The organism is Olleya sp. Ti.3.14, assembly GCF_038154885.1.
Classification (GTDB): Bacteria; Bacteroidota; Bacteroidia; order Flavobacteriales; family Flavobacteriaceae; genus Olleya.
Window position 1 is genome coordinate 230,686 of record NZ_JBAKAO010000003.1, and the last position, 50,841, is coordinate 281,526.

Here is a 50,841-nt window from a genome sequence, read left to right on the forward strand (position 1 = left end):
TTTCAAATGAATTTCAAAAAGATGCTAGCAAAAAAATGGCGTCTCAAGAAGTTAACGAAGCGAAGAATAAAGAAAAAGAAGAGCTGCGTATTAAACGCGAAAAGGAGTTAGAAGAAAAGCAAAAAGCAGAAGAAGCTGTTAAGGCAGCTAAAGCTGCTCAGCTCAAAAAAGAGGAAGAAGTTATCAAAGCTTCTAAGGCACTTTCTGGACCTAAAACTGTTGGGAAAATAGATTTAGATTCGGGTAAAAAAGTAGCTAAAAAGGAAGAAGTAGTTCCTGAGCCTAAAAAAGAGCCTGTTAAAGCTGAGAAAACTCCAGAAGCTAAAGAAACGCCTAAGGTTGAAACTAAAGTTGAAGCTAAGTCAGAATCTAAACCGGATTCTAAAGTAGTAGCTAAGCCTGCTATCACGCCTAGAAAGGAAGTCGCTAAGCCACAGGAAGAAGAGAAACCTCAAGAGCCTGTTGAAGAGACTTTAAAAACTAAGTATACTAAACTTTCTGGTCCTAAAATTGCAGGAGAGAAAATTGATTTATCTCAGTTTAACAAGCCTAAAAAGAAAAAAGAAGATCCTAAAAAAGATGATAACGCAAATAAAAAGAAGCGTCGTCGTATATCTAAACCAGGAGATAATAGAACGTCTTCATCACCTTCAAGAGGTGGTAACGACAGATACAAAGGTAAAAAACCAGGTGGTCGTAAATCAGGAGGTCCTGTTGTAAAGGCAGAACCAAGTGAGGAAGAAGTACAAAGACAAGTACGTGAAACTTTAGAAAAATTACAAGGTAAATCTTCTAAAGGTAAAGGTGCTAAGTACAGAAGAGAGAAAAGAGATCAACATAGAGAGCAATCAGAAATTGATCAACAAATAGAAGCTGCAGAAAGCAAAATACTTAAAGTTACAGAGTTTGTTACAGCAAACGAAATAGCTACGATGATGGATGTTCAAGTAACACAAATTATCTCAGCGTGTATGTCTTTAGGGATGATGGTAACAATGAATCAGCGTTTAGATGCTGAAACTATTGCGATCGTTGCAGAAGAGTTTGGATATAAAACAGAATTTGTTACTGCTGATATTGATGTTTCAATAGAAGACGTTGCAGATAAGCCAGAAGATTTAGAACCACGTGCACCAATCGTAACCGTTATGGGACACGTAGATCATGGTAAAACTTCTCTATTAGATTACATTCGTAAAGAAAATGTAATTGCAGGAGAGTCTGGAGGTATTACGCAGCATATTGGTGCTTACGGTGTACAATTAGATAATGGTCAAAAAATAGCATTCCTAGATACTCCAGGTCACGAAGCTTTTACAGCGATGCGTGCTCGTGGTGCTCAAGTTACAGATATTGCTATTATTGTGGCAGCAGCGGATGATGATATTATGCCTCAAACAAAAGAAGCAATATCTCATGCACAAGCAGCAGGTGTACCAATTGTGTTTGCAATAAACAAGATTGATAAGCCACACGCTAATCCAGAAAAAATTAAAGAAGGTTTAGCACAAATGAATTTACTTGTAGAAGATTGGGGTGGTAAAATCCAGTCTCATGATATCTCTGCAAAAGTAGGTACAGGTGTTAAAGAATTATTAGAAAAGGTATTACTTGAGGCAGAATTATTAGAGCTTAAAGCTAATCCAAATAAACCAGCAGTAGGAACCGTAGTTGAGGCCTTTTTAGATAAAGGTAGAGGTTACGTGTCTACAGTACTAGTTCAAGCTGGTACATTGCGTGTAGGTGATTATGTACTTGCAGGTAAAAATAGTGGTAAAGTTAAAGCGATGCAAGATGAGCGTGGTCATGATGTACAGGAAGCTGGACCATCAACACCAGTATCTGTATTAGGTTTAGACGGAGCACCTCAAGCAGGTGATAAGTTTAACGTATTTGCAGATGAGCGTGAAGCTAAGCAAATTGCAACTAAGCGTACGCAATTACAACGTGAACAAGATGTAAGAACAACTAAAACATTAACCTTAGCCGAAATTGGACGTCGTATTGCTTTAGGTACGTTTAAAGAGCTTAATATTATCCTTAAAGGAGATGTAGATGGTTCTGTTGAAGCATTAACTGACTCGTTCCAGAAGCTGTCTACAGAAGAAATTCAAGTAAACATTCTGCATAAAGGTGTAGGTGCTATTACTGAAAGTGATGTATTACTTGCAACAGCTTCAGATGCTATTATTATTGGATTTAATGTGCGTCCTGTTGGAAATGCACGTACGATTGCAGATAGAGAAGAAGTTGATATTAGAACATATTCTATTATTTATGACGCCATAAATGATCTTAAAGACGCAATGGAAGGTATGTTATCTCCAGAGGTTAAAGAAGAGATTACAGGTACTGCTGAAATTAGAGAAATATTTAAAGTTTCTAAAGTTGGTACTATTGCAGGTTGTATGGTAATGAATGGTAAAATATTTAGAAACTCTCAAATACGTTTAATACGTGATGGAGTTGTAACTTACACAGGTGTTTTAGACTCGCTTAAGCGATTTAAAGATGATGCCAAAGAAGTCTCTAAAGGATACGATTGTGGTATGCAAATTAAGAACTACAATGACATTAACATTGGAGATGTTATTGAAGCTTTCCATGAAGTAGAAGTTAAGAAAAAACTTAAATAGATTTAAGTTTAGTTATAAAAAAAAGCGATTCATTTGAATCGCTTTTTTTATGTTTTAAAACTAACTAATTTTAGTCCTTTTCTTTTTTTGGTTTAAATATAAAGGCATCACTAAATTTCTTCTGTACATCTACTAAAGCTCTTTCTGCTTCTAGACGTGTTCTAAAACTACCTATCCATACTTTGTAGTTAGGAGTCTCAAAAACAAGCTGAGAACTTATATTTCCATTGCTATTTCCAAACTTAGATCTCATGCTTTCTGCACTACCTAAATTTCCTGAATATATCTGTATTTTATAGCGATCACTATTTTTGTCATCTTTATTCATTTCCTTTTTTATATCCAATAATTTAGAGATAGCAGGATCTTCATTAAGGACGACTGTTCCGCTTTGTGCCATACTAAATGCTGAAAAACATATTGTAATTAAGGAAGTTAAGCAAATGGCTTTAAATTGTGTTTTTTTCATTTTTAATAGTATTTAATGCAAATGTAAATGTATTAAATTAAAAAGTAACTCAATTTATTATTTAGAATTTATCTAAATTAGCAATTAAGACTTCTTTAAGATTTTAAAAATCGACTTTAAGTATTACTTTTGCGTAACGTTTTTCTAACTGTATTCAATATGCAGCAATGAAAAAATCATACCAAAGTTTAGAAGTAAATTCAATATATAATATGAAACAGGTGATTCACCGTAAGTTAAGTAGTAACTATCTTCGTTTAAGCTTAATTTTTTTACTAGCATTCTCAACCTCAATGTTCGCTCAAGAAGGCGACGCAGTTGCAGGTAAATCTTTATTTAACGCCAATTGTATAGCTTGTCATAAGTTAGACAAAAAAATGACAGGTCCTGCTTTACGTAAAGTAGAATCTCGTTTAGCTGATACTGAAGGTTTAGATAGAGAGTGGTTGTACAAATGGATAAAAAATAGTGCAGGACTTATTAAATCTGGAGATGCGTATGCAAACAAGATTTATAATGAGTACAATGGTGCTGCAATGAGTGCGTTTCCTACTCTTACTAATGCTGATATTGATAATATCTTAGCGTATACTGCTACAGAGCCAACTGCTGCTCCTGTGGCTGCAGGTGATCCTACTGTTTCTGGTTCGTCTAATGCGACTTCTGAAGGAGGTATTTCTAATAAAATAATTTTAGGAGCATTAGGTGTTTTATTCGCATTGTTAGCTGGTGCTTTATTTTTAGTTAACAAGACACTTCGTAATTTTGCTGAAGCAAAAGGTGTTGAGTTGTCTGAGACTACAAAGCGTACACCAATATGGAAAGCATTCGTTCAAAATCAATTTTTAGTTTTAGTCTCAGTAGTAGTACTATTGTTAGCTAGTGCTTATTTTGTTTACGGTTTCTTTATGCAAGTTGGAGTTAATCAAGGATATGAACCAATTCAGCCTATACATTATTCACATAGAATTCATGCAGGTGAAAATGGTATTGATTGTAAATACTGTCACTCGTCTGCTAGAGTTAGTAAGCATTCAGGTATACCTTCATTAAATGTTTGTATGAATTGTCATAAATCTATTTATGAAGTTGCTGCCGAAACGCAAGCTGAGGGATTATCAGAATATGGAGTGGATTACAATGCTGAAATCAAAAAACTTTATAATGCAGTTGGTTGGGATGATGCAGAACAAAAGTACACAGGAAAAACAGCTCCAGTAAAATGGATTCAAATTCATAAATTACCAGACTTTGCTTATTTTAATCACTCGCAACACGTAGTGGTTGGAGGTGTTGAATGTCAAACATGTCATGGACCTGTTGAAGAAATGGAAATTATGTATCAACATGCACCTTTAACAATGGGATGGTGTATTAACTGTCACAGAGAAACAGATGTGAAAGTTAAAGACAATGCATATTACACTAAAATCCATGAGCAACTTTACAAAAAGTATGGTAAGGATAACTTTACTGCAGCTCAAATGGGAGGTTTAGAATGTGGTAAATGTCATTACTAAAAACAAGATTTTTATTTTCCTTTAAAACGGAAAACCTTAAAATAATTAATAAAGAAATAAATTCAATTATATAATATGTCATCAAACAAGAAATACTGGAAAAGTGTTGAGGAGCTAAAAGATAGCTCTATTGTTGAGACGCTAAAACAAAACGAATTTGTTCAAGAAATTCCTACTGATGAGTTCTTAGGTGATAAGGATACATTGGAGGCTTCTTCAACAACACGTCGTGATTTCTTAAAGTATGTTGGTTTTAGTACAGCAGCTGCTTCTTTAGCAGCCTGTGAAGGACCAGTAGTTAAGTCTATACCTTATGTAGTACAACCAGACAGAATCGTGCCTGGTGTTGCCAATTACTATGCAACAACTATAGCTAATGGTTTTGATTTTGCAAGTGTTTTAGTTAAGACTCGAGAAGGTCGTCCAATTAAGATTGAAAATAACACTTTAGCTGCTACTAATGGTAGTGCAAATGCTAGAGTTAATGCTTCGGTTTTAGATTTATATGATAGTACTAGAGTACAAGGACCTAAAAAAGGTGGTGCCTCTATTTCTTGGTCAGATTTCGATTCTGAAACTACATCAGCATTAAATAACGTTAAGAATTCTGGTAAGCAAATTGTTTTGTTAACTCAAACTTATGCTAGTCCTTCCACTTCTAAATTAGTTGCTGAGTTTACTGAAAAATATGGCAATGTAAATCATGTTGTTTATGATGCTATTTCAGAGTCAGCAGCTTTGGATGCTTATCAGGCTATGTATGGTGAGCGTGGTTTAGCTAATTATGACTTTTCTAAAGCAATGACAATTGTTTCAGTAGGAGCAGATTTTCTTGGTGATTGGCAAGGTGGAGGTTTTGACTCTGCTTATGCTAAAGGACGTATACCAGTAGATGGTAAAATGTCTCGTCATATTCAGTTTGAGGCTAATATGTCTTTGGCAGGAGCTAATGCTGACAAACGTGTGCCTGTAACACCTTCTCAGCAAAAACTTGCTTTAGCGCAATTACATAGTTTAATTGTTGGAGGTTCTGTTAATGCTAATGATTTACCTGCTAAAATTAAGGAGGCAGTTCAAAAAGCAGCTTCTGAGTTAATTAAAGCTGGTAGCAATGGTGTATTAGTTACTGGTATTCAAGATGTGAATGCTCAAACTGTTGCTTTAGAAATTAATAAAAAACTAGGTAGTAAGGCTTTTGATCCTAAAACACCTATTAAAACACGACAAGGAAATAATAAATCAGTGCAAACTTTAATATCTGACATGAAAGCAGGTAAGGTTGGTGCTATTATTATGAGTGGTGTTAACCCAATGTATACTTTAGCTAACGCTTCTGAATTTGCTGAGGGAATTAAAAATACAAGTTTATCTGTTGCTTTCACTTCTAAAGAAGATGAATCTGCTTCAGTTGCACAATATATAGCAGCAACGCCTCATTATTTAGAATCTTGGGGTGATGTTGAATTAAAGAAAGGTCATTTTGCACTTATGCAACCAACAATCAGACCTTTATTTGATACAAGACAGTTTCAAGATGTTTTATTAAAATGGAACGACAATAGTAGTTCATTAAATGATTATATTAAAGCAACTTGGAAAGAGACTATTCTTAATGGTAGTTCTTATAACCAAGCTTTACATGATGGGTCATTTGTTAGTTTAATGCCAGTTGTTGAAGAAGTAACGGAAGAGATTGCTCAGGATGAGTTACCTGCTAGCAATGCAGCAAGAGCATTAGCTTCAAGTGTAAAAACTAGTGGTACAGAATTAACATTATATTCTAAAGTCGGAATGGGTGATGGTCAACAGGCTAATAACCCTTGGTTACAAGAGTTTCCTGATCCAATTACTAGAACATCATGGGATAACTATTTAACGGTTTCTAAATCTGATGCTCAAGCTTGGAATATTATTAATGAAAATGATTCTACAGGAGCTTTAAATGGTAGCTACGTTAATCTTAAGTTAGGTAATACTACTTTAACTAATGTTCCAGTAATCATTCAACCAGGTCAAGCAAAAGGATCTGTTGGTTTAGCATTTGGATATGGTAGATCTGCTGGTCTTAAAGATGAAATGAAAACAGGTGTAAATGCTTTTACACTTTATAAAGATTTTAATACAGTACAAAGCGTATCTATTGAGCCTGCAACTGGAATGCATGAATTTGCATGTGTACAGTTACAAAACACATTGATGGGTCGTGGTGATATCATTAAAGAAACTACTTTAGAGATTTTTAATACTAAAGATAAGCACTATTGGAATGAAGTTCCTATGGTATCTTTAAATCACCAAGAGACTCCGGTTACATCTCCTGAGGTTGATTTATGGGATGAATTTGATCGTTCTATCGGACATCATTTTAATTTATCAATTGACTTAAATGCTTGTACAGGTTGTGGAGCATGTGTTATTGCATGTCATGCTGAAAACAATGTACCAGTAGTTGGTAAAGAAGAAATTAGACGTAGTCGTGATATGCACTGGTTACGTATAGATAGATATTATTCATCTGAAGATACATTTGCTGAAGATGATGCTAAAAAAGAAGGTTTCTCTGGTTTATTTGGAGATAATGGTTCTTTAGGAGGTTTTGGAGAATTAGAAGATCCTGCAGATAATCCACAAGTAGCATTCCAACCTGTAATGTGTCAACATTGTAATCATGCTCCATGTGAGACTGTATGTCCTGTTGCTGCTACAGCACACGGTAGACAAGGTCAAAACCATATGGCATACAACAGATGTGTGGGTACAAGATATTGTGCAAACAACTGTCCGTATAAAGTAAGACGTTTTAACTGGTTCTTATATAACGGAAATGACGAGTTTGATTACCATATGAATAATGACTTAGGTCGTATGGTAATTAATCCTGATGTTACTGTTCGTTCTCGTGGTGTAATGGAAAAATGTTCTATGTGTATTCAAAAAACACAAAAGACTATTCTTGACGCTAAGCGCGATGGACGTGAGATTAAAGACGGAGAATTCCAAACAGCTTGTTCAGCTGCATGTAGTAGTGGAGCAATGATATTTGGAGATATTAACGATAAGGAAAGTAAAGTTGCAAAACTTTTAAAAGACGATCGTATGTATCACTTATTAGAAAGTGTTGGTACTAAACCTAATGTTCAGTATCATACTAAAGTGAGAAACACGAAAGAAGCATAAAAAGATTAATTAATAAACAATTATAAAGGATTATGGCGTCTCATTACGAAGCACCTATTAGAAGACCTTTGGTTACAGGTGAGAAATCTTACCACGATGTAACTGTAGATATCGCAGCACCTGTAGAAGGTAAGGCAAACAAACAGTGGTGGATTGTATTCTCTATCGCACTTGTAGCTTTTCTTTGGGGAATAGGTTGTATTATATACACCGTTTCTACTGGAATCGGAACTTGGGGTCTAAACAGAACAGTAAACTGGGCTTGGGATATTACTAACTTCGTTTGGTGGGTTGGTATTGGTCACGCAGGAACATTAATTTCTGCAGTACTTTTATTATTCCGTCAAAAATGGAGAATGGCAATTAACCGTTCTGCAGAAGCAATGACAATTTTCTCGGTAGTTCAAGCTGGTTTATTTCCAATCATCCACATGGGTCGTCCATGGTTAGCGTATTGGGTATTACCTATTCCTAATCAATTTGGTTCGTTATGGGTAAACTTTAACTCACCATTGCTTTGGGATGTATTTGCGATTTCAACGTATTTATCGGTTTCATTAGTTTTCTGGTGGACTGGATTATTACCTGATTTTGCAATGTTACGTGATAGAGCTATCAAACCTTTCCAAAAGAAAATTTATAGTTTATTAAGTTTTGGTTGGACAGGTCGTGCTAAAGATTGGCAACGTTTTGAAGAGGTTTCTCTTGTACTTGCTGGTTTAGCAACTCCTTTAGTACTTTCAGTACACACTATTGTATCTTTTGACTTTGCAACATCTGTTATACCTGGTTGGCATACAACAATCTTTCCTCCTTATTTTGTGGCAGGAGCGATTTTCTCAGGATTTGCTATGGTAAACACGTTACTTATCATCATGAGAAAGGTATGTAACTTAGAAGACTACATTACAGTGCAACATATAGAGTTAATGAATATTGTAATCATGCTTACAGGATCTATTGTTGGTGTGGCTTACATAACTGAGTTGTTTGTTGCTTGGTATTCTGGTGTAGAATATGAACAATATGCATTCTTGAACAGAGCAACTGGTCCTTATGCTTGGGCATATTGGATGATGATGAGTTGTAACGTATTTTCACCACAGTTTATGTGGTTTAAAAAACTACGTACAAGTATCATGTTCTCTTTCTTTATCTCGATTGTAGTAAACATAGGAATGTGGTTTGAACGTTTTGTAATTATCGTAACATCTTTACACAGGGATTACTTACCTTCTTCTTGGACGATGTTCTCACCAACATTTGTCGATATTGGAATTTTTATTGGAACAATTGGTTTCTTCTTCGTACTTTTCTTATTGTATTCTAGAACATTCCCAGTAATAGCTCAAGCAGAGGTTAAAACTATTTTGAAATCTTCTGGGCAACGTTACAAAAACATCAGAGAAAGAGGAGATAGCTTAGTAGGTACTGGATCAGATGCCAGAACTTCTGAGGTTAATAATAACGAATCAAAAAACTTAAAGTAGCATATGGAAGCTTCAAAAGTAATTCACGCTATTTATAACGACGACGATGTGTTAATGAATGCAGTTAAAAAAGTTAAAGCTGCAAAACATCAAATCGAAGAAATATATACACCTTTTCCTGTCCATGGACTTGATAAGGCGATGGGATTAGCTCCAACACGTTTAGCTATATGTGCATTTTTGTACGGTTGTGTTGGTTTAACAGTAGCAGTTTTAATGATGAATTTCATTATGATTGAAGATTGGCCTCAAGATATTGGTGGAAAGCCTAGTTTTAGTTACCTAGAAAACATGCCAGCTTTTGTACCAATTATGTTTGAGCTTACAGTGTTTTTTGCAGCCCATTTAATGGTTATAACGTTTTATTTAAGAAGTAAAATGTGGCCTTTTAAAAAAGCTGAAAATCCAGATCCTAGAACAACTGATGACCATTTCTTAATGGAACTTCCAATTCATAACAATGAAGTTGAATTGCAAAGTCTATTATCACAAACAGGAGCAGTTGAAATTAACGTAGTAGATAAAGCACATTAATTAGATAGAATGAAACATTTAATTAAAATATCAATAATAGCCTTAATTGTAATCTCGTTTACTTCTTGTAATAAGAGTTCTCGTCCAAATTATCAATACATGCCAAACATGTATGAGTCTGTGGCGTATGATGCTTACCAAGAATCAGATGCTTTTGCAAACGGAGTTGAAGCCCAATTGCCTGTAGATGGTACTATACCTAGAGGTTATACACCTTTTGAGTATACAAATGACATTGCTGGTTATGATTTAGCTAAAGCTGAACTTAAATCGCCTTTAGATTCTACTCAATTTGATGAGCCAAGAGCTAAAGAGTTATATAATATTTATTGTGGTATTTGTCATGGTAATAAAGGAGACGGTAAAGGTAATCTTGTTAAAAGAGAAAAAATCCTTGGTGTACCTAGTTATGACGATGCAGGAAGAGCCATTAACACAGGTAGTATTTATCATGTAATGTATTATGGTAAAAACTCAATGGGATCTTACGCTAACTTTTTAAGCGAGGAAGAACGTTGGCAAGTAGTTGCCTATGTTGAGAAATTAAAGGCAGACTTAGAAAAATAAGATTTAGATAAAGTTTATATATAGATATGTACACACTTTCAAATAGACTAAAATTAGTTTCACTAATCCTAATCATTGTAGGAGCTGGATTATGGGGAACAGGTTATTACTCGTCTCATCACGTTACTTTAGATAACGTTAAAACGATGTTAGCAGAAGAGGCAAGTCATGGTTCTCATGGTGATAGCCATGCAACTTTTACTGATACTCATGAAGTTGAGTCTCACGTTACTACAGATTCTCATGGTGAAGTGACTTCACATGCTGAAGCAGATGCACATCATGGAGATGAGCATGCAGAACATGTAATGCATCAAATTCATAATAGACCTTATTCAGCGCTTTATGTTGCTGCATTTTTCTTTATGATGATTGCTTTAGGTGCTCTAGCATTTTATGCTATTCAGTTTGCTGCACAAGCAGGTTGGTCTCCTTTATTATTTAGAGTAATGGAAGGTATTACTTATTATGTATTACCTGGAGCATTAATTGTAGTGGCTATAGCTGTTTGGGCTGGTGATCATATATTTATATGGATGGATCCCGAAATGGTGAATCCAGAGAGCGATAAGTTTGATAAATTAGTAGCTGGTAAGTCAGCTTGGTTAAATACAACTGGTTTTGTTATTAGAGCTTTGGTTTTTATTGGTGGATGGTCTTTATATCGATTTTTTGCTCGTAAATTTTCATTAGCGCAAGATGAGGCTCCTGAAGGTGATAGAAGTAATTTCAAAAAATCATTTCGTATTGCTGCAGCATTTTTAGTATTCTTTATTTATACTGAGTCGATGATGTCATGGGATTGGATTATGAGTGTAGATCCTCACTGGTTCTCAACATTATTTGGATGGTATGTATTCGCAGGAATGATGGTTTGTGCTGTTACAGTTATGGCAATGATTACTATCTACTTAAAATCTAAAGGATTATTACAACAAGTTAACGATAGTCATATTCACGATTTAGCTAAGTTTATGTTTGGATTTAGTATTTTCTGGACATACTTATGGTTTTCTCAATTTATGTTAATATGGTACTCAAACATTCCAGAAGAAGTAACTTATTTTGTAACTAGAATTGAAGATTATAACCTTCCTTTCTTCGGAATGATAGCTATGAATTTCCTATTCCCTCTTTTACTATTAATGAACAGTGACTATAAGCGTATTCCTTGGTTTGTAATTATGGCTGGAGTTGTGATTTTAGCAGGACACTATATTGATATATTCAACATGATTATGCCAGCTACGGTTGGAGACAGATGGTTTATTGGTATGCCTGAAATAGGAGCAATTTTATTGTTCGCTGGTTTATTTATGTTTATTGTGTTTTATGCAATATCTAAACAACCTCTAATCGCTAAAGGAAATCCGTTCATCAAAGAGAGTGAACATTTCCATTATTAATAAAAAATAAAATAAAGAAGAACGATAACAATGACGACTTTCTTATCAATTTTAGTTTTAGTATTTATTTTCGTTGCAATCTGGCAAATGGTTAAAATCTTTGATTTGACACAAGCAGGTAAGACAAACGATAATAATCAAGTAGCAAATGATAACGATAACCGTATAAACGGTTACTTAATGATAGGTTTTTTAATCTTCATTTATGTTATTACAATAGTATGTTTTGTTAAATGGGGAGACTTACCATTAATGTCTAATTCTGCCTCAGAGCATGGACCTGGTATTGATAGTTTAATGATCATTTCTATGATTGTAATCTTCTTTGTACAAACAATTACTCAGTTTTTGCTTCATTATTTCGCTTTTAAATACAGAGGTGAAAAAGGTAAAAAAGCTTTGTTTTATGCTGACAATAATAAATTAGAAGCTATATGGACTATTATACCTGTAATTGTATTGGCAGGTTTAATTATTCAAGGATTATTCACTTGGACAAGCATCATGAATATTGATGAAGAATCAGATCCTATGATTGTTGAGTTATACGCGCAACAGTTTAATTGGAAAGCTAGATATTCTGGTCCTGATAATGCTTTAGGTAAAGCTAATGTTAGATTAATTGATATCAATAGAGCTAATGAATTAGGTGTGGATGAGTCTGACCCTAATGCTCAAGATGATGTAATTGTTAAAGAGTTACATTTAGTAGTAGGAAAACCTGTTTTATTTAAAATGCGTTCTCAAGATGTATTACACTCTGCTTACATGCCTCACTTTAGAGCTCAGATGAACTGTGTTCCTGGTATGATTACTCAGTTTGGTTTTACTCCTTCTAAAACTACTGCTGAAATGCGTGAAACGCAAGAAATTCAAGATAAAGTAGCTAATATCAACAAAATCAGAACAGAGAAGAGCCAATCTTTAATTGCTGAGGGTAAAGAAGGTTTAGAGCCTTATGAGTTTGATTATTTACTATTATGTAACAAGATTTGTGGAACGTCTCACTATAACATGCAAATGAAAATTATAGTGGAAACACAAGAGGAGTATGATGAGTGGATGAAAGAGCAAAAGCTTTTTGTAGATTCATTAGTAAAAAATTAAATAACAAGAAATTAAATTTAAAGATTTTAGATTATGTCAGCACACGTAGAAGAACATGGACATGACGATCATGGTCATCATCATAAAGAAACATTCATAACTAAGTATATATTTAGTCAAGATCATAAAATGATTGCCAAGCAGTATCTTATTACTGGACTTATCATGGGAATCATAGCAGTAGTAATGTCAATCATGATGCGTATGCAAATTGCTTGGCCTGAAGAATCAAATCCATTGTTTAAAGCTTTATTAGGTAAATGGGCTCCAGATGGTGTAATGAGTGCAGATATATATCTTGCATTAGTAACTATTCATGGTACTATAATGGTTTTCTTTGTACTTACAGCAGGTCTTAGTGGTACTTTTAGTAATTTACTTATTCCATTGCAAATTGGAGCAAGAGATATGGCATCAGGTTTTTTAAACATGGTTTCATATTGGTTATTCTTTACTTCAAGTGTTATTATGGTATGTTCTTTTTTTGTTGAAGCTGGACCAGCTGCAGCAGGATGGACAATTTACCCACCTTTAAGTGCACTGCCAATGGCTCAAGGAGGTTCTGGATTAGGTATGACAATGTGGTTAGTTTCTATGGCTATATTTATTGCTTCTTCTTTATTAGGATCTTTAAATTATGTAGTTACAGTTATTAATTTACGTACTAAGGGTATGTCTATGACAAGATTACCTTTAACAATTTGGGCGTTTTTTGTAACAGCAATTATTGGTGTTATTTCATTCCCAGTATTACTATCTGCAGCATTATTATTAATAATGGATAGAAGTTTTGGTACATCATTCTTCTTATCAGATATATTTATTCAAGGTGAAGTATTACATTACCAAGGTGGTTCTCCTGTTTTATTTGAGCACTTATTTTGGTTCTTAGGTCACCCAGAAGTATATATTGTTTTATTGCCAGCACTAGGTATTACTTCAGAAATTATCGCAACCAACTCTCGTAAGCCTATTTTTGGTTATCGTGCAATGGTAGCTTCAATATTAGCAATTGCATTTTTATCTACAATTGTTTGGGGTCACCATATGTTTATTTCAGGAATGAACCCATTTTTAGGATCTGTATTTACATTTACAACGCTGTTAATTGCTATACCATCAGCGGTAAAAGCATTTAATTATATAACCACTTTATGGAAGGGTAATCTTCAAATGAATCCAGCAATGTTGTTTTCTATTGGATTAGTTTCTACTTTCATAACAGGTGGATTAACTGGAATTATTTTAGGAGATAGTGCATTAGATATTAACGTTCATGATACTTACTTTGTAGTAGCTCACTTCCATTTAGTGATGGGTATTTCTGCACTTTACGGTTTCTTTGCAGGTGTTTATCATTGGTTCCCTAAAATGTTTGGACGCATGCTAAACAAAAATTTAGGATATGTACACTTTTGGATAACTGCGGTATGTGCTTATGGAGTATTTTTTCCAATGCATTTTATAGGTATGGCTGGTTTACCAAGACGTTATTATACAAACACTAACTTTCCTTTATTTGATGATTTAGCTAGTGTAAACGTTGTTATTACTTTATTTGCTATTATTGGTAGTATTTTCCAAATCGTATTTATATACAATTTCTTTTCAAGTATATTTTATGGTAAGAAAGCTGTTCAAAATCCATGGAGATCTAATACTCTAGAATGGACTACACCTGTAGAACATGTACATGGTAACTGGCCAGGTGCTATACCAGAAGTTCACAGATGGGCTTATGACTATAGCAAACCAGGACATGATGATGATTTTGTTCCACAAATTGTTCCTTTAAAAGAAGGAGAAGAAGAATTACAACACTAGATTTTAAATCTAATATCATATTGAAAAGCCTTTCTGTAAAAACAGAAAGGCTTTTTCTTTATATTTGCTTATATTATTCCTTGGCTTTATTTAAGCTATATAATTTATAAGTTTACCGCTTTTGCGGAACATTAACATGAACGATAACCTTGACCCAACTAGCGATAATTTTACTCCAGAAGAGTTTGATGTCGAAAAACAATTAAGACCTCTATCTTTTGAAGATTTTACAGGTCAAGATCAGGTATTAGAAAATCTTCAAATCTTTGTTCAAGCAGCAGTGGGTCGTAATGAAGCACTAGATCACACCTTATTTCATGGTCCTCCAGGACTTGGTAAAACTACTTTAGCAAACATATTAGCAAATGAGTTAGGTGTTGGTATTAAAGTTACCTCAGGTCCTGTATTAGATAAGCCAGGAGACTTAGCAGGTTTATTAACCAATCTTGATGAAAGAGATGTTCTTTTTATAGACGAAATTCATCGTTTAAGTCCTATTGTAGAAGAGTATTTATATTCTGCAATGGAAGACTATAAGATTGATATTATGATTGAGTCTGGCCCAAATGCTAGAACGGTTCAAATTAACCTAAACCCATTTACACTTGTTGGTGCGACAACCAGATCAGGTTTATTGACAGCTCCTATGAGAGCAAGGTTTGGTATACAAAGCAGATTACAATATTATAATACAGAATTACTAACAACTATCATACAACGTAGTTCAGATATATTAAATGTTCCAATATCAATGGAAGCAGCAATCGAGATAGCAGGTCGTAGTCGTGGAACACCTAGAATTGCTAATGCACTGCTGCGTAGAGTCCGAGATTTTGCACAAATAAAAGGTAATGGAAGTATCGATATTAAAATTGCAAAGTATAGCTTAGAAGCGCTTAATGTTGATGCATATGGTTTGGATGAGATGGATAATAAAATTCTATCTACTATAATAGAAAAATTTAAGGGTGGACCAGTTGGTATTAGCACTATTGCAACCGCAGTTAGTGAGAGTACTGAGACTATTGAGGAAGTTTACGAACCCTTTTTAATACAACAAGGTTTTATAATGCGTACACCAAGAGGTCGTGAGGTCACGGATTTGGCTTATAAACATTTAGGAAAAATTAAAGGTCCAATTCAAGGAGGTTTGTTTTAATAAACTTTAATGTAAAACACTAAAACTTTGGATATATATAATAATCTCTTATTTAGATAAATGAAAAAGATTCCAGAAGTTTCACTATTAAAATTTATTAAGCATTCTTTAGAGATTCTTAAAAACCCGTTGCCTTTTCATAATAAAAACTTTCAAGCGTTTGGTGATGTATTTAAACTTAATGTAGGTTTTAATTCTAAGATATACTTTTGTAGAGACGCTGCTTTTGCGCAATACGTGCTTCAAAAAAATCAAAAAAACTATACAAAATCAAAAATTCAAACTGAAGATTTAGTAAAATATGTAGGTGAAGGTCTTTTAACGTCTGAAGGCGAAAAATGGAAAAAACAGCGTAAGATGATGCAACCAGCTTTTCATAAAAAGCAATTGCAAAATTTGCTAGATGGTATGCAGCAGACGATTATTTCAGAATTTAATAAGGTTGAAAGTAATAAAACCATAGATCTTTTTCCAATTCTTAATGATTTAGCCTTTCAAACAGTTGTTAAATCTTTGTTCACTCAAGCAGCCAAAAATAAGGATATGGAGCGGTTACAGTATATAACCGAAGCAAATCAACGCATGCTAGTTAAAGAGTTAAGGCAACCTTATTTAGGATGGTGGTTTAAAATTGGTGGCACTTTAAAAAAACATTTAGATTTATCAGAAGAAGCTAGAGTTATATTAAAACGCATAGTTGATCAACGTAAAGCTTCCGGTAAACGTTATGACGATTTACTTGATATGCTTTTAGAAACTCGCTATGAAGATGGTCAAGGTATGACAGAAGACCAATTAATTGACGAGATTTTAATAATTTTTACTGCAGGTCATGAAACCACATCCAATGCTTTAACTTTTACATTTCAGTTATTAGCAAAACATCCTGAATGGCAAGATAAAATCCATAATGAGTTTATTGAACTTGGTGGTGATAAAGCAGATTTGATGACTAGAATATCACAGTCTAAAGTATGTCAACAAGTCCTTGAAGAGTCCATGCGATTGTACCCACCAGCATATTTTATTGACAGAGTAAATATAGAGAAGGATGTTTTTAATGAAATGGAATTTGAACCAGGTAGTAATTTACTGTTTTCGGTTTACGAAATCCATAGACATCCAAAGTTATGGGATAATCCAGAATCTTTTTTACCTGAGCGTTTTGCAGATGGTGGACGACAGTTTTCTAGTCAATATTTTCCTTTTGGTGCTGGTCCAAGAAAATGCATTGGAAACAATTTTGCTATGTTTGAAATGATTATAGCTGTTACAGCTTTAGTCAAAAAATTTAAAATTCAACCTGAGTTTGATAATATTAAGATTACACCTTTAATCACTTTGAAACCTAAAAATGCACAGCTTAGTTTTCATATAAGATAATAATGCTGGATAACAAATCTAAATACACAACACAAATCAAAGCCGAAGCTAAACGCTTAGGTTTTTTATCTTGTGGTATTAGTAAAGCAGGTTTTTTAGAAAAAGAAGCACCAAGACTAGAAAACTGGCTGAATAAAAATATGCATGGTCAAATGGGTTACATGCAAAACCATTTTGATAAGCGTTTAGATCCAACAAAATTGGTGGAGGATTCTAAATCTGTGATATCACTTTTATTAAATTACTATCCTTCAGAAGTTCAAAAAGACACAAAAGCACCAAAACTATCCAAATATGCTTATGGTCAAGACTATCATTTTGTAATTAAAGAAAAACTTAAAGAATTAACTCATTTTATTCAGCAAGAAATAGGTGATGTTTCAGGACGTGCATTTGTAGATTCTGCACCAGTTTTAGATAAAGCATGGGCTGCTAAATCAGGTTTAGGTTGGATAGGCAAGCATAGTAATTTATTGACCCAACAAGTTGGTTCTTTTTATTTTATAGCAGAGTTAATTATTGATTTAGATTTGGAATACGATTCCATTGTTACGGACCATTGTGGTACTTGTACAGCATGTATAGATGCTTGTCCAACGCAAGCCATAACAGAGCCTTACGTTGTTGATGGTAGTAAATGTATTAGTTATTTTACAATAGAACTTAAAGAGCAGTTACCGACCACAATGAAAGGTAAGTTTGACGATTGGATGTTTGGTTGTGATGTTTGTCAAGACATCTGTCCTTGGAATAAGTTTTCTAAGCCTCATAGTGAGCCTCTTTTTAATCCTCACCCAGATTTGTTAGATATGGTAAAAAAAGATTGGGAAGAGATTACTGAAGAGGTTTTTAAAAAAGTGTTTCAAAAAAGTGCTGTAAAACGGACAAAGTTTGAGGGTTTAAAACGTAATATTGAGTTTGTAAAATAAAATATTAAGCTTTTGTAACGCTATATTCCCATTGTTTTCAATACTTCTAATAAAATATAATAACACAAAATCGTGTTATTATTAGTTTAAAATTATTGAAAGATTATTCAAAGTCTCTCTCATTTTTTTATGTTCAAACGTCTTAAAAACTTACATTTGTAATTCACTAAAACTTAAAGTGAAATTATGAGCAAACAAAGTAGACGTCGTGAAGCTTTAGTATATCATGCAAAGCCAACTCCAGGTAAAATAAAAGTAGTTCCAACAAAAAAATATGCAACCCAAAGGGATTTAGCCTTAGCTTATTCTCCAGGTGTGGCAGAACCTTGTTTAGAAATTGAAAAAGACGTTAATAACGTTTATAAATATACAGCTAAAGGTAATCTTGTAGCAGTAATAACTAATGGTACCGCAGTTTTAGGATTGGGTAATATTGGTCCAGAAGCCTCTAAGCCAGTAATGGAAGGTAAAGGCTTATTATTTAAAATCTTCGCAGATATTGATGTTTTTGATATTGAAGTGGACACTGAAAATGTTGAAGAATTTATTCAAACGGTAAAAATGATAGCTCCAACGTTTGGAGGTATTAACCTAGAGGATATTAAAGCACCTGAAGCTTTTGAAATAGAAAGACGCTTAAAAGAGGAGCTTGATATTCCTGTAATGCATGATGACCAACATGGTACTGCAATTATTTCTGCAGCAGCATTATTAAATGCCTTAGAGCTTTCTGGTAAAAAAATAGAGGACGTTAAAATAGTAGTAAGTGGTGCAGGTGCAGCAGCAATATCATGTACGCGTTTATATTTAGCATTTGGTGCTAAACGTGAAAATGTGGTCATGTTAGACAGTAAAGGTGTAATTAGAGATGACAGAGATAATTTAACATCACAAAAAGCCGAGTTTGCAACACACCGTAAAATTGATACATTGGATGAGGCAATGATTGACGCTGACGTATTTGTAGGTTTATCAACTTCGGATATTGTAACGCCTGCCATGTTATTAGTTATGGCTAAAAATCCTATAGTATTTGCTATGGCTAATCCAGACCCAGAAATTGGTTATGATTTAGCAATTGCAACGCGTAAGGATATTATTATGGCTACAGGACGAAGTGACCATCCTAATCAGGTTAATAATGTACTAGGATTTCCGTTTATTTTTAGAGGAGCTTTAGACGTTAGAGCAACTAAAATTAACGAAGCTATGAAAATGGCAGCTGTAAAAGCATTGGCTGACTTAGCTAAAGAGTCAGTACCAGAACAAGTAAATATTGCTTATGGCGAAACACGCCTAACGTTTAGTAAAGAGTATATTATACCTAAACCATTTGATCCAAGATTAATAGCAACTGTACCTCCAGCTGTAGCAAAAGCTGCAATGGAAAGTGGTGTGGCTAAAGAGCCAATTGAAGATTGGAAAAAATATGAAGAGCAATTATTAGATAGATTAGGTAACGATAATAAGATTGTAAGGTTATTATTAAACAGATCTAAGCTAGATCCAAAGCGTGTTGTTTTTACAGAAGCAGATTCTTTAGATGTATTAAAAGCAGCCCAAATAGTTTACGAAGAAGGTGTTGCTATACCAATTTTATTAGGTAGAAAAGAAGAAATTGAACGCTTAAAAGAAGAGCTAGAGTTTGATGCAGATGTACTAATTATTGATCCTAAATCTGACGAGCAACTTGAACAAAAAAATAAGTACGCAAAAATATATTGGGAACAACGCAGAAGAAAAGGAGTAACGTTGTTATTAGCTGAAAAGTTAATGAGAGAACGTAACTACTATGCAGCAATGATGGTTAATGAAGGTGATGCAGATGCATTAATTTCAGGGTACTCTCGTAGTTATCCTTCGGTTGTAAAACCAATGTTGGAGCTAATAGGATTAGCACCAGGATCCACAAGAATTGCGACAACAAATGTTATGATGACCCAACGTGGTCCTATGTTTTTAAGTGATACTTCAATAAATATAAACCCATCAGCTCAAGATTTAACTAAAATAGCGCAAATGACTGCTAAAGTGGTTAAAATGTTTGGAATGGAGCCAATTATGGCAATGACTTCTTATTCTAACTTTGGATCATCAAAAGACCAAACAGCAACTAAAGTTAGAGAAGCAGTATCCTATTTACATAAAAGACATCCTGACTTATTAGTAGATGGAGAGTTACAAACAGATTTTGCTTTAAACAGTCAAATGTTAACAGATAGTTTCCCGTTTTCTAAACTAGCAGGTAAAAAAGTAAATACTTTAATCTTCCCTAATTTAGAGTCTGCAAACATTACTTATAAGTTATTAAAAGAACTTAACAACGCAGAGTCAGTTGGACCAATTATGATGGGAATGCGTAAACCTGTACATATCTTACAACTACATGCAAGTGTTGACGAAATTGTAAACATGACTGCAATAGCAGTAATAGATGCGCAACAGAAAGAAAAGTGGGAAAAAAACTTAGAAAACAAGAACTAAAATAATGTAAAGATAATTTTCTTACATTTGGAGAGTTAACAAAAATTTATGATTACACACATACAAGGAAAGTTAGTAGAGAAAAATCCAACAGATGTAGTCATCGATTGCAACGGAGTGGGTTATATGCTAAATATATCATTGCATACCTATTCTCAAATTCCTAATCAAGAAAATTTAAAGTTATATACGCATCTTCAAATAAGGGAAGATGCGCATACTTTATATGGTTTTGCTTCAACATCAGAAAGAGAATTATTTAGACTTTTAATTTCTGTAAGTGGTATTGGTGCAAATACAGCAAGAACCATGTTATCATCTTTAACGCCAAAACAAATTAGAGAAGGTATTGCTGTGGATGATGTTGCTTTAATTCAATCTATTAAAGGAATAGGGATAAAAACAGCGCAAAGAGTAATAATAGATTTAAAAGATAAAATCTTAAAAATTTACGATATAGACGAAGTTTCTGTAAGTCAAAGCAATACTAACAAAGATGAAGCGTTATCTGCTTTAGAAGTATTAGGTTTTGCTAAAAAACAAGCAGAAAAAGTACTGGATAAAATTGTCAAAGACCAACCAGAAGCTAACGTAGAAACAATCATCAAACTAGCCCTAAAAAATTTATAATTTATTTTGAATACAAGTCAACTTAGCTTTTATAAATCCCTTAAACATTTTTTACTAACTGCTTTTGCATTGTTAGTCTCGGTATTTTCTTTTGCTCAAGAAGAAAATGAAGTAGAACAAGATAGTACCAAAACTGGTTTTAGTTTAGGGAATATCCAAATGCAAAATCCATCAAGTATACAATCTAAATACACGTATGATCCTGTAACGGATAGATACATATATACTGAGACTGTTGGAGAGTTTAATATTAATTATCCAGTAATTCTAACACCAGATGAGTATCTAGAATTAGTATCAAGCCAGAATTTAAAATCGTATTATAAGGATAAGATTGATGCTTACGACGGTAAAAAAGGAGATGTAAAAGAAGCTCAGAAAAACTTAATACCAGAGTTTTATGTTAACTCCAGTTTTTTTGAAAGTATTTTTGGTGAAGGACCAATATCCATAATACCACAAGGTACTGTTGAAATGGATTTAGGTGTCCTATTTACTAAACAGGATAATCCATCGTTTTCTCCAAGAAACAGACGTAATTTTTCATTCGATTTTGACCAACGTATCAGTCTAAGTATGATTGGTAAAGTAGGATCAAGATTACAAGTAACAACTAATTACGACACACAATCTACTTTTGATTTTCAAAATTTAATTAAGTTAGAATACACACCAACCGAAGATGATATCATTCAAAAAATTGAAGTTGGTAACGTTAGTATGCCAATTAATAGCTCTTTAATTTCAGGAGCACAAAGTCTATTTGGTGTAAAAACACAATTAAAATTTGGTAAAACAACAATTACAGGAGTATTCTCTGATCAGCGTTCTGACGCTAGGTCTGTAACTGCTCAAGGTGGCGGAACATTAGACGAGTTTGAGTTTTTTATTAGAGATTATGATGAGAATCGTCACTTTTTCTTAGGACAATACTTCCGTAATAACTACGATCAAGCACTATCTAATTACCCTTTTATTAATAATAATATTCAAATAACAAGAATAGAGGTTTGGATAACTAACAGAAGTAATCGTACTGAAAATGTTAGAAACTTTGTCGCTTTCCAAGATTTAGGAGAAACCAGTATCATTGGTAATCCAGGCGTTTCTGTTACAGGAGGACCTAATGCATTTCCGGATAACGGAAACAATGGATTAGATCCAACTAACATTGGTAACGCAGGATCACAATTAAATAATGCAATTAGAGATATTGCAACAGCGCAAAGCGGAATCTCAATTTCAGGTTTTAATGAAGGTTTTGATTATGCAAAGCAAGAAAATACTAGAAAATTAATAGAAGGTCAAGAATATACCCTAAACACACAATTGGGTTATATTTCTTTAAACCAAAGATTAAATAATGACGAAGTCTTAGCGGTTGCTTACCAATATACAGTCGGAGGACAAGTGTTTCAAGTAGGAGAGTTTGCAAATGATGGTATTGGAGCAACAGATGTTGCTGTAAATTCAAGTGGAGAAGTTACTAATGTTACAAATAATGCATTAGTATTAAAACTATTAAAAAGTAGTATCACTAGTGTCTCTCAACCAATATGGGATTTAATGATGAAAAACGTTTACGATACAGGCGCTTTTCAATTAACTCAAGAAGATTTTAAATTAAATATTTTTTATAACGAATCTGCTCCTGTAAACTATATTACTGCTGTAGAAGGTACGCCTTTCGGAACCGATTTTGAAGGCGAACCTATAGATCAAACCACATTATTACGCTTATTTAATTTTGATAGATTAAATTACAATAACGATCCACAAACTAATGGAGACGGTTTCTTTGACTTTGTTTCAGGCATTACTGTAATTCCGCAAAACGGTAAAATTGTCTTTACTAAAATAGAACCTTTTGGACGTTATTTATTTGATGTTTTAGATAACGACGGTAACACAGGTAATAATGCGTCGGATTATGAAGCAGATATATATGCCAATGCCAATCAAGAAAAGTATGTCTATGATTTACTTTATAAAGCAACCAAAACAGCAGCATTAGACGAGAGTCAAAAAAATAAATTCCAAATTAAAGGACGTTATAAATCTTCAGGTGGAGACGGAATCCCAATTGGAGGATTTAATGTGCCAAGAGGATCCGTTCGTGTATCAGCTGGAGGACGTGTTTTAGTAGAAGGACAAGATTATACAGTTAATTACCAATTAGGACGTGTTTATATTATTGATGAAGGTTTAAAAGCATCCAACATTCCAATTGAAGTATCAACCGAAAATAATTCGATTTTTGGACAGCAAACTAAACGTTATACAGGATTAAATGTAGAACATAAGTTTAATGACAATTTTGTAATTGGAGGAACATATATTAATTTAAATGAACGTCCAATTACTCAAAAAGCTAATTATGCTAATGAGCCTATAAACAATACCATTTTTGGTTTTAATGCTAATTATTCTTCAGAAGTACCGTTTTTATCTAGGTTAGTTAATAAATTGCCTAATATTGATACAGATGCACCATCTAATATTTCTGTTAGAGGTGATTTTGCATACTTACTACCAGGTGCACCAAAAGGGACAGATTTTAATGGAGAAGCGACTGCTTATATAGATGATTTTGAAGGTACACAAAACGGAATAGACCTTAAATCTGCACAATCTTGGAGCTTATCAAGTAGACCACTTAATGTAAATAATTCTACAGCGTTAGATAATAACGGAATAGAAAACGGTTATGGTAGAGCCATGCTTAACTGGTATACTATTGATCCTATATTTTATGGTAGTCAAAGACCATCAGGAATATCAGATGATGATATGTCAGGATTATATACTAGTCGCGTTTTTGTTAACGAGCTGTTTCCACAACAGGATATTGCTCAAGGTCAAACATCAGTTTTAAATACTTTAGATTTAACATATTATCCTCAAGAACGAGGTCCATATAACTTTGAGCCAGGTACAGAAAGTGGTGTAATACCAAACCCAGAAAGTAGTTGGGCTGGAATAACAAGACAGATTACATCTACGGATTTTGAACAAGCAAATGTTGAATATATCGAGTTTTGGTTACAGGATCCATTTCAGGAAAACCCAGGAAATCCTGGTGGAAAATTATTTATTAACTTAGGTAATATATCAGAAGATGTGCTTAAGGATGGACGTAAACAATATGAAAACGGTTTACCTCAAGATGGAAATATTAGTTTGCTGCCAGAAACGGTGTTTCAATCTGTAGTGCCACAAAATCAAGCCTTAATTTATGCGTTTGATACAACAGGTCAAGAAAGAACCAATCAAGATGTTGGATTTGATGGATATGATGATGTTGAGGAATCTGCTAAGTTTCCTTCAGGTTTTTCTGGACTAGCAGATCCTGCAAAAGATAATTATGACTATTATTTAAATGCAGAAGGTGACGTATTTAACAGATACAAATTATATAATGGTGTAGATGGTAACTCTCCAGATGCATTTAGTGATACCAATAGAGGGTCAACAACGCAACCAGATGTAGAGGATGTCAATAGAGATAATACCATGAATACTATTGATAGTTACTTTGAGTATCAAATTGATATAACTCCAGCATCATTAAATATTAATAACGAGTATATTGTTGATACAAAAAACGTAACAGATACTAACAATCCAAGAGTATTACCAAATGGAGAGACTGAATATCCTAGATGGTATCAGTTTAGAATTCCTATTCGTACAGATGACGAGTTTGTTGTAAATGGTATTACGGATTTACGTTCTATAAGATTTTCTAGAATGTACCTTAACGATTTTCAGCAACAAACAACATTAAGATTTGGAACATTAGAGCTGGTTCGTAGTGATTGGAGACGTTTTCAATTGTCATTAGATGGTGGTGCAACACCTTTAGATTTTGATGATACAGCCTTTACTGTTGGTGCTGTAAGTACGCAAGAAAATGACGGAAGTTATGTTTCGCCACCAAGTGTAGTGCCAGAGCAGCTTAACAATAACAACACTATTGTTAGACAAAATGAACAAGCACTTGTCGTAGATGTTTGTGATCTTAAAGCTAAAGACTCTAGAGCAGTATTTAAAAATATTAGTGTAGATATGCGTCAGTACAAAAAACTGAGAATGTTTATGCATGCCAGAGATGGAGAAACACCTGGACTTACAGATTCTGACTTAGTAGGTTTTATTAGAATGGGTAATGACCTTACTGAAAATTACTATCAAATAGAAGTACCATTAAAAGTGTATAATGGAGGTGGATCTGCCGAAGCGTATTGGCCAGAAGAGAATGAAATTAATATAGAATTAGAAATTTTACAACGTATAAAGTCTTTAGGGATAAGCAACCAAACATTAACGGATGGTACAGCAAATTTTTATGATGTAGTTGGTGGCGATTTAGTCCCAGTTATAGATCAATATGGAGGTTATGTTTTAGGACAACAACGTGTTGCTATAAAAGGAAATCCTAATTTTGGAGATGTTAGAACATTAATGGTTGGTGTCAAAAATGGTACAAATAACTTACAATGTGGAGAGATTTGGTTTAACGAATTGCGTTTGTCAGAACTAGAAAACGAAGGTGGTTGGGCAGCAATAGTTACGGTTGATACACAATTAGCAGATTTTGCTAGTGTAAGTGCAACTGGAAGAATGAGTACTGCTGGATTTGGAAATGTAAACCAAGGACCAAATGAGCGTAGTCTTGAAGATAGTAAACAATATGATGTAGTAACTAATGTAAATGTTGGTCAATTACTACCTAAAAAATGGGGAATTCAAATTCCGTTTAATTACGGTCAAGGAGTGGAAGTGATTACACCAAAGTATGATCAACAATACGAAGATATTGAGTTAGACACACGTTTGGATGCTGCTGTTGATGATGCAGAAAGAGATTTGATTTTAGAACAATCGGAAACATACACAAAGCGTAAAAGTATAAACTTTATAGGTGTTAAAAAGAATAGAACAGGAGAGGCTAAACCAAGTTTTTATGATGTAGAAAACTTAACGCTAAATTATTCTTATAACAAAATGGAGCATCGTGACTTTGAGATTGAAAGATCTGTTGACAAACAGGTTAGAGCAGGTGTAAATTACGCTTATAATTTTGAACCTAAGTTAATTGAACCTTTCAAGAAAAACGATTCGTTATTTACTGGTAAGTATTGGAAGTTTTTAAAAGAATTAAACTTTAATGTATTACCTGCTAGTTTTACTATAAATACAGATTTAAATAGACAATTTAATCGTCAAAAATTTAGAGATTTAGATTTAACAGGAAATAATATTGGATTAGAAGAACTGTATAGACGTAATTATAATTTTGACTACCAATACAATCTTAATTGGAATTTAACAAAGTCGCTTCAGGTAAATTATTCTTCGTCAAATAATAATATTGTTAGAAATTACTTCAAAGATAATATTATAAATGGAGAGCCAGATCCATTATTAGACGTATGGGATGGTTTCTTTGATTTTGGAGATCCAAATAGACAACAACAACAAATTGGAATTAATTATGAGATTCCACTTAGTAAAATACCAACTTTAAGCTTTTTAAAAGCAACCTATTCTTACTCAGGATTGTTCCAGTGGCAAAAAGGGTCTGACTTATTTGGTAATTTAGTTGGTAACGATGGATTGACTTATAATTTAGGAAACACAATATCAAACGGAAATACACATAATATTAATTCAACTTTAGACATGAATAAGTTGTATAAATATTTAGGAATTTCTGCTAAATCTAAATCTAGAGGAAATAAAGTTGCTAGAACATCTAGAACTGCTGGACCTCCAGGTATTGCAAACAAAGAAAAAGAGAAGGCTAAAAAAGCAGATGATGGGATAGGATCTAAAATTGGTAATTTTGGTATCGGATTATTAACCTCAATAAAACGTATTCAAGCAGTATATAGCGAGACTAATGGTACTTTTTTACCAGGTTATTTACAAACTCCAGGTTTTTTAGGAACAGCAAAACCTACTATAGGTTACACTTTTGGAAGTCAAAGTGATGTTAGAGATTTAGCTGCCAGAAATGGTTGGTTAACTGCTTTTCCAGATTTTAACCAGCAGTATACTACTAACCAAACTAAGCAATTAGATCTTTCAGCTAACCTTGAGCCATTTAGTGATCTTAAAATAGATTTAGTCGGATTTAGGACTTACGCAGAAAATTACACAGAAAATTACAGAGTAGAAAACGGACAATACTTATCATTAACGCCTAATACATTTGGTAATTTTAGTATTTCATCTTTTACATTGCCAACTGCTTTTGGTAAGAGTGACGAGACTAGTTCTCAAGCTTTTGATGACTTTAGAAGTAATAGGTTAGACATAGCAAGACGACTAGCAGTACAAAATGGGTCAGATCCAAACGATGTTGATGCTGACGGTTATCCTAAAGGTTTTGGTAAAACAAGTCAACAAGTATTATTACCAGCATTTGTAAGTGCTTATACAGGTCAAAAAACAAGTAAAACTAAACTTGGTGCATTAAGAAACGTGCCAATTCCAAACTGGGACGTAAAATATTCTGGTTTCATGAAAATGAAATGGTTTAAAAAACGTTTCAAACGTTTCTCTTTAACACATGGTTATAGATCAAGTTATAGTATAGGACAATTTAGAACAAATTTAGATTTTGATGGTATAGACTATGGACTAGATTATGACTTACAACCTAGCGAAGATTTAGATCAAGCAGGAAATTTTAAAAGTGAAAACTTATATAGCAGCGTAACCCTTACAGAGATGTTTAGTCCGTTATTCCGTTTTGACATGGAAATGAAAAACTCGGTTAGAATATTATTAGAAATGAGAAAAGATAGAATGCTATCATTAAGTTTTGATAATAATTTAATGACAGAAATAGCAGGTAACGAGTACGTTGTTGGTTTAGGATATCGTATTAAAGATTTACGTATTAAATCTAATTTAGCAGGTCCTAAAAAAGCGATTGTTTCAGATTTAATTATGTCTGCAGATTTATCTGTAAGAGATAATAAAACCATCATACGTTATTTAGACCTAGAAAATAATCAAATTACAAACGGTCAAACTATTTGGGGTCTTAAATACAATGCAGAATATGCCTTTAGTAAAAACCTAACAGGTGTGTTTTATTTTGATTATTCTTTCTCTGAATATGCAATTTCAACAGCATTTCCTCAAACAACTATTAGATCAGGATTAACGTTACGATATAATTTTGGAAATTAATAAAGCATTGTTTGAAATTAATAGTCATTTAGATACATTTGCAATTCACTTAATAAATATATAATGAACATACCAGCAGAATTAAAATACACTAAAGACCACGAGTGGGTTAAAATTGAAGGAGACCAAATTACCGTTGGAATTACAGATTTTGCACAAAGCGAATTAGGAGATATCGTTTACGTTGAAGTAGAAACGTTAGATGAAACTCTTGAGGCTGATGAAGTATTTGGTACAGTTGAAGCTGTAAAAACAGTTTCAGATTTATTTTTACCTGTATCTGGAGAAATTGTAGCTTTTAACGATACGTTGGAAGATGAGCCAGAAAAAGTAAACACAGATCCTTATGGTGACGGTTGGATGGTTAAAGTAAAAGTATCTGATGCCTCTCAATTAGACAAGTTATTATCAGCAGACGACTATAAGGCTTTAATTGGTGCGTAAATTACTTCCTGTCATTAGTATTGGTTATAGCATTGCTTTACTAGTATCATGTTTGATAACGGTAAAGGGTGTTATAGAAATGCCAAACAATAATGATAAAGTAATTCATGCAGCTGCTTATTTTGTTTTTACTTGCTTATGGTTTTATACTTTTTTTACAACTTTTAAAAAAAGTAAACCTCAAGCCATTAAGATAACAGTAATTTTTTCCATAGCATTTGGCATAATTATTGAGATATTACAGGAGGTGACAACACAAACTAGACAAGCAGACTACAAAGACGTTATAGCAAATATTATAGGAACACTATTAGCAGTGTTATTAATTAATTTAATTACAAACTTGAAAGTTAAAAACAACTAATACCTTGTTTTTTTGACAAATAAATAGTTATTTTAGCATTCAGTTTAAATTTACAGATATGGAATCTAAGAAAAATACAAAAGCAGACGTAGGACGTAATAGTTCTCTTTACGTAGCAGTAGGACTAGCATTAATGCTATTTTTATCTTACTCAGCAATCAATTATACAACAACTGATAAGTCAGATATTGATATAGGACAATTAGTTTTTGATAACGAAGATGATGATGATGTTCCAATCACAGAAATGCTTAACACACCACCACCACCACCACCACCACCTGCAGCTCCAGAAGTAATTGAGGTTGTTGAAGATGAAGAGGATGTGGAAGAAACAATTATAGAATCTACTGAAACTACTCAAGAAGAAGTTGTTGAGATCGAAATTGCAGATGTTGAGGTTGAAGCAGTAGAAGAAGATGTAGATGTACCATTTTCAATTATTGAAAATGTACCTGTATATCCAGGTTGTGAAGGAGAGCCTAACAACAATGCAAAGAAAAAATGCATGTCTGAGAAAATTGGAAAGTTTGTAAGAAAGAATTTTAACAATGACTTAGCACAAGAGTTAGGTTTAGATAGTGGTATTAAAAGAATTAATGTTGGTTTTAAAATTGATAAAACTGGTAACATTGTAAACATTCAAGCAAGAGCACCACACCCTAAATTAGAAGCAGAAGCTAAAAGAGTTATTGGTAAGTTACCTAAAATGAAAGCAGGTAGACAAAGAGGTAAAGCAGTAAATGTACCTTACGGATTACCAATTACTTTCAAAGTAGAGTAATACATATTCCATATATATTAAAAATCCCGTTACAATTAAGTAACGGGATTTTTGTTTTTGGTATGCTTATTGTGATTTTGTCATAACATTAACATTTAAACTATATATATTATGAAAAATTCGAAAGAATCTCGTGATCTCACTCGCCAAAATGAGAAAAACGTGCAAAAATCACAAAAGCATGATGCAAATTTACAAAAAAACTCGTCGTTGTACTTCCAGATTGGGTTAATTATGTGTCTATTGGCTGCCTATGGTGCATTAGAAATGCGTTTTCAGTCTAATGATTACAGTATACCACTAACAGCATACGTAGATTCTGAAAATGATGCTATGTTTGCGCCTTCAGTTTTAGTAGAGCCAGATACTGTAGAAACATCAGATCCAGTAAAAACCAAGCCAGTCCATATTATCAAACCCGAAATTATTGATAATGATACGCCTGATAAAAAGGAAACTGATAATTTGATTACAGAAATAGTAAAGCCAACAAAACCAAAAGGTAATGTTACAGTGGATTTAGGAGCTTTAGATCCTCCAAAAGTAGATCCAGAACTAGAATTACCATTTGAGAAGGTCGAGGTTATGCCTATTTTTCCTGGTTGTGAAAGCGCAACGACCAATGACGAAAGACGAAAATGTATGTCTGATAATCTTACAAAGATTGTAAAACGTAGATTTGATGCAGGATTAGGAGCAGAATTGGGTTTAAAGGAAGGTGTTCAAAAAATTTATATTCAATTTAGAATTAATAAGTTTGGAGAAGCTGAGTTAGTGCAAACAAGAGCACCACACCAAAGATTAGAAAAAGAAGCAGAAAAAGTGGTTAGTAAAGTGCCACAAATGACGCCTGGATTACAAGGTGGTAAACCGGTTTCAGTATTATATACTTTGCCAATTGCTTTTCAGGTTAAGTATTAATATATAAATAATAAATATTAAGTCGCTACTAGTTAATGGTAGCGACTTTTCTATTTTAAAGCGTTAATAAAAAGCAGTATCTTTCGGCTAAATTAAAACCTCAATCTAAATATGAAGACGTTCATTTTAGGACTATTATTATGTACTTCAGCTGCAATCTACGCTCAAGATACAACTGATTATCAAATGCCACCTCGTTTTGAGAATTGTCAAGATGCTGAGATAAAACAATTAGACCTTTGCTTTAATCAAGAAGTATATAAACTTATATATTCAGAATTTAAACTTCCAGATAGTATTGATAAAAACTATACTGGTCAAATAGCAATAATTTTTGAAGTCACCAAAGACGGTAACTTTAAAACTATTTATATTGATGCACATAGTAAAGATTTAAAAGAAGAAGCTAAACGTGTTTTTGAAGTTTTTCCTACTATCCAACCAGCCACTTACAATGGTAATCCAACGTTTAAGCAATACAGTTTTAATTTATATTTTCCATTAAACCAAAAAAACACACCTCAAGCGTTGCCTAGTATTACTGATGTTAAAACAGATAATAATAGTGACTTAAATCAAATTGCGCAATTAATGGATTTGCAACAAAAAGCAAAGCAAGAGTTTGATAGTGTGCAAAAAGCAACAACTAAGTATACCAATAAAGCTTATACAAGTCAAATCAATATTCCTTTTTCTCATGAAAACTACTTTAGATTTGATCAGGATATTAATAGGATAGGAACTAATAGTCATACAGCATCAAAACCTTATCGTTATAAAGATGTGTCCAATTATTACGATTTTTCTGCTGAAAATTTAAAGCTGCAAAAGGATGCTGAATCATGGTTAGGTCGTAAACTTTGGAATGAGCATTTGGCACAAATACAAGGCGAAGATTATTGGTTTACAGTAGACCCTATTCTTGATTTACAATTAGGAAAAGATACAGATGCAGATTTTGGTACAACGTACAACAATACTAGAGGCTTGTACATACAAGGAGGTTTAGGAAGTAAGCTTAGTTTTTCCGCTTCAGTTTTTGAAAGTCAAGGACGTTTTGCACAATATTATAATCAATATGCCGAAAGTTTAAAAGCATTTGGACCAGATCCTGCAATTATACCAGGTCGTGGTATTGCCAAACGCTTTAAAGAGGATGCTTATGACTATCCTGCAGCAGAAGCCTATTTATCGTATACACCTGCTAAATTTTTAAACGTCCAGTTTGGACATGGTAAACAATTTATAGGTGATGGTTATAGAAGTTTACTGCAAAGTGACGTTGCAAGTCCTTACCCTTTTTTAAAATTAAACACAACATTCTGGAAAATTAAATATACCAACACATGGACTTGGTTAAAAGATGTGCGTGATGCTGCAGTGGTGGATAAAGCCTTCAGAACAAAATATATTGCAAACCATTATTTAAGTTGGAATGTATCAAAACGTTTTAATTTAGGTTTGTTTGAATCTGTAATCTGGGAAAACACTAATGATAGAGGTTTTGATATCAACTACCTAAACCCATTAATATTTTTTAGAGCTATCGAGTTTGAAACTGGTCAAGGAGCTGGTAATGCAATATTAGGAGCATCAGGTAAATATAAACTTAGTGATAATGCAAATGTATATGGTCAATTTATTTTAGACGAATTTTCATTAAACGATGTCACAGGAGGAAACAAAAGCTGGAAAAACAAATTTGGTTTCCAATTAGGTGCAAAATATTACAATGCCTTTAAAGTTAAAAACTTAATGTTTCAAGCAGAATACAATCAAGTTAGACCATATACCTATTCTCATAATACAATTGTATTAAACTATGCGCACAACAATCAACCTATGGCTCACCTTTGGGGAGCAAATTTTAGAGAGTTGGTGTTAATTGGACGCTATCAAAAAGACCGTTGGTTTGGAGAGGCAAAATTAGTAACAGGTATTAGAGGATTTGATGTAAACGATGGTACAGATAATTTTAGTTATGGTGGCGATGTCTATCAAGATTATAACGATAGACCTTTTGATACAGGAGTAACAATAGGTCAAGGTATAAAAACAACATCTGTAAACGCAAGTACACAATTAGGCTATTTGGTTAATCCAGCCTCTAATTTAAAAGCATTTGTAAATTTAAGTTACCGTAATTTTAATCCAGAAGCACAAACAGCTTCGGTTTATAATAACAGTACGGTTTGGATTAATTTTGGGATTAGAACAGACTTATTTAATTGGTATTTTGATTTGTAGACTGTGTTTTTTTTTTTTTTTTTAGCCTTTTTAGATTGAAGATCAGTCAAGTGTGGTTTTAATCACAGCAATATTTTGAAAAATAAATTAGTTTAGAACTTTTTTTTTTGATTTGAGCAACCTAATATAAATCAATATGAAAAAATCAAAAAACCAGTTGTCAATTTTACTTTTTTTAAGTCTCTTTTTTGTTTTAACTAATTGTGAAAAGGAATAGGTCTTTTTACAAAACACTGTAAGCAATAAAACAAATCCGGAAATAAAAATGTTTACATTACAGAGATATTATTAAACAAGCGTTAGAGGAGTTTGATAGTTCTCAAACAGATGAAATATATGAAGCTTTAGCATGGACAGGTTTAATGGGAAGTGGAACTTTTAATCCGACAACTGGATTATACTCCAACTCAACTGTTGCTTGGGTTAACAAAAGCCAACAATATAGATTAAATATCCTAAGCACCATAAACACATTTAATTCTTCTAATTCAAATTGCCAAGACTAATGAAAAACCTTAATACATTAACTCGTACATCACTTATTATTTTGTTTCTTTTTTTAAGTTGTAAAAAGGAGTATAAGGAAGATGATTTTTTAAGTAAAGAATTAAATGAACTTAAAAATTTAAATAAGAAGCTAAACGAAGAGTTAGATTCTCTTAAAAAATTATATGTAAATCCATTTAAACAATACGAAAACATCGTTCTTGATGAAAGTAAAAATAATCCTGATTCCATAATTAATGAATATGAAAAATTAATTAAAAATCATCCTAATTCATTTTGGAAACATGAATCAGAACGAAGAATTAAAAATATTGAAAAAAGAAAAAAATATTGGACTAAAAAAAATGGTTGGAAATTAAATGAAATTCCAAAAAAGCCTGTAGATGATGAACAAACTATAAGTTGTCCTGGATGTTAAAATACAACCTACAAATACTTGTATTCAGATGTAGAAATAGAATCTTTTCAAAATTTAGGAAATATTCCTTTAAATGATAATCAAAATCAAGAATGCGATGAATAAATATATAACATTATTGATAGTAATTATTTTTTCAGGTTGTATTAATCATAACAATAATAAGAATAAAAGGGAAGAAATTTTTAACGATATTTTTGTTGACATTGTTGATTCTACAGCTAGCGATTTTAGAAGAATAATTGGTCCTTTTCCAAAAGACTTAGCTAATGAGAAAAATAAAAAACAGTTTTATAAAAAAATAGATTCTCTAAAAAAAATCAATTTACCTCCTCTTAAAGTTATTATTAATAATACCACTTATAAACTAAATTTAAATGGTGTTAAATACAGATTGAAAAAGTATTTAAATGAAATAGATATTGACGAAATTTTAAATTTTAAAAATTCTTCAGTAGCTAATGAGCTTAACTTGAATTTAAATAATTTTTCTAATGAAAAATATACTTTTATTTATAAACATGACTTAGATAGTAGTGTTAAGCAATCTCGACTAGGTAAATATTCTTTTTCAGAGTTACACTTTAATAAAGATAATGACATCTGTGTTTTTAGCTATGGGCTTTATTACTCAAGTCTTAATGGATCTAATTTTTTATGTGTTCTAAAAAAAGAAAAGGGTGTATGGCAGATATTTAAAATAATTGAAGTGGGTATTTCGTAGTGGCATAATCCAATCTCAAAACCACAAGCCTAAAAACCTTGAGGTTTTTTTATGCCAAATTCCTTTTTAGCAGTATCTTTGCATCAGCAAAAAAAATAGCGTTGGTTTGAGTACAACTGTAACCCCTACAATTAAACATACAGCATTATCAGATTTTAAAGAAATCACTAAAATGCGCTTGTCTTTAAGCGTCGTGTTTTCATCAGTTGCTGGTTATTTTTTAGGAGCAGATACTATCAGCCTAAAAATTGTTTTATTGCTAGCTTTAGGAGGTTATTTTATGGTTGGAGCCAGTAACGCGTTTAACCAAATTATTGAAAAAGATTTAGATGCCTTAATGCATCGTACCAAAAACAGACCTGTTGCTTCTGGTCGTATGACGGTTAATACAGCCTTTTTAATAGCTTGTGTTTTTACTATTTTAGGTATTGGTATTTTATATTCAATAAACGCACAAACAGCAATGTTTGGAGCCATTTCAATATTTTTATATACAAGCGTTTATACACCTTTAAAAACAAAAACACCATTATCTGTATTTGTTGGTGCTATTCCAGGAGCTATTCCTTTTATGTTAGGTTGGGTTGCAGCAACAGATAATTTTGGTATTGAACCAGGAACTTTATTTGCTTTACAATTTTTTTGGCAATTCCCACATTTTTGGGCAATTGGTTGGTTTTTATTTGAAGATTATAAACGTGGAGGCTTTTTTATGTTGCCTACAGGTAAACAAGATAAAGGTACAGCAGTGCAAACCATTTTATACACGGTTTGGACTATTTTAGTATCTATAGTGCCAGTATTTGGTGTAACAGGACAATTAAAATTATCTATCGTTGCAGCAATAATAGTTTTAAGTTTAGGATTAGTCATGCTGTATTATGCTATTCAATTGTATAAAAAAATGACTGAAAAAGCAGCAAAACAATTAATGTTGTCAAGCGTACTATATATTACACTAATACAGATTGTATACGTTATTGATAAATTTATAAGATAAAATGGATTTAACTCAAGGGACTTTAGAAGAAAAAACGGGACGCGCAAAAAAAATGATGTTGTACTTTGGTATAGCGTCTTTAATTATGTCTTTTGCAGGATGGACTAGTGCATTTATTGTAAGTAGTTCTAGACCAGATTGGCTAAATGATTTTGAAATGCCTCAGCCATTTTGGATTAGTATTATAATAATGGTAATAAGTAGTATTACTTTTATAATAGCTAAAAGAGCATTAAAGCAAGGTAAAAATGGATTAACTACTGCAATGTTAACTTTAACATTTGTGTTAGGATTAATTTTTATTTACAATCAATTTGTAGGTTTTAATCAAATTATTGACTTAGGATTTAACTTTACAGGACCAACAAGTAATATTACTGTAACTTATATTTACCTAATTGCAGTAGTGCATATAGTACACGTGTTAGTGGGTTTAATTCCGGTACTAGTAGTGTTAATCAATCACTTAAGAGGTAAATATTCTCAAGATAATATGGTTGGATTTGAATTAGCAGAGACCTTTTGGCACTTTGTTGACTTGCTATGGATCTACCTGTTTTTTTTCTTATACTTTTTTCTAAACTAAAAAATTATTGATCTAATAAGACCAAAACCTTATTTAGATACTATAAATTTAGAGTTTGGTATTTTTTTAACTGAATAAAATGATTATTTTTGTGCCACATTTTAACAACTAATTTAACACTATGAATACTACAGTTGCAACTACTGATACAGAAGGAAAGACTTGGGGAGGTGGTAACCAACCATTAAAAGCAAGTTATGGTAAGATGATGATGTGGTTTTTTATCGTATCAGATGCATTAACATTCTCTGGGTTTTTAGCAGCCTATGGTTTTTCAAGATTCAAATTTATTGATGCTTGGCCAATTGCAGACGAGGTTTTTACTCACGTACCATTTTTCCATGGTAATTATCCAATGATTTATGTAGCGTTTATGACGTTTGTATTAATCATGTCTTCAGTGACAATGGTATTAGCAGTGGATGCTGGTCACCATTTAAACAAGAAAAAAGTAACTTGGTACATGTTTTTAACCATTATTGGTGGTTTAATATTTGTAGGGTCTCAAGCTTGGGAGTGGAATACTTTTATTAAAGGAGACTTTGGTGCTGTACAAACAAAAGGAGGTAACATCCTTCAATTTGGAGAAAATGTAACTGTGGATGGAGAGCAAACTTTTAAACGTTTGGCTATAGCAGATTTTGCTACTGCTGCACCTACAGACAGAGTAGAGCATGAGCGTAAAAATGGACTTTGGTTTGTTGGAGAAGGTACTTTACCAGCATACCAAGTAAGCGATATCGTTAAAGGTATGGAAGCTAATCCTAATGTATTAGTTAGAACGCAAATCATTAACGAAGAAGGTGAAAAAACAATCTTAACAAGAGAGCAATCTTTAAAGCAAATAAAAGAAAACGGTAAATTAGTAGTTCAAGGTGCTAACTTACATGTAAACGAATATGGTTCGCCATTATTTGCAGACTTCTTTTTCTTTATTACAGGATTTCACGGATTTCACGTATTTTCAGGAGTTGTGCTTAACATCATTATTTTCTTTAATGTTGTTATTGGTACATATGACAGACGTAAAAACTACGAAATGGTTGAAAAAGTTGGTCTTTACTGGCACTTTGTAGATTTAGTTTGGGTATTTGTATTTACATTCTTCTACCTAGTTTAATAATTTTATAGAAAAGAAATATCATGGCAGACGCACATAAATTAGAAATATTTAGAGGATTAATTAAGTTTAAATCTAATACTCAAAAAATTTGGGGAGTTTTAATCTTGTTATCTATCATTACAGCTGTAGAGGTTGTTTTAGGTATCTACAAACCATCTTGGGGAACTAACGTGGTGTTAGGGATGAAACTTTTAAACTGGATTTTTATCATCTTAACAATTGTTAAAGCATATTATATTACTTGGGATTTCATGCACATGCGTGATGAATTACCTGGATTAAGACGTGCTGTTGTTTGGACAGGAATATTCCTTATTTGTTACTTAGTATTTATATTATTACAAGAAGGGGGTTACGTTTTTGATGTATACGACAAAGGATTTATCAAAAGAGATTTCTAAGTAAAGAAATCGATATAAAATATAGTTAAAAGGTGGTTTATTAAAGCCACCTTTTTTATTTTTGTATAATTATAAAAAAGCTTTGAGATTATGGATAAAAAGAAATTGAAAAAAGGAATTACCTTAGGTGCTTTATTTTTTTTACCAGTAATCTTTTTATTGTTTTTATACCCTTCTACTAATAATTACAATCCTTTAGACGTTGTAAAAAATAATGTTCTTGATTTTCAAAACTTGTCTTCATCAACAACAGACTTACAATTAGAAAATCATATCACAGTTTTAGGTTTTTTAGGAAAAGATCCAGAATCAAAAGTTGTTGAAACCTCTAACCTAAAAGAATTAATCTACGATAAGTTTCAAGGCTTTAAAAAGTTTCAAGTTATTATGTTGGTGTCTAAATCTACAACAGACGCTACAGATAGACTTAAAAAAGAATTAACTAAATACGGAGAACTTAAATACTGGCATTTTGTTGAGTTGGATGACTCTGATACTAAAAAAATGTTTAATAGCTTAAGGTCAAGTGAAGTCTTAGATTTTAATTTAGCAACTAACAAAGTATATATTGTTGATAAAGAATTAAATCAGCGTGGACGTTTAGATAACAGAACCAAAATAGAAATAGAACAAGGTAAACAAGCCTATCCGCTTACTGCTTATAATGCATCAGAAGTTGCACAGCTTAAAAATGTCATGGGAGCAGATGATTTACGTGTTTTGTTTACTGAGTATAGACAAAAACGTAAAGGCGAGTTTAACTCGACCTCTAGACGTGCAGACGATTTAAAAGGAGACACAAACTAATAGCATTACCATGAGTAAAAAAGCAAATTATTCTTACGTAGGTATTTCATTCATTATATTATTATTTGGGATTATTTTTATTCCTAAAATTATTGATAGGGTAAGTAATAAAGATATTAACCGTACGGACGAGAGTAGAAGCAAAGGTGTTATTGTTAATCCAAAAAGCGATGCGCCAAATAAATCAGATGTAGGCTATTTAGTGATTAATGAAGAGCGTAAAAAAGTGCCAGAATTTAGTTTTACTAATCAAGATGGTAAAACAATAACTAACAAGGACTATTTAGGTCAAGTGTATGTGGTGGATTTCTTTTTTACAACGTGTCCTACCATTTGCCCAAGAATGAGCTCTAACTTAGCATCTATACAAAACACATTTAAAGATAATCCAGAGTTTGGTATTGCATCATTTAGTATCATGCCAGATAACGACACTCCAGAAATCCTAAAGGCTTATGCTGCAGATTATGGTGTTACTAGTCCAAATTGGCATTTAATGACAGGAGATAAAGAGGCTATTTACCAATTATCAAATATGGGTTTTAATATCTTTGTTGATATTGAAAATTTTGAACATTCAGGAGATTTTGCTCTAGTGGATAAAGAAGGATATTTAAGATCTAGAACAGATGCTTTTGGTAATCCAAAAATATTTTATAAAGGTGTAATTAGCGAGCAAGAAAAAATGGATGAAGATGGTAATGAACAAGAAATTACAATCTTAAAAGAAGACATTGCAAAACTATTACAAGAGTAAACTTAACGCGTCCTAATCTAGCCATACCTATTAATTACAATTATGAGTACAAGAAAACTAAACGCCGAACAAAAGTATAATAAGTGGATTGTTATCCTATCGGTTATTATCCCTATAGCTGTAGCAGCTTTATTTACAGTTAAATTAAAAGACTTAGGTTTTAATGTAGAGCCTTTAACATTTTTACCACCTATTTATGCGACAATAAATGGTATTACAGCATTTGTATTATTGGTAGCTGTTTGGGCAATTAAAAATAATAAACGTAAGCTGCATGAAAATTTAATGAAGTTTGCAATCTCCTTATCAGTAATATTCTTAGTAATGTATGTCGCTTATCACATGACAAGTGATTCTGCTGAATTTGGAGGCGAAGGCGCAATTAGGTCTATTTATTTTTTCATTTTAATAACACACATTGCATTATCGGTAGTAGTCATTCCTTTTGTATTAATAACTTATGTTAGAGCAATCACAAACAATATACAACGTCATAAAAAAATAGCTAGAATTACGTTTCCATTATGGTTATACGTTGCGATTACTGGTGTGATTGTGTATTTAATGATTTCACCTTATTACTTGTAACAGCTATTTAAAGCTTTGCTGAGCACCTTACAATTATGAAAACTAAAGTTTTTTTATTTCTATTTTTAATCGTTTCATTTTTACAGACTAATGCACAATGCGCTATGTGTAGAGCTGTTCTGGAAAACGAAGAAGGTCAAGCTGCAGCAAAAGGTATTAATGATGGTATTGTCTATCTAATGTCCATTCCATACATCATAGTTTTTAGTTTAGGCTTCTTTATTTATTGGAAATATTTTAAAGTAAAAAAGAAATAGAAGCACTTTAAAATCAATATTTAACAAAATTTTTTAATAAATGTTGTAACAAATTGTATCCTTTGTAGTCTAATTGTTATTGAGTTAATCATCAATCAAAAAAACCATCAATTATGCTCAAAATAAATAAGTTACATAAATCTTATCCAATTGGCGATTCTAGTCTTCATGTTTTAAAAGGTATTGATTTATCTGTTGAAGAAGGCGAAATGGTTGCTATTATGGGTTCTTCAGGTTCGGGAAAATCGACGTTACTTAATATTATTGGAATGTTAGATGAAGCTGATGAAGGCGAGTATATACTTGATGGTGTCCCTATTAAAAATCTTACCGAAAAGAAAGCAGCGATTTACCGAAACAAGTTTTTAGGATTTATCTTCCAATCGTTTAACTTAATAAATTACAAAAATGCAGTAGAAAATGTAGCATTACCATTGTATTATCAAGGCTTAAAACGAAAAGAACGTATTGAAAAAGCAATGTTTCACCTTAAAAAAGTGGGTTTAGCTAATTGGGCTACTCACTTACCAAACGAGTTGTCAGGTGGACAAAAACAGCGTGTAGCAATTGCACGTGCTTTAGCTGCAAATCCAAAATTATTATTAGCCGATGAGCCAACAGGTGCATTGGATACCAAAACATCCTACGAGATTATGGACTTTATCCAATCTCTAAACGACGAGGGTAAAACCATTTTAATGGTAACACACGAAGAGGATATTGCCAATATGTGTAAGCGTATTGTGCGTTTAAAAGATGGTGTTATTATGGAGGATGTGTTTATTAATCAAGAAAGAGCTTCTGCACATGTTTGATAGAGACCTTTGGCGCGAAATATTTCAGAGTATAAACATGAATAGAACCAGAAGTGTATTATCTGGTTTTACCGTAGCTTTTGCCATATCGTTATTCGCCATTCTTTTTGGAGTAGTCAATGGATTAGTCAATACATTTGATACCGCTTTTGTGGATGATGCTGCTAATTCAATTTTTATTAATTCTGGACAAACCTCTAAGGCACATAAAGGATTACAAGCTGGTAGACAAATACAGTTTACTAATGAGGATTATGAGTATATTAAAGACGAATTTGGTGACAAAGTACAATTCATAACCGCAAGAATATATAGAAATGTAAATGCTTCGTTTAGAAACGAAAAAAGTAGCTACAGTGTTAGAGCAGTTCATCCTGACCATCAATATCTAGAAAATACTAAAGTAGAATACGGTAGATACATCAATCAATTAGACGTTGACAATAAAACTAAAGTAGTAGTTATTGGACGATTAGTAGAAGAGGATTTATTTTTAAAAACAACTGCTATAGGTAAATACATCAATTTAAATGGTATCCAATATAAAGTGGTTGGTGTATTTAGTGATGATGGTGGAGATAATGAAGAACGATTAATCTATATGCCTGTATCTACAGCACAACAAATTTATGGTAACAATGACTATATCGATCAAATCAATTTAACCTATAACCCAAGCATGAATTTTGACCAGGCAATTGGGTTTAGTACAGCATTAACTAGAAAACTAAAAGATCGTTTTTCAGTCTCTCAAAATGACCAACGTGCTATAAGAGTTAGAAACTTAGCTAATGAGTCTAAAGCAATCAATCAAATGACAGGAGGTTTAGGTGTCATGGTATTAGTTATTGGATTTGGAACATTAATAGCAGGAATAGTTGGTATAAGTAACATGATGATTTTTATTGTTAAAGAGCGTACTAAAGAGATTGGAATTAGAAAAGCACTTGGAGCTTCACCAAAATCGATAGTGTCAATCATATTATTAGAGTCTATTTTAGTTACAGTTATTGCTGGATTTGTAGGCTTGCTCATTGGGATGACAGTCGTAGAGTTTGCAGGACCAATGCTAGAAAAATATTTTATAAAAGACCCAACTGTAAGTTTAAGCGTTGTTGTTGCAGCAACTATAACTCTTATTGTAGCTGGTGGTATTGCAGGCTATTTACCAGCTAAAAAGGCATCCAAGATTAAACCAATTGTCGCACTTAGAAATGATTAAATTATAATGTTTTTATTCGAAAGAGATACATGGCAAGAAGTTTACGATAGTTTAAGTAAAAACAAACTACGTTCAGCATTAACTATGGTTGGTGTTTGGTGGGGAATTTTACTACTTATCGGATTACTTGGTTCAGCAAAAGGGTTAGAAAATTCTTTTAATAGATTATTTGGTGATTTTGCAACAAATAGTGTGTTTGTTTGGGCACAAAGTACCAGCAAGCCTTTTAAAGGATTTCAGGAAGGGAGACAAGTACAACTTAAAATAAGTGACGCTAAAAAAATTGAAGAAAATGTAGAAGGTATTGAGTTTGTGGTACCAAGAAATCAAAGTTCTGCTTTGGTAGTACGTAATTTTCTGTCTGGTAATTTTGGCGTAAATGGTGATTATCCTTTATTAGATCAAGTTCAAAAAAAGAAAATGATTCGAGGACGTTTTATCAATCAAACTGATATTGATGAAAATAGGAAAGTCGTCGTTATTTCAGAAGAAATCTACAAACAAATTTTTGAAAAAGATGAAGAAATGATAGGCGAATACATTCTGTTAAACGGAATGAATTTTAAAGTCATTGGTATGTTTGAAACTGGTAATGCTAATATGGGACCTTCTAGTGATATTCATATTCCTTTCACCACTTTTCAACAAATATATAATATGGGTGAAAATATTGGTTGGATGATGATTACAGGTAAACCAGAATACGATATTTCACAAATTGAAGCAGACTCCAAACTAATTTTAAGAAACTTAAATAAAGTACATCCAGATGATACACGTGCATTTGGTAGTTTTAATTTAGGTAAAGAGTTTGCAAAAATCACTGGATTTTTAACAGGAATGCAATTTTTAACCTGGTTTGTTGGTATAGCAACCTTAATTGCAGGTGTATTTGCAATTGGTAATATATTACTTATTACGGTTAAAGAAAGAACTAAAGAAATAGGTGTTAGACGTGCTTTAGGTGCCACACCTTATGAGATTAAAAGACAAATTGTTGTGGAGGCTGTATCTATTACTTTAGTTGCAGGACTATTAGGTATAATTACTGGTGGCTGGATACTAATAGCGTTGGATAGTGCTTTTGGTCAAGGTGCAGAAGCTGTTATTGTTAACGCATCAGTGTCTATAGCAGTGGTATTTATTGCCTTAATAATTTTAGTAGTATTAGGGACTTTAATAGGACTAATACCAGCCTTTAAAGCAACAAGTATTAAGCCTATTGAGGCATTAAGAGAAGAATAATTTTATCAATTAAATATAATTAAAGTAAAGTCTAAAAAACTTTTAAAATCAACCGAGTAAACTATATAAAAATGAAAAAAGTAATAAAAATAATTGTAATTGTTGCTTTGGTAATAGCACTTTTAATGGTGTTAAAATACTTTAAAGACTCAAGTTCTAAATCAGTGGAAGAGTTTAAAACAGCAGAGCCTTTTTATACCTCAATAAATACTAAAACGGTAGCTACAGGTAAATTAAATCCAGAGGAAGAAGTAGAACTAAAACCTCAAATTTCTGGTATTATCGATAAAATTCTAGTCGAAGAAGGTGACATCGTTAAAAAAGGAGATGTGATTGCTAAAATTAGAGTGGTACCTAACGAGCAAAGTTTGGTTGGTGCAAGTGGACAAATATCTACAGCAAAACTAGCGTTTAATAATGCTAAAACATTATACGATCGTAATAAAGCTTTATTTGAAAAAGGGGTTATATCTAGACAAGATTTTGAAAACAGTCAATTGTCTTTAAACCAAGCACAAGAAACTTTAAATCAAGCTCAAAATAATTACCAAATTATTAAAAGAGGATCATTGTCTGGTGGTGGGTCTGCAAATACAAATATTATCGCTTTAATTCCTGGAACAATTCTAGAGATTCCGGTTAGAGAAGGTGATCAAGTTATTGAAAGTAATAACTTTAATGCTGGTACTACTATCGCGACTATTGCAGACATGAGCAAAATGATTTTTGAAGGTAAAGTGGATGAAGCTGAAGTTGGTAAATTAGAAGAAGGAAAAGATATTAAAGTAATTTTAGGTGCGATTAACGAAAAAGTGTTTCCTGCTAAACTTACATTTGTTGCGCCAAAAGGTATGGAAGAGAATGGAGCAGTACAGTTTACTATTAAAGCAGATGTAACGGTAGAACCTTCAACTAAAATTAGAGCTGGTTATAGTGCTAATGCTGAAATTGAAATGGAAAGTAAGGACAGTATTTTAGTAATTAAAGAATCATTATTACAGTTTAACAGAATTACTGAAAAACCATTTGTTGACATTGAAATAGCTCCAGGTACTTTTGAAAAAAGAGATGTTGAATTAGGATTGTCTGATGGAATTAATGTCGAAATCACAGAAGGTGTTAAAGAAGGAGAAAAAATTAAAGTGTGGAACAAAGCATCAAAAGAAGATAACGAAGATGAAAACTAGAAATATAATACAATTCACATTAGTATTCTTAGTAGGCTTCACAGCTTTTGCTCAAGAAAAAAAGTGGTCATTAAAAGAAAGTGTTGATTACGCATTGCAAAACAACATAACCGTTAGACAGTCACTGCTAGATCAACAAATTGCAGAACAAAATTTAAAATCTGCAAAAGGAAACTTTTTACCTACAGTAAATGCAAGTGCCTCTCAAAATTGGAATTTTGGTTCGTTTATAGATCAAAACGGAAGCAGGATTTCTAGAGACTCTAGAGGTAATGGGTTTGGTTTAAATGCAGGTCTTACCTTATTTAATGGTTTTAGAAACACAAACCTTCAAAAGCAAGCGGAATTAGGTATTGAAAGTAGTAAGATTCAATTAGATATTTTAAAAAATAATATCTCGTTAAATGTTGTAAATGCGTATTTAAATATATTGTTTAATCGCGAAGCGGTAAAGCAAGCAGAAGAGCAAGTAGCAATTAGCCAAAAAAGTTTAGAGCAAGTGCAAGAACTTGTTGATGCAGGAGCAAGAGCAAGTGCGGATTTGTTAGTCTCTAAATCTCAATTAGCTTCAGATAATGAGCGATTAGTTAATGCCGAAAACAATGTGGTATTATCACTATTAAATTTATCACAGTTATTACAAATACCATCACAAGGTTTTGATATTCAAAATGTAAATATAGACTTAACAGAAGCAGTCTTAGCTTATAACAATTCAAACGAAATTTTATCGTATGCTTTAGATAATCGGCCAGAAATTAAAGGCGCACAACTTAATATTGATAATGCTGAGTTAAACTACCAGATTGCAAGAAGCGCGTATTTACCAACCTTAAGTTTTGGTGTTGGTGCAAGTACGTCTTACCAACATTTGCAAGGACAAGATGATGTTTTACCTATAGTTACAGGATTTGATGCAACGTCTGGAGAGGCAATAATCGAATTGCAAAAAAATGGATTTGCAGAGCAAATTGAAAACAACCTTGGATACAATGTTGGTTTTAGTTTAAACGTACCAATTTTTAATGGATTTAGAACAGACGCAAGTGTTAAAAGAGCAGAGATTAGTAAAGATCGAATCGTTTTAGCTTTAGAGCAAGAAAAACAAACGCTAACTTCCAATGTAGAGCAAGCTTTTGCTGATGCTAAGGCTTCATTAATTCAATATGAAGCGTCTAAAATATCTTTAGAGTCTCAAGAGTTAGCTTTTCAAAACGAACAAGATAAATACGACTTAGGCGTTAGTACATCGTTTCAATTAGAACAAGTTCGTAACCGACTAATAAATGCACAATCATCTTTTTTAAACGCAAAATACAATTACGTTTTTAAAACTAAAGTGTTAGATTTTTATCTTGATAAACCAATAACAGAATAAAAGTGGCATATATTTTAAATATTGAAACGTCTACAACTAACTGCTCAGTCTCTCTTTCTAATAAAGGAGAGACTTTGGTGTTAAAGGAAGATTACGGAAATGGTTATTCTCATGCAGAAAAGCTTCATGTGTACGTTGAACAGGTATTAAAAGAAGCAAAGATTTCAACGTTGCAATTAGATGCCATAGCAGTAAGTAAAGGACCAGGATCATATACAGGATTGCGTATAGGTGTGTCTGCAGCAAAGGGCTTAGCATTTGCTTTAAATATACCATTGATATCAGTATCTACTTTAGAAGCCCTAGCGCATCAAGTAAAAGCAGATTCTGGAGTAATTGTACCAATGTTAGACGCTAGACGTTTAGAGGTGTATTCTGCTATTTTTGATACTCAGTTTAATAGCATTAGAGCAATTGAAGCGCAAATCCTTGATGAGACATCATTTCAATCTTATTTGTCAGAAAATAAAGTCTACTTTATTGGTGATGGTGTGGCTAAAACTAAAGCGTTATTAGATAATAACAATGCAGTGTTTATTGAAAACAAATTACCTTCAGCAGATCAAATGAGTGCTTTAAGTTTTAATAAATACAAAAAAAGCGACACCGAAGATGTCGCTTATTTTGAACCGTATTACTTAAAAGATTTTGTTGCAATAAAATCTAAAAAATAATTAAGCCTGTTTTTGTATTTCAACACTATGTGGATAAGGTATGTCAATACCAGCAGCATCTAGTGCTTCTTTAGTTTGTTCGGTTGTTTCAAAGTAAACAGCCCAATAATCTTCAGCTTTACACCAAGGTCTTACAGCAAAATTAATCGAGCTATCTGCTAATTCAAGGACATTTACAGTTGGTTCAGGCGTTTGTAGTATTTTAGGGTTAGCGGTTAATACAGACATTAAAACAGCTTTTGTTTTTTTAATGTCAGATTCATACCCAACACCAAAAACTAAATCTACACGTCGCGTACCTTCAGTAGAAAAATTAATAATATTTCCATTGGACAAAGAACCATTAGGTATAATAATTTCTCTGTTTGATAATCCTGTTAGTTTAGTCGTAAAAATTTGGATTTCTTTTACAACTCCAACTTGACCTTGTGCTTCTATCAAGTCACCAATTTTGAAAGGTTTAAATAACATAATTAATACACCACCAGCAAAATTAGCTAAAGACCCTTGTAAAGCTAATCCAATAGCTAAACCTGCTGCAGCCAATATCGCTGCAAAGGATGTAGTTTCAACACCTAACGTGCCTAATACGACTATAATTAGTACAATTTTTAAAACCCAACGTAATAGGTTTAATAAAAATTTTTGTAAGCTTTCATCATAATTTCTAACTAGCATTAGTTTTTTTAACGCTCTTAAAACTTGTTTAATAACAAAAGCACCAATAATCCAGATAGCTATTGCAGCTAACATTTTAGGCGTGTATTCAATAATAATTTCAGACCCTTTGTCTATCCATTTTTGTAATTCCATTGTATGATTTTATAAGTTAAAACAAATATAGATATAATTTGCAAACTCTAGTGTTGGGTAGGAGTTTTTGAATTATAACTGTTTAATATATATACTATTCAACCTTGTCTATTTTTATTATAAAAATGCGTGTTAATTGATCTATGTTAGATCTATTCTTATCATTTTTTAAGATGAATTTAATCAAATTATTAGGCAGTATTTTAGTATAATTGTAAATTAACCAATTATTCAACCCTTTTACTAAATAAGAAATGAAAAAATTTCTACTTATTGTTACTTTTCTAGGTGCTTTATTCACTGCTCAATCTCAAGATGTTTTGATGCAAAACGGAACGTTTTCCCAATGTTCAGGTGTGCTTTATGATTCAGGAGGAGCATCTGCTAATTATGCTGATAACGAGAATTTTGTTTTAACGCTATGTCCAGATGGACCAGATCAATTTATTCAAATACAATTTACTACATTTAGTACGCAACTGGGTTCTGACGTCATGACTATCTATGATGGTGATGATACAAGTGCTGCCGTAATTGGTACATATTCTGGTGGTGGAGCAGCAAATAATCCAGGTACAATTTCTGCGTCAACAACTAGTGCAACAGGTTGTATTACAATAGAGTTTGTAAGTAGTGCAGCAGCAAATACTTCAGGTTGGGCTGCTAATATTTCATGTTTACAATCCTGTCAAACAATTACACCTACTATAGATGCTACAAACCCAGTAGCTGATGGTTTAGGTGTTATTCAAATTCCTTTAGGTGGTACTGTTAGTTTTGATGGTAGTGCAATTTTTGAAGATGATGGAACAGGAGCAACTTATAACTGGAATTTTGGAGATGGTTCTTCAGCAGCAGGACTATCATCAAGTCATGTGTTTAACAATTTAGGGACGTTTACTGTAACATTTACAGCAACAGATAGTAATCCAACAGGATGTTCTGCTTCTACAACTATTGAAGTAGAAGTTTTAAGTCCATATATTACTGTAAATCAAACAACTTATACGGTTCCAGAATTAATAGAGGATGTATTAATTGATAGTCCATGTGCTACAGTTTCTAATTTTAATTGGAGTACAGGTAGCAATTTTGGGCAAGAAAATGGGATTGGATATTTTACAGCACTACCAGGTGCATTTCCATTTGAAGCAGGTATTGTTTTAAATTCTGGTGATGCAATGGAAGCTGAAGGACCTGAAACAGGAACACAAAGTAGTGGTGGATGGCCAGGAGATGCAGATTTAGAAAATGCAATACCAGCATTAAACCCAGGAGATTCTAATGATGCTTCTTTTATTGAGTTTAATTTTGTACCAATTGCTAATAGTATAAGTTTTGATTTCTTATTCGCATCAGAAGAGTATGGAGGTTTCCAATGTGGATTTACAGATGCTTTTGCATTTTTATTAACGGATTTATCAACGACTACAGTTACTAATTTGGCAATCGTACCTGGAACAACAGATGTTGTTTCTGTGTTTACAGTTAGAGATAATGCGTATAATGCAAGTTGTCCATCTGTTAATCCAACTTTTTTCGACTCTTATTATGGTGCAGGAGGATTGCCTCCAGGAAATTCTCCAATCGATTTTAGAGGTTATACAACTTCTATGACAGCTTTTTCTAATGTAACGCCTGGTAACACTTATAACATTAAACTAGTTATTGCGGATGATGGTGATACAGCCTATAATGCAGCAGTGTTTTTAGGAGCAGGAACATTTAATTTAGGAGGAGATTTAGGAGATGATGTTACCATAGATGCTGGTACAGCAATATGTTCGGGAGGATCTGTACCATTAGATACAAACTTACCTACAGCAACTCATACTTGGTATTTAGACGGAGTTGTTATACCAGGAGAAACGGGATCTACTTTGAACGCAACGGAAAATGGTGTTTATAGTGTTGATGTTGTTTTTTCTGCAACATGTCAAGCGACAGATTCTGTTTTAGTAGAATTTATTCCAGGACCAATGGTAGAAAATACCATTGATATTATTACATGTAATAATCCTTCCGGAAATGAAATTTTTGATTTAACGGTTAATGATTCCGAAGCTATAGGAAGTCAAGTCGCTGCAGACGTAACTATTAGTTATCATAATAGTTTGTCAGATGCACAATTGGGACTTAATCCTATTGCGGATCCAGCCAACTATATTGGAAATGAAACCTATCCAGAAATTATTCATATCAGAATTGAAGATGTGGCATCAGGAACTTGTTCAGATGTTGATACTTTTAATCTAGATGTGATAACATCGGTTCTTAACCAAGCACCAGACATGGAGGTTTGTGATGATTTGTCTAATGATGGTGTTGAAATGTTTAATTTAGAATTACAGACTGCAACAGTGTTAGGTGCGCAATTAGCTTCAGAATATGCAGTAACGTATCATAACTCATTTGCAGATGCTGATTCAGGTGATAACCCATTAGTTAGTCCATATAATGGTAGCAATGGTGAATATATTTTTGTTCGTATCGAAAGCTTAATTGATTCAGACTGTTATACAGCTACTACTTTACCAAACGGAGGGTTTACCTTAATTGTTAATCCTAATGCCATAGCTGTACAACCTGCTAACATGGTAGTATGTGATGATGTTTCTGAAGATGGATTTGAGATTTTTGATTTAACAACTCAAGAAACTACAATTCTTGGAGGTCAAGATCCAGCAAACTATACAGTTGCTTTTTATGAAAACTTAACAGATTTAGAGGCAGAAACTAATCCTATTTTAAATCCAACTACTTATCAAAATATAGATTCGCCAGAACAAATTGTATATGTAAGAGTTAACGATAATATTAATCCAACATGTTATGGGTCTACAACTTTTAATCTTATAGTAAATGCATTACCTACAGCAATCACACCAACACCATTAGAAGTTTGTGATGATGGCACACCAGACGGATTTGCAAGTATAGATTTAAGTCTTAAAAACAATGAGATTAGTGGAGGTAACCCAGACTATGCGGTAAGTTATTACCTAACGCAATTAGATGCAGAAACAGAAACTAGTCCATTAGCCATACCATATACAAA

Annotated in this window: 39 protein-coding genes (1 of these 39 only partly in view); 37 read left to right on the forward strand and 2 right to left on the reverse strand. The window is 32.8% G+C overall.

Features of this window, described 5'->3' with window-relative positions:
- Positions 1–2,636 carry the 3' portion of a translation initiation factor IF-2 gene (gene infB / locus V6251_RS07220; protein WP_341587607.1) on the forward strand. It extends 142 nt beyond the left edge of the window, so 2,636 of the gene's 2,778 nt are visible here — the last part of the coding sequence; its start codon lies off the left edge, out of view; it ends in the stop codon at positions 2,634–2,636.
- 70 nt (positions 2,637–2,706) lie between these two features.
- Here the strand turns inward: infB and V6251_RS07225 are convergent, their stop codons facing one another.
- On the reverse strand, positions 2,707–3,105 hold the full coding sequence (locus V6251_RS07225; RefSeq protein WP_341587608.1) for an SPOR domain-containing protein: 399 nt from the start codon (positions 3,103–3,105) through the stop codon (positions 2,707–2,709).
- Between the two features lie 212 nt (positions 3,106–3,317).
- Between V6251_RS07225 and V6251_RS07230 the strand changes: the two genes are divergently transcribed.
- The 35 genes from V6251_RS07230 to tsaB all read left to right on the forward strand — a co-directional run bounded on the left by V6251_RS07230 (position 3,318) and on the right by tsaB (position 46,970).
- Positions 3,318–4,625: a c-type cytochrome gene (locus V6251_RS07230; RefSeq protein WP_339808786.1), complete on the forward strand. Its 1,308-nt coding sequence runs from the start codon at positions 3,318–3,320 to the stop codon at positions 4,623–4,625.
- A 75-nt stretch (positions 4,626–4,700) separates the two neighbouring features.
- Complete coding sequence (locus tag V6251_RS07235) at positions 4,701–7,802, forward strand: TAT-variant-translocated molybdopterin oxidoreductase (protein ID WP_341587609.1); 3,102 nt, start codon at positions 4,701–4,703, stop codon at positions 7,800–7,802.
- 32 nt (positions 7,803–7,834) lie between these two features.
- The gene (gene nrfD / locus V6251_RS07240) at positions 7,835–9,292 is read left to right on the forward strand and encodes an NrfD/PsrC family molybdoenzyme membrane anchor subunit (protein WP_145003661.1); all 1,458 of its coding nucleotides are present in this window, start codon (positions 7,835–7,837) and stop codon (positions 9,290–9,292) included.
- A 3-nt stretch (positions 9,293–9,295) separates the two neighbouring features.
- On the forward strand, positions 9,296–9,826 hold the full coding sequence (locus V6251_RS07245; RefSeq protein WP_145003658.1) for a DUF3341 domain-containing protein: 531 nt from the start codon (positions 9,296–9,298) through the stop codon (positions 9,824–9,826).
- Between the two features lie 9 nt (positions 9,827–9,835).
- Entirely contained in the window at positions 9,836–10,393 is a 558-nt protein-coding gene (locus V6251_RS07250) for a c-type cytochrome (protein ID WP_341587610.1), read from the forward strand.
- Positions 10,394–10,419: 26 nt separating this feature from the next.
- Entirely contained in the window at positions 10,420–11,799 is a 1,380-nt protein-coding gene (locus tag V6251_RS07255) for a quinol:cytochrome C oxidoreductase (RefSeq protein ID WP_341587611.1), read from the forward strand.
- Positions 11,800–11,829: 30 nt separating this feature from the next.
- Complete coding sequence (locus V6251_RS07260) at positions 11,830–12,906, forward strand: cytochrome c oxidase subunit II (RefSeq protein WP_145003652.1); 1,077 nt, start codon at positions 11,830–11,832, stop codon at positions 12,904–12,906.
- A 33-nt stretch (positions 12,907–12,939) separates the two neighbouring features.
- Complete coding sequence (locus V6251_RS07265) at positions 12,940–14,730, forward strand: cytochrome c oxidase subunit I (protein WP_292947676.1); 1,791 nt, start codon at positions 12,940–12,942, stop codon at positions 14,728–14,730.
- A 136-nt stretch (positions 14,731–14,866) separates the two neighbouring features.
- Positions 14,867–15,889, forward strand: coding sequence for a Holliday junction branch migration DNA helicase RuvB (ruvB, locus tag V6251_RS07270; protein WP_341587612.1), 1,023 nt, complete (start codon positions 14,867–14,869; stop codon positions 15,887–15,889).
- Between the two features lie 60 nt (positions 15,890–15,949).
- Positions 15,950–17,272 carry a cytochrome P450 gene (locus V6251_RS07275; protein WP_341587613.1) on the forward strand — a complete coding sequence of 441 codons (1,323 nt, stop codon included), beginning with the start codon at positions 15,950–15,952 and terminating at the stop codon, positions 17,270–17,272.
- A 2-nt stretch (positions 17,273–17,274) separates the two neighbouring features.
- Positions 17,275–18,201: a tRNA epoxyqueuosine(34) reductase QueG gene (gene queG, locus V6251_RS07280; protein ID WP_341587614.1), complete on the forward strand. Its 927-nt coding sequence runs from the start codon at positions 17,275–17,277 to the stop codon at positions 18,199–18,201.
- Between the two features lie 186 nt (positions 18,202–18,387).
- The gene (locus tag V6251_RS07285; protein WP_341587615.1) at positions 18,388–20,685 is read left to right on the forward strand and encodes an NADP-dependent malic enzyme; all 2,298 of its coding nucleotides are present in this window, start codon (positions 18,388–18,390) and stop codon (positions 20,683–20,685) included.
- Between the two features lie 48 nt (positions 20,686–20,733).
- Positions 20,734–21,315: a Holliday junction branch migration protein RuvA gene (ruvA, locus tag V6251_RS07290; RefSeq protein WP_145003633.1), complete on the forward strand. Its 582-nt coding sequence runs from the start codon at positions 20,734–20,736 to the stop codon at positions 21,313–21,315.
- A gap of 6 nt (positions 21,316–21,321) precedes the next feature.
- Positions 21,322–28,521: a T9SS outer membrane translocon Sov/SprA gene (gene sov / locus V6251_RS07295; protein WP_341587616.1), complete on the forward strand. Its 7,200-nt coding sequence runs from the start codon at positions 21,322–21,324 to the stop codon at positions 28,519–28,521.
- 63 nt (positions 28,522–28,584) lie between these two features.
- The gene (gene gcvH / locus V6251_RS07300) at positions 28,585–28,965 is read left to right on the forward strand and encodes a glycine cleavage system protein GcvH (RefSeq protein ID WP_145003626.1); all 381 of its coding nucleotides are present in this window, start codon (positions 28,585–28,587) and stop codon (positions 28,963–28,965) included.
- A complete protein-coding gene (locus tag V6251_RS07305; RefSeq protein ID WP_341587617.1) occupies positions 28,958–29,329 on the forward strand; it encodes a VanZ family protein in 372 nt (123 codons plus the stop codon). Before gcvH ends, V6251_RS07305 begins: the two co-directional genes overlap by 8 nt.
- 58 nt (positions 29,330–29,387) lie before the next feature.
- On the forward strand, positions 29,388–30,113 hold the full coding sequence (locus tag V6251_RS07310) for an energy transducer TonB (RefSeq protein WP_145003620.1): 726 nt from the start codon (positions 29,388–29,390) through the stop codon (positions 30,111–30,113).
- 111 nt (positions 30,114–30,224) lie between these two features.
- The gene (locus tag V6251_RS07315) at positions 30,225–31,034 is read left to right on the forward strand and encodes an energy transducer TonB (protein ID WP_341587618.1); all 810 of its coding nucleotides are present in this window, start codon (positions 30,225–30,227) and stop codon (positions 31,032–31,034) included.
- 111 nt (positions 31,035–31,145) lie between these two features.
- Positions 31,146–33,281, forward strand: a complete 2,136-nt coding sequence (locus V6251_RS07320; protein WP_341587619.1) for a gliding motility protein RemB — start codon at positions 31,146–31,148, stop codon at positions 33,279–33,281.
- A 505-nt stretch (positions 33,282–33,786) separates the two neighbouring features.
- Entirely contained in the window at positions 33,787–34,206 is a 420-nt protein-coding gene (locus V6251_RS07325) for a hypothetical protein (protein ID WP_341587620.1), read from the forward strand.
- Positions 34,207–34,303: 97 nt separating this feature from the next.
- Positions 34,304–34,930: a hypothetical protein gene (locus V6251_RS07330; protein WP_341587621.1), complete on the forward strand. Its 627-nt coding sequence runs from the start codon at positions 34,304–34,306 to the stop codon at positions 34,928–34,930.
- A gap of 106 nt (positions 34,931–35,036) precedes the next feature.
- Complete coding sequence (gene cyoE, locus V6251_RS07335; protein ID WP_028283404.1) at positions 35,037–35,930, forward strand: heme o synthase; 894 nt, start codon at positions 35,037–35,039, stop codon at positions 35,928–35,930.
- A 1-nt stretch (position 35,931) separates the two neighbouring features.
- Positions 35,932–36,516: a cytochrome c oxidase subunit 3 gene (locus V6251_RS07340; RefSeq protein ID WP_341587622.1), complete on the forward strand. Its 585-nt coding sequence runs from the start codon at positions 35,932–35,934 to the stop codon at positions 36,514–36,516.
- Positions 36,517–36,637: 121 nt separating this feature from the next.
- Positions 36,638–37,636: a cytochrome c oxidase subunit 3 gene (locus tag V6251_RS07345; protein ID WP_292947635.1), complete on the forward strand. Its 999-nt coding sequence runs from the start codon at positions 36,638–36,640 to the stop codon at positions 37,634–37,636.
- A 23-nt stretch (positions 37,637–37,659) separates the two neighbouring features.
- A complete protein-coding gene (locus V6251_RS07350) occupies positions 37,660–38,040 on the forward strand; it encodes a cytochrome C oxidase subunit IV family protein (RefSeq protein ID WP_028283407.1) in 381 nt (126 codons plus the stop codon).
- A 90-nt stretch (positions 38,041–38,130) separates the two neighbouring features.
- Positions 38,131–38,847, forward strand: coding sequence for a hypothetical protein (locus V6251_RS07355; protein ID WP_341587623.1), 717 nt, complete (start codon positions 38,131–38,133; stop codon positions 38,845–38,847).
- Between the two features lie 10 nt (positions 38,848–38,857).
- Entirely contained in the window at positions 38,858–39,604 is a 747-nt protein-coding gene (locus V6251_RS07360; RefSeq protein WP_341587624.1) for an SCO family protein, read from the forward strand.
- Between the two features lie 42 nt (positions 39,605–39,646).
- Complete coding sequence (locus V6251_RS07365) at positions 39,647–40,192, forward strand: DUF420 domain-containing protein (RefSeq protein WP_341587625.1); 546 nt, start codon at positions 39,647–39,649, stop codon at positions 40,190–40,192.
- A gap of 35 nt (positions 40,193–40,227) precedes the next feature.
- Complete coding sequence (locus tag V6251_RS07370) at positions 40,228–40,449, forward strand: hypothetical protein (RefSeq protein WP_028283411.1); 222 nt, start codon at positions 40,228–40,230, stop codon at positions 40,447–40,449.
- 113 nt (positions 40,450–40,562) lie between these two features.
- A complete protein-coding gene (locus tag V6251_RS07375) occupies positions 40,563–41,264 on the forward strand; it encodes an ABC transporter ATP-binding protein (RefSeq protein WP_028283412.1) in 702 nt (233 codons plus the stop codon).
- Positions 41,257–42,486: an ABC transporter permease gene (locus V6251_RS07380; RefSeq protein WP_341587626.1), complete on the forward strand. Its 1,230-nt coding sequence runs from the start codon at positions 41,257–41,259 to the stop codon at positions 42,484–42,486. The genes V6251_RS07375 and V6251_RS07380 overlap by 8 nt, the downstream gene beginning before the upstream one ends.
- A 3-nt stretch (positions 42,487–42,489) precedes the next feature.
- Positions 42,490–43,731, forward strand: coding sequence for an ABC transporter permease (locus tag V6251_RS07385; protein ID WP_339808785.1), 1,242 nt, complete (start codon positions 42,490–42,492; stop codon positions 43,729–43,731).
- A gap of 71 nt (positions 43,732–43,802) precedes the next feature.
- A complete protein-coding gene (locus tag V6251_RS07390; RefSeq protein WP_341587627.1) occupies positions 43,803–44,918 on the forward strand; it encodes an efflux RND transporter periplasmic adaptor subunit in 1,116 nt (371 codons plus the stop codon).
- Entirely contained in the window at positions 44,908–46,296 is a 1,389-nt protein-coding gene (locus tag V6251_RS07395; protein WP_341587628.1) for a TolC family protein, read from the forward strand. Before V6251_RS07390 ends, V6251_RS07395 begins: the two co-directional genes overlap by 11 nt.
- Before the next feature lie 2 nt (positions 46,297–46,298).
- Positions 46,299–46,970: a tRNA (adenosine(37)-N6)-threonylcarbamoyltransferase complex dimerization subunit type 1 TsaB gene (gene tsaB / locus V6251_RS07400; protein ID WP_341587629.1), complete on the forward strand. Its 672-nt coding sequence runs from the start codon at positions 46,299–46,301 to the stop codon at positions 46,968–46,970.
- On the opposite strand, the gene V6251_RS07405 is transcribed toward tsaB, so the two are convergent.
- On the reverse strand, positions 46,971–47,783 hold the full coding sequence (locus V6251_RS07405; protein WP_341587630.1) for a mechanosensitive ion channel family protein: 813 nt from the start codon (positions 47,781–47,783) through the stop codon (positions 46,971–46,973).
- 254 nt (positions 47,784–48,037) lie between these two features.
- Here V6251_RS07405 and V6251_RS07410 point away from each other — a divergent pair.
- Positions 48,038–50,841, forward strand: a 2,804-nt coding sequence (locus tag V6251_RS07410; protein ID WP_341587631.1) for a choice-of-anchor L domain-containing protein, incomplete at its 3' end; no start/stop codon positions are given.

Bases quoted from the DNA above. Each gene is read 5' to 3' on its own strand.
- V6251_RS07225 (WP_341587608.1), bottom strand. From the start codon at position 3,105: ATGAAAAAAACACAATTTAAAGCCATTTGCTTAACTTCCTTAATTACA.
- V6251_RS07230 (WP_339808786.1), top strand. From the start codon at position 3,318: ATGAAACAGGTGATTCACCGTAAGTTAAGTAGTAACTATCTTCGTTTA.
- V6251_RS07235 (WP_341587609.1), top strand. From the start codon at position 4,701: ATGTCATCAAACAAGAAATACTGGAAAAGTGTTGAGGAGCTAAAAGAT.
- nrfD (WP_145003661.1), top strand. From the start codon at position 7,835: ATGGCGTCTCATTACGAAGCACCTATTAGAAGACCTTTGGTTACAGGT.
- V6251_RS07245 (WP_145003658.1), top strand. From the start codon at position 9,296: ATGGAAGCTTCAAAAGTAATTCACGCTATTTATAACGACGACGATGTG.
- V6251_RS07250 (WP_341587610.1), top strand. From the start codon at position 9,836: ATGAAACATTTAATTAAAATATCAATAATAGCCTTAATTGTAATCTCG.
- V6251_RS07255 (WP_341587611.1), top strand. From the start codon at position 10,420: ATGTACACACTTTCAAATAGACTAAAATTAGTTTCACTAATCCTAATC.
- V6251_RS07260 (WP_145003652.1), top strand. From the start codon at position 11,830: ATGACGACTTTCTTATCAATTTTAGTTTTAGTATTTATTTTCGTTGCA.
- V6251_RS07265 (WP_292947676.1), top strand. From the start codon at position 12,940: ATGTCAGCACACGTAGAAGAACATGGACATGACGATCATGGTCATCAT.
- ruvB (WP_341587612.1), top strand. From the start codon at position 14,867: ATGAACGATAACCTTGACCCAACTAGCGATAATTTTACTCCAGAAGAG.
- V6251_RS07275 (WP_341587613.1), top strand. From the start codon at position 15,950: ATGAAAAAGATTCCAGAAGTTTCACTATTAAAATTTATTAAGCATTCT.
- queG (WP_341587614.1), top strand. From the start codon at position 17,275: ATGCTGGATAACAAATCTAAATACACAACACAAATCAAAGCCGAAGCT.
- V6251_RS07285 (WP_341587615.1), top strand. From the start codon at position 18,388: ATGAGCAAACAAAGTAGACGTCGTGAAGCTTTAGTATATCATGCAAAG.
- ruvA (WP_145003633.1), top strand. From the start codon at position 20,734: ATGATTACACACATACAAGGAAAGTTAGTAGAGAAAAATCCAACAGAT.
- gcvH (WP_145003626.1), top strand. From the start codon at position 28,585: ATGAACATACCAGCAGAATTAAAATACACTAAAGACCACGAGTGGGTT.
- V6251_RS07310 (WP_145003620.1), top strand. From the start codon at position 29,388: ATGGAATCTAAGAAAAATACAAAAGCAGACGTAGGACGTAATAGTTCT.
- V6251_RS07315 (WP_341587618.1), top strand. From the start codon at position 30,225: ATGAAAAATTCGAAAGAATCTCGTGATCTCACTCGCCAAAATGAGAAA.
- V6251_RS07320 (WP_341587619.1), top strand. From the start codon at position 31,146: ATGAAGACGTTCATTTTAGGACTATTATTATGTACTTCAGCTGCAATC.
- V6251_RS07325 (WP_341587620.1), top strand. From the start codon at position 33,787: ATGAAAAACCTTAATACATTAACTCGTACATCACTTATTATTTTGTTT.
- V6251_RS07330 (WP_341587621.1), top strand. From the start codon at position 34,304: ATGAATAAATATATAACATTATTGATAGTAATTATTTTTTCAGGTTGT.
- V6251_RS07340 (WP_341587622.1), top strand. From the start codon at position 35,932: ATGGATTTAACTCAAGGGACTTTAGAAGAAAAAACGGGACGCGCAAAA.
- V6251_RS07345 (WP_292947635.1), top strand. From the start codon at position 36,638: ATGAATACTACAGTTGCAACTACTGATACAGAAGGAAAGACTTGGGGA.
- V6251_RS07350 (WP_028283407.1), top strand. From the start codon at position 37,660: ATGGCAGACGCACATAAATTAGAAATATTTAGAGGATTAATTAAGTTT.
- V6251_RS07355 (WP_341587623.1), top strand. From the start codon at position 38,131: ATGGATAAAAAGAAATTGAAAAAAGGAATTACCTTAGGTGCTTTATTT.
- V6251_RS07360 (WP_341587624.1), top strand. From the start codon at position 38,858: ATGAGTAAAAAAGCAAATTATTCTTACGTAGGTATTTCATTCATTATA.
- V6251_RS07365 (WP_341587625.1), top strand. From the start codon at position 39,647: ATGAGTACAAGAAAACTAAACGCCGAACAAAAGTATAATAAGTGGATT.
- V6251_RS07370 (WP_028283411.1), top strand. From the start codon at position 40,228: ATGAAAACTAAAGTTTTTTTATTTCTATTTTTAATCGTTTCATTTTTA.
- V6251_RS07375 (WP_028283412.1), top strand. From the start codon at position 40,563: ATGCTCAAAATAAATAAGTTACATAAATCTTATCCAATTGGCGATTCT.
- V6251_RS07380 (WP_341587626.1), top strand. From the start codon at position 41,257: ATGTTTGATAGAGACCTTTGGCGCGAAATATTTCAGAGTATAAACATG.
- V6251_RS07390 (WP_341587627.1), top strand. From the start codon at position 43,803: ATGAAAAAAGTAATAAAAATAATTGTAATTGTTGCTTTGGTAATAGCA.
- V6251_RS07395 (WP_341587628.1), top strand. From the start codon at position 44,908: ATGAAAACTAGAAATATAATACAATTCACATTAGTATTCTTAGTAGGC.
- V6251_RS07405 (WP_341587630.1), bottom strand. From the start codon at position 47,783: ATGGAATTACAAAAATGGATAGACAAAGGGTCTGAAATTATTATTGAA.